This window comes from Flagellimonas spongiicola (assembly GCF_023502425.1).
GTDB classification, from domain to species: domain Bacteria; phylum Bacteroidota; class Bacteroidia; order Flavobacteriales; family Flavobacteriaceae; genus Flagellimonas; species Flagellimonas spongiicola.
This window is the reverse complement of sequence record NZ_JAMFMA010000004.1, coordinates 57,672-115,342: the sequence shown is the minus strand read 5'-3', so window position 1 is coordinate 115,342 and position 57,671 is coordinate 57,672. Positions and strand designations below refer to the sequence as shown.

Genomic DNA, 57,671 nt, shown 5'->3' with positions numbered 1-57,671 from the left:
TCTCGCAGGCGTTCGAATTTGAAATGGCCCGTAAAAAGATAAAGCCTGTGCTTGTGGAAAAAGAGCTGACGATAATTGCGTTGGTTGGTGATAATATGAAAAGTCACCAGGGGTTGAGCGGTAAAATGTTCAGTACTCTCGGTAGAAACAATGTCAATATCAGGGCAATTGCACAAGGTGCTTCTGAACGTAACATCTCGGCGGTCATTAAAAAGTCGGATGTAAAAAAAGCCCTGAATTCCCTGCATGAGGAATTCTTCGAAGAAAATATAAAACAGTTGAATTTGTTTGTGATGGGTGTTGGTAATGTCGGTTCCAAGTTCCTGGAACAAATTCGACAACAACGGGAATACCTAAAAGATGAACTTCAACTGAATCTTCGAGTCATTGGGATCAGTAATTCACGGACTATGGCTTTTGATGAAGAAGGAATCAATCTAAATGACTGGGAAGCTACATTGGCTAAAGGTCAAAATGCAGATAAAAGCAAGTTCTTCGATATCGTAACGGCACTTAATTTTCGAAACAGCGTCTTTGTTGACAATACGGCTAGTAATCTGGTTGCGGATTCATATCCAGATTATCTTAAAAACAGTATCGCTGTAGTTACCTGTAATAAAATCGCGTGTAGTTCAGATTATGGTTTTTACCAGGAATTAAAACAATTGTCCAAAAAATATAATGCACCATTCCTCTTTGAAACAAATGTCGGTGCTGGACTTCCAATTATCGATACACTAAAAAACTTAATCGCTTCAGGAGACAAGGTCAACAAAATACAAGCCGTTTTATCCGGTAGTTTAAATTTTGTCTTTAACAATTTCAATGATCACGTAACTTTTCACGATATCGTAAAACAAGCCCAAGAACAAGGATATACAGAACCAGACCCGACCATAGACCTCAGTGGAATTGATGTAATGCGAAAGATCTTGATTTTGGCGCGTGAAAGTGGCAACCAGTTGGATATTGGTCAAATAGAAAATGAATCGTTCTTACCTAAGGAAAGTTTGGAAACTAATTCCAACGCAGCTTTTTTTGAGACTTTGAAAAAAAATGAAGCAGGATTTCAATCCTTATATAAAAAGGCATCGGAGGTAGATAGTAAATTAAAATACGTGGCCCAATTTGAGGATGGAAAAGCAAAAGTAGGTCTACAGAACATTCCTAAGGGACATGATTTTTACAATTTGGAAGGAAGTGACAATATCGTTTTGTTTTTTACGGAGCGTTATCCAAATCAGCCTTTGATCATTAAAGGAGCGGGTGCAGGTGCGGAAGTGACCGCTTCCGGTATCTTTGCGGATATAATACGAATTGGAAATTTTTAATATGGATGCAATAAAAGTTTTCTGCCCCGCCACCATTGCAAATGTATCCTGTGGTTTTGATGTGCTTGGTCTGGCCTTGGATGCGGTTGGTGACGAAATGATTGTTCGTAAAACACCTGAAAAAGGAATCAAAATCACCAAAATAACAGGTCAAGACCTGCCTACTGCAATCAATAAAAATGTGGCCGGCGTTGCCGGTCTCACTTTATTGGATAAAAGTGATTACGATGGTGGTTTTGAAATAGAAATTGATAAGCGCATAAAACCAGGTAGTGGCATTGGAAGTAGCGCTGCAAGCTCTGCTGGTGTTGTATGGGCCATGAATCACCTATTGGGTAATCCGTTTTCAAATCTGGAATTGGTGCAATTTGCCATGGAGGGCGAAAAATTAGCTAGTGATGTTGCACATGCGGACAATGTCGCTCCAGCAATTTTTGGAGGGTTTACCTTAGTTCGTAGTTATGACCCTTTAGATATCATTTCTATTCCTACACCTGCCGAATTATATGCCACAGTAATCCATCCACAAATAGAAATCAAAACATCAGAATCCCGTAAAATTCTGAAGACCAATATCACTTTGGAAAAAGGAATCCGTCAATGGGGAAATCTTGGAGGATTGGTTGCGGGCTTGTTTCAAAACGATTACGAACTTATTGGTAGGTCTCTTGAGGATCATATTGTTGAACCCATACGATCTATTTTGATTCCGGAGTTCGATGCCATCAAAAACAACAGCTTGGAAGCAGGAGCATTGGGATGTGGAATTTCAGGTTCCGGACCTTCAATTTTCACTCTGTGCAAAGGTGAAGACATGGCCAAAAATGTTGCCCAAACCATGCATAAAACTTATGAACCTGTGGGTATAGATTATGACATCCATATCTCCAAGGTGAATACACACGGTGTAAAAATCAGATAACCAATGAAATTCTACAGTCTAAACAATCCTGAAAATCAAGCAAGTTTCAAAGAAGCGGTTATCGCAGGAATAGCACCTGACAAGGGCCTATATTTTCCGGAACGTATTGAACCCTTACCCGCCACTTTTTTTGAGAATATTGAAACCTATTCCAATCAGGAGATCGCATTCAAGTCCATTCACCAATTTGTGGAAGACGCTATCCCCGATGCAGCACTACGACAAATTCTGGAAAACGTTTTGGATTTTGAATTTCCGGTGGTTCCTATTGAGGAAAACATTGCCACCTTGGAGTTGTTTCATGGTCCAACTATGGCATTCAAAGACGTCGGAGCACGATTCATGGCCAATTGTTTAGGTCATTTTTCTGAAGGCGAATCAACCGATGTCACGGTTTTGGTTGCTACTTCCGGAGATACAGGTGGAGCTGTTGCCAATGGATTTTTGGGTGTGAAGGGTGTGAAGGTGGTAATCCTTTATCCAAGTGGTAAAGTTTCAGAAATTCAAGAAAAACAGTTAACAACATTAGGGCAAAACATTGAAGCCATGGAAGTGGATGGTACGTTTGATGATTGCCAACGAATGGTCAAAACTGCTTTTTTGGACAAAGACATCACCGATTTTAAAAAACTAACATCGGCCAACAGCATTAATATTGCACGGTGGTTACCTCAACTCTTCTATTTCCTTTTTGCCTTTAAGCAAGCTAAAAAAGAAGGAAAGGAAATTGTGTTCAGTGTTCCTTCTGGGAATTTTGGGAACATCTGCGCAGGTATGGTTGCACAGAAATTGGGAATGCCAGTAAAACACTTCATAGCTGCAACCAATGCGAATAAAGTAGTTCCAAATTTCATGGAAAATGGCAGTTATGAACCGCTACCATCCGTTGCAACTATTTCCAATGCCATGGATGTAGGTGATCCAAGCAACTTTGTCCGTATACGCCATTTATACGAAGATAATTTTGATTTCCTAAAACATAATTTAAGTGCTTTCTCTTTTACGGATGAGACTACAAAGGACATCATGAAACACATCCACAAGAATTCAGGTTATGTAACGGACCCACATGGTGCCGTGGGATATCTTGGATTAAAAAAGTACCTGGATACCAATCCTGACTGTTATGGAATTTTTCTAGAAACGGCCCATCCTGTTAAGTTTTTGGATGTAGTTGAGGAAACTTTGCAAATTTCACCAGCGATTCCTGACCAAATCAAAAAAGTCATGGACCAAAAAAAGACATCGATAAAAATTGGTCAATATGATGCCTTAAAGGCACATCTACTAGGTTCTTAAATCGTTCAAATTAGTACTGCGGAACAATTGTTTAAAAGATTCGCAATTTTGGATGGCTTTTTGTGTGAATTCAAATAAATTTACCACAGAAAATTAACGTATGAAGTCTACTGCATTGACCGAAACCCATATAGCTTTAGGAGCTAAAATGGTACCATTTGCGGGCTATAATATGCCCGTCTCCTATGAAGGAGTAAACATTGAGCATGAAACTGTAAGAACCGCTGTTGGCGTCTTTGACGTGTCCCACATGGGAGAATTCTTGATTGAAGGTCCAAAAGCTTTGGAACTTATTCAGAAAGTCACCTCCAATGACGCATCCAAATTAACAATAGGCAAAGCCCAATACAGCTGTTTCCCCAATGAAACTGGAGGTGTTGTTGATGATCTTATCGTTTATCGGATAAAGGAGGAAACCTATCTTTTGGTAGTCAACGCAAGTAATATTGATAAAGACTGGGCGCATATCACCAAATACAATGAAGCCATTGGAGCACAAATCAGAAATGTTTCCGATGACTATTCCTTATTGGCCATACAGGGACCTAAGGCAGTTGAGGCAATGCAGTCCTTGTCTTCTATAGACCTTACTGAAATCAAATTCTACAATTTTGTGGTTGTTGATTTTGCTGGTGTGGAACATGTCATCATTTCTGCAACGGGTTATACTGGGTCTGGCGGATTTGAAATCTATTGCAAAAATTCAGAAGTACAACAAGTGTGGGACAAAGTATTTGAAGCCGGTGCTGATTTTGGCATCAAACCTATTGGATTGGCGGCCCGTGATACCCTTCGATTGGAAATGGGATATTGCCTATATGGAAATGATATCGATGACACGACTTCGCCATTGGAAGCCGGACTTGGTTGGATTACCAAATTCACTAAAGAATTTGTGAATCATGAAGCCTTGGCAGCGCAAAAAGAAGAAGGTGTTACGCGAAAACTTGTGGCTTTTCAGCTAGAAGAAAGAGGTATCCCTAGAAGCGGCTATGCCATAGTGGATGCCGAAGGAAATGAAATAGGTAAAGTAACATCCGGAACCATGTCGCCATCGCTATCAAAAGGTATTGGTTTGGGCTACGTACCAAAGGAGCTTTCTAAAGTTGATTCGGAAATTTTTGTTCAAATCCGGAAAAGTCAAGTAAAGGCAACTGTAGTGAAACTTCCGTTTTATAAGGGCTAATGAGCGACTATAAGTCCATTTTGAACAAAATACACGGGACTATCAAAGCTAGTTCCGATAAAGGCAAAGTGGCGGACTACATCCCAGAATTGTCCAAAATCGATATCAACAAATTGGGCATTGCCCTATTGGACAATGAAAAAAACTCCTATTCTGTAGGAGATGCACAGGAGAAATTCTCGATTCAGAGTATTTCAAAGGTTTTACTGCTCTCGCTTGCTTTTTCCAAAATTGGAGATGCCCTTTGGGAACGAATGGATGTGGAACCTTCAGGAGACCCTTTCAATCATTTGTCCCTGTTGGAGTTGGAAAATGGGATTCCGAGAAATCCGCTGATCAATGCTGGTGCCATAGTTGTTTGTGATATCCTTCTTGAACATCTAGAACATCCAAAAGCCGATTTCATCAACTACATTCGAGCAATATCTGGTGATAACACCATAGATTATGATTTGAATGTAGCTGATTCAGAGAAAAAAACCGGATTCGGTAATTATGCCGCGGCCAATCTCATCAAGTCCTATGGAAACTTGAATCATGATGTGGACAGCGTGCTGGACTTTTATTTTCATTCCTGTTCAGTGGCGATGAATTGTGAGCAGTTGGTAAAGGTTTTTTACATATTCATGAATAGAGGTAATTGTTTGCAAGAAAACAACTATCTCAATGTCTCCCAGGTAAAGAGAATCAATGCTATAATGTTGACCTGTGGATTTTATGATGAGGCCGGTGAATTTGCTTTTGAAGTAGGGCTTCCTGGCAAAAGTGGAGTTGGGGGTGGTATTGTAGCCCTGTTACCCAATCAATTTTGTGTGGCCACTTGGTCACCTGGACTTAATGAAAAAGGAAATTCCAAACTGGGAATGCTGGCTTTGGAACAATTGACTACCCAGACTGGTTTGTCTATATTTTAGGTTTTTTGGATAAGAAAAGGATACTTATACTCGGTGCAAGCGGTTTTATTGGCAACGCCATTTACAAGGAGTTGTGCAATTATTTCAATACCTATGGCACCTATTGTCACAGTACTATTTACAGTTCTAATGGTCAGTTCCTTCAATATGACCTTAGGGAGGACGACATTTTCAGAATTTTGGAACACGTCCGTCCTGATTTTATAATATCAGCGCTACGGGGAGAATTTACAGCCCAAATATTGGCCCATCAACATATCATGGAGTATTTAGCCCAACACGATGCAAAGCTTTATTTTGTCTCATCTGCAAATGTTTTTGACGCCTACAGTAAATTTCCTTCCTATGAATATGACAAAACACTTTCTGAGAGTGTTTACGGTCGTCTGAAAATAAAAATAGAAAACATGATGCTGCGGCAACCCAAAGAGAAATGCGCTATTCTCAGGGTTCCAATGGTTTTTGGAAACACCTCTCCCAGGGTCAAGGAAATCAAGACGCAGTTGGAAAACAATGAGCCCATTGAAGTATTTCCGAACCTAATCGTGAATGTGACCAATGACGATAGACTGACCCAGCAAATCCATTATCTCATCAATCGGGATAAAACTGGGATTTTTCATTTAGGCAGCAAGGATTTGATACAGCACGAAGAATTTATCAAGGAAGTAATCCAGAAATTGGGCAATTTCCATCCCATTCTAAAAAGGGTGTACACAACTAACGAAGATCGTTATCTTGCCGCATTGCCCAAGCATAACAAGTTACCCAAAAACCTACGCATAAAGTATCAGGAAATCATAGACCATCATATTCCGGTAGAATGATTTTTTTCTATCTACACTAAACTGAGTATTATTAATCAACTTTTAATATTCTAGTGACAATTCATATCAATGGCTAAAAGTATCAACTTATGTACCTGTATTTTTTATCTAAAGAAATATGCCGAGAAAGACCTAGATGCAATGAACCAATTGTTCGCTGAAGATATTATACTTCGGGATTGGAAAATTAGGGTTGAGGGCAAGAAATTGGCCCTTCAAGAGACCCAAAAGAACTTTGAAGCGGCTGAGTCTATTGCCATCGATGTCCTTCAAACCTACGAAAACTCGGATACCGTTGCCGCAGAATTGAAAATTACCGTAAACGAAACTGAGGAACTTTATGTAGTTGACGTAATTACCTTCAATGATGCCAATCAAATCAGTGCCATCCGCGCTTACTTAGGAAGAGGTGATCACTAAATCACACCTTGCTCTTATTGGGACGGATTAAAATCAAATACTTGTCAAACTCAGATTTCACTTTAGGGTAAAGGAATAGCAATCCGATCATATTTGGAAAAACCAATGCCAAAATCATAGCATCTGAGAACTTTATTACGGCGTCCATTGTGATGGCTGCACCCAACACGGTGAACAGGAGAAATATGATTTTATACGTCAAATCCGTCCATCTCCCACGACCAAATAGGTATTTCCAAGCCTGTAGCCCATAGTAAGACCAAGACAAAATGGTAGAAAAGGCAAAAAGACATACAGCCCCCATTAACACATAAGACGATCCGTTAATTGAACTTTCAAACGCCATGGAGGTAATGTTCACGCCACCAAGCAAAGTCCCGTCGTTCATTATCGCCTGTCCATTAACCACATTGCCGTAAACAAAAGCACCATCCATATTGAACAGTATGATGACAACTGCTGTGATGGTACATATCAAGACCGTATCAATAAATGGTTCTAAGAGCCCAACCAGACCTTCTGAGGCAGGAAAAGCGGTATTTACCGCAGAGTGCGCTATAGCTGCGGAGCCTGCGCCCGCCTCGTTGGAAAATGCCGCTCTTCTAAATCCTTGGATAAACACCCCTACAAACCCACCTGCAATGGTGGCCTTGGGTGTAAACGCTTCGGTCAGTATCAATTTGAAGACATCATCCACCAATTCTATTTTTGAAAAAATGATGAACAAAGCCGCTCCTACATATAAAATGGCCATAAAAGGAACCACCTTCTCTGTAACCTTCGCAATACGTTTGATACCGCCAATAATTACTATTCCCGCACATATGGCAAATATCAATCCGATAATACTGCCGGTTGCATCCCCACTTAAACCAAACTGTTCTATTATCTGCGCTGCTGCTTGATTACTCTGAAAAGCATTACCCCCGCCAAAAGAAGCTCCCACACATAAAATGGCAAATACTGCTGCTAAGAGCTTTCCTAGTTTTCCCAAACCCCTTTCCTTCATTCCTTTGGATAGATAGTACATTGGACCACCAAATACAGTACCGTCCTTATCAATATCCCTATATGCGACACCCAAGGTACATTCCACAAACTTTGTAGACATTCCGATCAGCCCAGCCAAAATCATCCAAAATGTTACTCCTGGGCCGCCAATGGAAATAGCAACTGCCACCAAAGCGATATTCCCTAATCCCACAGTACCAGAAACCGCTGTTGCCAAGGCTTGAAAATGGTTGACCTCACCAATATGACTTTCATCTTTAATTGTATCCTTGACATCTCCTTCAACTTGTAACACATTGACTTTTTCAGGTTGTTTGGCTCTTTCCAGATCATCATACTTACCGCGTACTACTTGTATGGCCGTGGGGAAATATTTGACATTGACGAAGGAAAAGTAAACAGTGAAGAACAGCGCACCGAAAACTAGGATTATCAACACTATAGGTATGCCTTGGCCAAAAAATGGAATTTCTGCAAGTATTAAGTTTTCCCACCAAACAGCAAATGGCATGAAGGCATCATTGACGCGTTCGTCAAGTCCCTTTTCAAGAGTTAATTCTTGTAATCTAAAATGTGGTGTGGTAGTGAAATCCATGGTTGTATTTTTCCATGAAATTCAATTTCCAAAATGACTTTTCGGCAATTTGTCGGAACGATTTCCCTAGTGTCGGTAGAAGAAAGGCAGACAAATTAGAGTTAACTCATTCATTTTCAATTAAAATGTTTTCCTTGGGTAGTTGCAATCGAATTTTCCGAGCTTGACTTTCCGACAATTCGAAGAGTGTGTTTTTTAGCGGTGTATAGTGTTTGTCCTTAGTCCATGCTTCCTTTCCAAAAAGGCCATTGAGTAATGCTTCCAATAACCTTTTCAGTTCATTATGATCATTGATATCGTAGCTCTTATTGTGATCAAAGTTCTTGGGTTTGATTTCCAACCAGCCTTCCTCGGTACTCAATTTTCGTTCTGCAAAAGTCTTTAAAAGCCCATATAGAGAGGGACTTAACTGGATGCTTCTGTCCTCATTCCCTGGAAATCCTTGTAAAACAACTGCTTTATGACTCTTATTTTCTACTGTACGAATATTTCCAAATCGCATATTTAATTGGTAGGGTCCCGGAATTATAGTTTCCACCAATTCCTTAACCCAACTCAAGGCTAAGGCAAAAAATAACATGATCAAAGTGGTCTTGAATATGGCAGAAAAAAGCAAGAGATTACTGCCATCGCCAATAAACTTGAACACCTGGGCTAGCAGGGTCACCAACACCGTGGTTAATGATAGCCAGCCCAATATGGGTAGTCTACGTTTTACAAATGACTCCCAGAGTACAAAACCTAAAAACACCAAAGTTAGCAAGGCATAATACACATCCAATTCACTTATCAAGGATGCGGTTCTAGCAAGAAACATTTTATGGAGGGTTGGCAATAATGCAAATACGAAGGGTATACCAATGATATACATCCAAAATCTGGATTTTATCAAAGCTTCAAATGGTTTGGGTAAATACTTGAACCAAGGCAAAGCCATCAGAATAAAAAGACTATTCATTAAAGATAAAATGCTTCGTAACCCATCACGATAGTGCAATTCATTAGAAGAACTATCCCAAAATAAAAGCTCCACCAATCCAGAAAATGCCCAGCACAAAACTGAAAATGCCAACCAAACCGGTCCAAAATCCTTTTGCCGTTTACCAATATGATACCAGATCGACATTAATGCCACAAAAGCAAAAGAACAGACTACAAATTCCCACCAACCATAAAATTTTAGTAATTCCATGGAAGCAGTGATTTCAGGGCCAAGTGTAAAATGCTTTCCTAACATTTATTTTTGAAAAGTTGGTAGATAATGTGGAAATTTAAGGAAAACAGCGAATCATGCAAAAATTCAATAGCGACGAGCTAGCAGTCCGACTTGAAAAGTTACAAGGCTGGACCTACGAAAACGGCAGTATTGTAAAGACTTTTGTATTTAAAGATTTTAAGGAGGCCTTTGCCAAGATGACCTTAATTGCATTTGAGGCTGAAGGTCTTAATCATCATCCTGACTGGGAAAATGTGTACAATCGATTAACTGTACGTCTAAACACACATGATATGGGTGGTATTACCCAAAATGATTTCGATTTGGCCGAGAGGATTGAGGCCATCACAGGCTAAGAGACATTGTCTAGGATTCAAATTTTGTTACATTTGCCATTGTCCAAAATCACATTAAAATGGGTAGAGCATTTGAGTTTAGAAAAGCACGTAAGATGAAACGTTGGGCCGCAATGTCCAAGGCCTTCACTAGAATCGGCAAGGATATTGTTATTGCCGTAAAAGAGGGTGGTCCTGATCCTGATTCAAATGCGCGTTTAAGGGCGGTAATCCAAAACGCCAAAGCGGCCAATATGCCCAAGGACAACATAGAAAGGGCGATAAAACGTGCTTCGGACAAAAGCCAAGGTGATTTCAAAGAAGTCTTGTTTGAAGGATATGCGCCACACGGTATTGCCATTTTGATAGAAACAGCAACCGACAACAATACGCGGACTGTTGCCAATATCCGAAGCTACTTCAATAAGTGCAACGGTAGTTTGGGAACTTCAGGCTCTGTTGAATTCATGTTTGACCATACCTGTAATTTCACCTTAAACAGCGAGGGATTGGACCCAGAGGAATTGGAATTGGAGATGATAGACTTTGGAGCTGAAGAAGTCTTTGTTGATGAGGATGGCATACATATTTATGCGTCCTTTGAAAGTTTTGGAGCAATCCAGAAAGAGCTGGAATCCCGCAATATTGAAATCATATCATCAGGATTTGAACGCATCCCCCAAGTAACCAAAGAGCTTTCCGAGGAACAGGTTGCAGATGTTGAAAAGCTATTGGAAAAAATCGAAGAGGACGATGACGTGCAGAACGTCTATCATACTATGAAGGAATAGAAGATTTCTTTCGGGATTGTTTTGTAAAGAGGTCTAGTTCGTATCGACCAAAAAGGAAAATCATTGCTATGCGAAAACTATATCTTTTCTTCACGGCCATTTTATTCACAAGCACTTGTCTTGCACAAGAAATGACTCCAAAAAAATTGTTGGAGATTATTAAACAAGAGGCAGATACGGTTCAAACTGCCGGAAATTCTTATCAATTTGTTTTGAATGGTGCCATGCTTATTTGTGTTTTCGATGAAAATGCAAATCGGATGCGGATTATTTCACCTATTGTGGAACGCGACAAACTTGGTGAAGAAGAACTTTTGAATGCCTTAGTAGCCAATTTCCATTCCGTATTGGATGTAAAATATGCACTTAGTGATGAAATCATCTGGTCGGTTTATGCCCACCCTTTAAAACAACTAAGTGATGCCCAAGTGGTAGATGCCATTCAACAGGTTTATGCTGCAGCCATAACCTTTGGAGGTAGTTACTCGAGCACGAATATGGTGTTTCCGGGAAACAAAAAGAAAGTTGAGAAACCTAAAACAGAACCCCTCAAAAAAACTTAATAGCTGTATTCTGGGATTTTACCTTTAACGCCCTTGAAGAACGCACGAATATTCTTGAAATCATTTTGGATATCGTCTGAGGCCATAAAAGGCTCAGCTATTTTTACCTGTTTTTTACCAAAATCGAACGCCACCATAACTATTGGCACATTGGCTTTTTTGGCAATATGGTAAAAACCTGTTTTTAAGGCAGTCACTTTTTTACGTGTACCTTCTGGAGCTAAGGCAAATCTAAAGACCTTTCGCTGATTGAAAATATCCGCAATACTATCAACAGTGTTTGAATTCTTACTTCGGTCCACTGGGGCTCCTCCGGTCCACCTAAAAAACCAGCCAAATGGGGGTTTAAAAAGGCTTTTCTTGCCGATATAGTGCATATCCTTATTAATCACTTTGCGCACCAACAGGCCCAAAAAGAAGTCCAACCAGTGGGTATGCGGCACCACTATTATGACGCATTTGTCAACATCTGGAAACGTTCCAACCAATTTCCATCCGAGTACTTTATAATATAGGAATTTGGCAAATTGATGCATGGGTGAAATTTTAATGAAACAATTCCTTCAGCGTTAAATTTGCTGATACAATTGTTGTAAACGTTCTGGCGTCATTATGCTTCTCCAATCCTTTCCCAAAGCGTTTTCCCATAAAGGTTCCATACCCAATGCAACTTTGACCAAAATATCAAAATCGTCTTGGGTTAGATTGGCACAAATTCCCTCAGGTAACTGAATATTGTGTTTTTCCAACATCTGATTGAATAACGCAACACCTTCTGGGTAAAATTCTCCCAAATGTTTAAACACCAAGCAATTTCCAACACCATGTTTGGTGCCCAGTAAATAGGACAATCCATAACTCATGGCATGCGCAATGCCTACTTGAGAATAAGCTATACTCATGCCGCCATGCCATGAAGCCATCATTAATTTATCACGTGACTCAGTATCGGGTATATCTTCAAGAAATACTTCCTTACATAATTCCATTGCCTTTTCACCATAACTCTGACTAAATGCATTCAAATAGGTTCCGTTAAGTGACTCCACACAATGGATAAAGCAATCCATTCCTGTATAAAACCATTGATCCTTTGGCACTGTAATCGCCAAATCCGGATCCAAAATCACTTGGTCAAAAGTGGTGTAATCCGAGTTTATTCCAAGTTTTTTTTCTGGCCCTAACAACACTGTGGTTCTGGAAACTTCGGCCCCGGTTCCACTAATAGTCGGAATTCCTACGTGGTAAATTGATGGCTTTTGCACCAAATCCCAGCCTTGGTAATCGTGTGCAAGGCCACTGTTATTGAGTAAAATCGAAACTGCTTTGGCCAAATCTAAAAGTGTTCCACCTCCAATACCTACTATCCCGGATGGCATTTCATCAAACCGTTCCCGGATTCGAGAAACCAGTGCATCCACTTGTTGGGTTTTTGGTTCTTCTTCGGCCGAAACAAATATGAGCTCATCATTGAAAATCAAAGGGATGTCATGTGCCAAACTCTTATCTTCAAAGTAATCATCCACCAAATAGATAAAAGGTGCGTCTGAATTTCTGCGTCTGGGCAATAGAATTTCACCTAATTGATGGAAGCTTCCTTGACCAAATACCACCCTTGGAACCATAGGAAAATTCCTGTGGCCCGAAGTATTTTTCGCTATGCCTTTGTCCTTTTTCAAATTACTTTCTGTCTTCATTAGTTATCCAAATACTTCAAAATATCCTTGAGGCTGTTTAACTTTAAATGATTGTTCACTTGCTTGGTATCGTCCACCATTTCATGGGCCCAAGTGGTATGAAAAGGTACGTGAACTGCCCTTGCGCCTATATTCAAAATAGGCAGCACATCTGATTTCAATGAATTCCCGATCATCAAGAATTCGTTTACATCGATTTCCAAGTGCTCCAATAGGTTTTTGTAATTACTCTCTTTTTTATCACTAAGCACCTCAACATGATGAAAATACCTGGATATACCAGATTTTTCCAATTTGCGTTCCTGGTCCAAAAGGTCGCCTTTGGTGAGTATAATTAAACGGTATTTATGCTCTAGGGTGGACAATACTTCTTCTACACCATCCAACAATTCAACCGGATGCGAGATCATACGCTTACCTAGCTTGATTATTTCCAATAGTGTTTCTTGTGGTATGTTGTTATTGGAAAGATCAAGTGCGGATTCAATCATGGAAAGTACGAATCCCTTGACACCATAGCCATAGAGTTCCAAGTTCTGCATCTCCATTTTGAAGAGCTCTTGATCCACTTTGTTTTTGGTTTCATAAGATTCCAACAATTCCGCGAAACGTTCTTCAGTTTCTCGAAAGTAGGTTTCATTGACCCACAGGGTATCATCGGCGTCAAAGCCGATTACTTTTATGTTTTTTAAATCTATGTCCATGCCTTTTTGGCTCGTTCTAAATCTTCGGGGGTATCAATTTCAATTCCGGTAACATGCGTTTCCACCATTTTTATTTTTTTGCCATATTCCAAAAATCGGATGGCCTCAATTTTTTCCTTTGCTTCCAATGTAAGCATCGGTAGGCGCTGAAAATCCAATAATGCCCTTTTACGAAAAGCATAGATACCCTTATGTTTATAATACACGGATTCTACGTTTTCGTCACGTGGATATGGTATTGGCGACCGCGAAAAATACAAAGCGAAATCTTGGTTATCCACTATTACCTTTACTGTATTTGGATTTGAAATCTCATCCCAATCAGTAATCGGAGTCATCAATGAAGCCAAATCAATATCTTTTTCAGGATCATTGTGAAAGACTTCAATTACCTTGGTCAAACTCTCTTTATCAATAAAAGGTTCATCCCCTTGAACATTAATAACAATGTCAACCTCCAAATCCTCAACAGCTTCAGCTATGCGATCACTACCACTTTCATGTTCATTTCGACTTTTTAGCACTTTTCCTCCTATTTCTGAGATAACATCAAAAATCAAATCACTATCCGTCACTACGTAAACCTCGTCAAACAACCCGGTGTTGACAGCGGCTTCATAGGTTCTGACAATAACCGGTTTACCTTTCAAATCCTGCATTAGTTTAGCAGGGAATCTGGAGGCTTGGTACCTAGCCGGTATCATTGAAATAATCTTCACTCGTATTGTTTAGGGGGTTATTATTTGCTTTTCGGCCGCAATTTGCGATAAATCCTAAAAATGACGACCAAAATAACAATTACTAAAATAGCTGCAATTGGGGGCACTAAAATTGATGCGGTGGAAACCACAACAGCTGTTCCTGTTTCAACGGTTGATACTAATGGATTTGCAAGTCCGCCTGTGGTAGCAGAGGAAGTAAGTCTTCCTGCTGCATTGGCGCCCTTGATAGCTGTGGCAGTACCACCTCCGGCAATTATAGCCAATGACCAGGTTACTACAGGGTCTAGATTAGCTACAGTGGACACAACCACCGCCGTTCCCGCTATTGCAGCCAAGGGGACAGCCAAACTATCCAATGCATTATCCACCCATGGAATAAAATAGGCGAATATTTCGACTAGCGTAGCTACACCTAACGTAATCAAAGCTGCCAAACTACCAATCCATTCCCAATTTTCATTTAAATCCCATGCACCTAAATAGGCCGCCAAACTCAGCGTAAATAATGGTAAAAACACCCGAAATCCAACGGATGCAGCAAGGCCAATGCCTAAAAAAATACTTAGTATGGTATCTGGACTCATTCCCATGACTTTGACTAAAGTAAAGTATTCCTAGTCAACAAAAAAATCATCTTTAAAGCCAATAAGATATAACTTCTCCTTAGCCCTAGTGACAGCAGTATATAGCCATCTTAAATAATCCTTATCCACGCCATTGGGCAAATAAGGTTGCTCTACAAACACATTTTTCCATTGACCTCCCTGGGACTTGTGACAGGTAATAGCATAAGAAAACTTTACCTGTAATGCATTAAAGTATTTGTTGTTCTTTACACCTAGGAACTTTTTGTATTTGGATTTTTCATGTGCGTAGTCTTGCATGACTTCTTGATACAAACGATTCCCATCTTCATAGGACAAAGATGGAGTTTCCGCCTTAATCGTATCTAACAACAATACGGTTTCAAAAGGTCTTTGATTTGGATAGTCAACCATTTTGACCTTTACTTCTGCAAAAGAAAACCCGTAGAGCTCTTTGATTGCAAACAATTCCAAAATCTCGATTATATCGCCATTTGCAATAAATCCTGCTTCAGAATTAGGTCTTAACCAAAAATAGTTGTTCTTGACCACCATCATATAATCACCTACTGCAATTTCATTGTCCAAAAACAGTATACGCTCCCGGATGTTCTGGTTGTATAGGTTTGCTCTTTTATTGGACCGAACCACAATAGCAGTCTCTTCCTTACCGTCATTGGAATACGAATCATCAATGGCTCCTTGAATCTCAGCACCATCAATCAAGCGGATAATATCAGGATAATTTCCTAATTCAAATTGAAACGTTTCATGGAATTGTTGTTGTAATTGTTCCCTTAAATGCGTAGCATTATGCAGAATTCCCGAGTCCCGGGTCTGTCGCATTACTTCATCCAATTCCAAACATTCTACTTCCTTATTGTAATTCAACGCAATGCGGTCCTCTTCCAAGGCGGGGCTTAAATTCAATTTTACAGGTGGCAACTGGGCCGTATCGCCAATCAACAGCAATTTGCAATTATGGCCAGCATACACATAATACATAAGGTCATCCAATAAAGAGCCATTTTCAAATAGTTTTGAATCCGCTGCAGTATCTGGAATCATTGATGCTTCATCAACGATAAACAATGTATTTCGATGCTTATTAGGTGACAGCACAAATTGTATACCTCCACCGCTTTGCTTCTTAGGGAAGTATATTTTTTTATGGATGGTGAAGGCCGTTGTACTTGAATACAAAGACATCACTTTGGCCGCTCTTCCGGTGGGTGCCAACAAAACAGAACCCATTTTTACTTTCCAAAGGCTATTTACCACAGTACCTACTAATGTGGTTTTGCCCGTACCGGCAAATCCTTTCAATAGAAAAACCTTTTCACTTTTTCGGTCCAAAATAAACTTGGACAACTTCTCTAAAGCGATGTGTTGTTTTAGGGTTGGTTCATGTGGAAATTTTTGTAAAAGAATCTCCAAAAATCCTGCAGGAGTAGGGTCTGTCATAAGCTGTTTTGAATGGTATGGATTTTTAAAGCAAAAAGTTTCGTGATTAAAAAAAAATTGTAGATTTGTCAGTAACCGCTAAATTAACTAAGAAAGACAATATTCGCATGTTAAACTTAATTCTTATCGTTGTTGTTATTTGCCTTGTTACCATAGGCCTTGTATTCCTGATTGACAGATTTTTACCCCAGAAAGTCAAACCGATTTTGGTTCTTGCCTTTGGACTTTTGAGCATCTTTCTAGGTTATATGATTTATCAATCCATCAACGCTCCTATCGAATTCAAAAAAGTCAGAAAAGAAAGATTTTCGCAAGTAATTGCTAAATTAAAGGACATTAGGGATTCTCAGGAAGCTTACAAAACTGTAAATGGTAGATTTGCCAGTAACTTTAACAGTCTAGTTCAATTCGTGGACACTGGAAGCTACACCATTACACAGCAAAAGGATTCTTCCTTTATGCGCTACAATAAAGTATACCAAATTGATTTACAAGTAGATACAATTGTTGTTGACACGCTTGGATTTGTTAAAGTAAAAGACTCTCTTTTCAAAAATGACGATCGTTACAAAACGATGATGAACATTCCATATGCTCAAGGTGGTGAGAAGTTTGAAATGAAGGCTGATATTATTGATAAGCAAGGATACAAAGCACCTGTATTCGAAGCCAAAGCGAAAAAAGATTTGGTATTATACGATCAGCCAAGAGATTTGTTAGCTCGGGAAAACGCACATCAAAGTGTTGAAGAAGTTAATGGTACAGAAATTAAGGTTGGTTCACTTACCGATGTAAGTACAAATGGAAACTGGCCTCCAATCTATGACAGAAAAGACCAATAATATACAGGAACAAAATTCCGAAAACTCTTTTAAGAAATTGTCCATTCAAGTTGGTTTGAATGGACTTTCTTTTTGTGTACTAGATACAGTTTCCAATGAGATTCTTGTGTTTGACAAGGTACACTTCAAAACTGCATCAACGCCTTATTTGATGCTCAAAGAGTTAAAATCGGTATTGAACAAGAACAGTACCTCTGGTTCTAAATTTTCCGAGGTAGTGGTCATCCATAAAAATGGTCTTTTTGGTTTGGTTCCAAAAACCCTGTTTAAAGAAGAGGAGCTTGCCAACTATTTAAAGTTTAATACCAAAATCATGGCAAATGATCATATTGCATATGATGAAATTGCCAATCACGATTTAGTAAATGTGTATGTCCCATTCGCCAATATCAATAATCATATCTTCGATTTGTTCGGCGAATTTGAATTTAAACACACAGGAACAGTTTTAATTAGCACGCTTTTAAATCAATCCCGAGCATCTTCCAAACCCTTTTGCTACGTTCATGTCTCGGAAAAAGAAATGGAAGTCGTGGTGATCTCAGATAAAAAACTGTTGTTCTATAATCATTTTGAATATAAGACCAAGGAGGATTTCCTGTATTTCCTATTGTTCAGTTTGGAACAATTGGAAATTGATTTGGAACAGGTGCAATTAAAACTCTTCGGAACAATTGAGGAAGGAGATGAAATCTTTGATCTCTGCTATTCTTATGTGAAGCATGTTTCCGTTTTCGTGCCAACAGACGCCAATTATCCGTTGGACCAGTTGGAATCCCAGGCTATTGATTTCAGTGCCATAAGCCAGATGTAATGCGAATCATTTCAGGAAAGTACAAGAGCAAAAGGCTTACTGCACCAAAAAAATTACCGGTGCGCCCTACCACGGATATGGCCAAAGAAGGCCTCTTCAATATTTTGAACAACCGATTCTATCTAGACGAAATCAATGTTCTGGATTTGTTCGCCGGTACGGGGAATATCAGTTTTGAATTTGGGTCAAGGGGATGTCCAGAGATTGTTGCTGTAGATAGTTATGCAGGTTGCGTTCAATATATTTCCAAGATATCAAAGGAGCTGGAACTACCAATTAACCCCATAAAATCGGATGTTTTCAAGTATCTAGAACGCAGTAAACAACAGGCCCATATAATTTTCGCGGACCCGCCATACAATTTTGAAGATAGTCTCTTTTTTAAACTTGTGGATTTGGTCATGGTAAACAAACTACTTGAAGCATCGGGAGTGCTAATCGTAGAACACTCCGATCAAACCAACTTATCCAGCCATTCTAAATTTACCGAACAACGAAAATATGGCGGTAGTATATTTAGTTTCTTCGAGTCGGAAGAATAATTACTGAATTCAAGAAAAGCAGGCCATAAGCCGGATTCTGTATACCCTTATCATTTATCTAGGCATTTGGTTGCCCAAAAGCTCAAACCGCCTACCCTCCAATTTGGGCGTGCAGCCCTCAAACACTGGTTTACGTGACGTTTCACCGCATAGAGTTTACCTGATTTCACTACAGCCGAACTGTACTTGCTTTCTGTTGCACTTGTCCTCGCCTTTCGGCGGACGGGCGTTACCCGCTATGCTGCACTATGGTGTCCGGACTTTCCTCTTTAATACCACCAAGTGGATTACAGCGATAAGGTGGCCTGCTGGCCGCAAAGGTAATCGAATTGTTAATAAAAAAAAGTTCAGAAAGCCCCAGCCCCCTTTCTTTGCCACTTCCTATTTTTATATTTGTAAGGAAGCGAAAAAAGAAATCCAATTTGGAACCCTTTGTTGTATCGGCGAGAAAATATCGTCCCCAAACATTCAAGGATGTTGTGGGTCAGGAAGCCATTACCAACACGCTACTAAATGCCATTGATAATGATCATTTGGCGCAGGCTCTACTTTTTTGTGGTCCGCGAGGGGTAGGTAAAACTACTTGCGCCCGAATATTGGCCAAAAAAATCAATCAAGATGGTACGGAACGGGAAGACGAGGATTTCGCATTCAATATTTTTGAATTGGATGCTGCTTCCAACAATTCTGTGGATGATATCCGCAGTTTGATAGATCAGGTACGTATTCCCCCGCAAGTAGGCAAATACAAGGTGTATATTATTGATGAGGTGCATATGCTCTCCCAATCGGCGTTCAATGCGTTTTTAAAGACACTTGAAGAACCACCAAAGCACGCCATATTTATACTAGCCACCACGGAAAAACACAAAATAATCCCGACAATACTTTCACGTTGCCAAATTTTTGATTTCAAAAGAATCACCGTTAAAGATGCTGCGGCTTATCTCAAATACATTGCCGATGAACAAGGTATAGAGGCGGAGGAAAGTGCGCTTCATATTATTGCGCAAAAAGCTGATGGCGCCATGCGTGATGCCCTATCCATATTTGATAGGGTAGTTAGTTTTGCTGGAAACAAACTGACTAGAAAAGCAGTTACTGAAAACCTGAACGTTCTTGATTATGACACCTATTTTACAACAACAGATTTAATTCTGGAAAACAAAATCCCGGAATTACTGGTGTTGTTCAATAAAACCCTTTCGCTTGGATTTGATGGGCATCATTTCATATCTGGACTTGCTTCCCATTTTAGAGATTTATTGGTATGCCAACATCAAGAAACACATAGCCTTTTGGAAGTTGGTGATGATGTAAAAGAGCAATACAAGAGTCAATCCGATAAAGTGGACAAAGCATTCCTGATCAAAGCGTTGGATTTAGCCAATGATTGCGATTTAAGTTATAAAACAAGTAAAAACCAAAGATTACTTGTTGAATTAACGCTTATGAAATTAGCCTCTATCACTTTTGATGGAGAAAAAAAAAACCTTGATTTCATAATACCAGCATCCTTCTTTACCACTACCGAAGAGAAAATTGATGCGCACATTCCAGTTCCAAGTATTCCTAATCCCGTTAAACCAGAAACTGTTACATCAGTATCGGAAGTAAAGGAAACCCAACCAACTGCGGAGGTAAAAACAGCTACTACTCCAATTGTTGATGTTCCTAAAAGGAAAATCCAAATAAAAGCGCCAGAAAAAAGAGTTTCAGGCCTATCATTAAGCAGTATAAAAGCTAAAAAGGAACATGAGAATATCAAAACGCCTCTAATAAATGAAGCAGATTTACCACGCAAGGCTTTTGAGGAATCCATGATGAAAGAACACTGGAATGACTTTGTACAAGAACTTGAAGATCGCGGTCGAAAAATTTTGGCCAGTAATCTACAAGCCGATGTTCCCAAGCTCAAGGATGAGACCACTATTTGGATTGAATTACCAAATAGTACCATGAAAAAAGAGGTGGAACGTGAACAGAGTTTAATGATGGATTACCTGAAACAAAAATTAAACAACTACTTCATTCAACTGTACATTACAGTCAATGAAGAAGTTGCAAAAAAGTTTGCTTTTACACCAGAGGAGAAGTATCAAAAGTTAAGGGAAAAGAACCCTGCTCTCGATGCTTTGCGAAAGGAATTTGATTTAGACTTTTGATTTTCTGGCGAACAACATTCGCAAAAGATAAACCAACATTGCAAACGCGGTTATAGCCAAACCTAAAGCTTCCCTACCCCTTTCAATATTTACAATATCGCCTTCTCCAATGGTCACACCCTCAAATTTTTCTGGCCAAACCTGGAACATCATAAAAACGTAAAAGCCCAAAAGGACTGCTGACCAAGAAATTCGTAATTGGTTAAAAATGAATAGAACGGATGCCAATGCAGCAACCCCATAATACAAATACCATCTTGTGGCGTCTGGGTCATTGTATTGCACCGCAATGGCATAAATGAATAAACCCGTAAAAACCGCGGCTAAAATTTTAAAGAATAAGTTCATATCGGTTGTTGTTTAATTATGCTTTTCAAGATATCAAAAACTTCAGTTGCATTTAGCTGATATTTATCAGGATGATTCTCAGAATTGCTAATAAATACCGGTAGATCTTCTTCATCTTCTGGAATCCTTCCATGCGATCCTTTAATCAATTCAGCTTGCAATGGAATTATATCCATCACCGTTCTAAAACCTAACTTCTTTTTGAATAATTTCCATAACACCTTCAACAGTACAAATTTATCTTTCGGATCGGTTAGCATTTCCACGGGATCATACCCTGGCTTTTTATGAATATCAACCATCCGAGCATAATCCGGTGCCTTTCTGTCATCCTCCCAAAAATAGTAGGTGAACCAAGAATCCTTGTCCGCGATGGCAACGATATCCCCGCAGCGTTCATGATTTAACTGGTATTCTTCCAATTCACCGCCTGAAAGTACTTTTTCCACACCAGTTTGCCGTTGAATCAAAGCTTTTACATCATCAAGGATACTTAGATCATTTAGATAAATATGTGCCACCTGATGATCCGCTACGGCAAAAGCCCTACTCGCACCTGCATCCAATAATTCCAGTCCGCGTTCCTTGCGTATGGCAAGCAGGTCATTGCTTCGTAATATGCGGTTTAAATGGATAGGATTATTGACATCTGTGATACCGTATTCCGATAACAGTACAATTTCAGAATTTTGGGCACTATAATAGTCTACTAAACCAGCGACTACGGTGTCAATTTCACTTAAATCGCTCGAAATCTTACTAAAATCGATGCCATGGCGTTGTAAATTATAATCTAGATGAGGTAAATAGATAAGGGTAAGTGTGGGATCATGGATTTTATCAGTTCGAACAGCGGCATCAGCTATCCATTTACTGGATTTGATTGATGTTTTTGGTCCCCAAAAATGAAACAAGGGAAACTGTCCTAATTCATCTTGAAGCGTATCGCGTAAACCGGCCGGATACGAGTATATATCAGGAATCTTTCGGCCGTCTGCTAAATAATTTGGTCTAGGCGTAACACTGTAATCCGCCGTAGAATACATATTGTACCACCAAAACATATTGGCACAAGTGAAATTGTCGTCCTCTTTTTTAAGTAAATCCCAAAGTTTTTCTGCCTGCACCAGCTTATTGGATTGCCTCCAAAACTTAACTTCAAGTTCATCCTTAAAATACCACCCATTGCCCACTATTCCGTGGGTGTTTGGAGCAACTCCTGTTAAGTAATTTGACTGCGCTGTACAAGTAACTGCTGGAATGGTCGGTTTGATCGTACTGAACGAACCTTGTTCCAAAAAGGATTTTATGAAAGGAGTATGATCATTGATCAAGCGCTTCGTGAGTCCAACCACATTGATGACAACTGTCTTTTTCATCCTTCAAGCCTGTTTTTCAACCATTGGAGTTCGCGAACAATAGATTCGCTCAAATCCGATTTAAGATGGGAAGGTAGTACATCCCAAGTATAGGTTTCAACTTCCAAATGCTCGCTAAGTTTTGGATGTTCTCGTAAGTACTCTAAAACATCTAAAATTTGATCTTGGGTAGAATTTAGATAATCAAATTCCTCTAAGAAAATTGGTACATGGAAGTGTGCCCGTAATTCTGTTGGATTGTTTTTATCCGCAAATAGCTCGGGTAAATCTGAATAGGTTCTTACCTTACCATTGTTTAGCCGTGTTACTTGGTGTAAATAGGTAGGCTCATTAAACTTTTCAAGCGCTTCCCAAATGTTCGATGCATTCGTTTTATCAAACAAAATTTTCAATGCTGCACTTACCTGAATTTTACCAACTCGAATACCATTGGAATCGAATTTAGCGAAGGTATCCTTTGGATTCTCAAAAGCCAATGAAAAGTGACAGATGTCGTAGCAAACAGTCAAGTATTTTTTAATGCGTTCCGCTGCGGTTTCCTCATCCAAATCAAATTTATCCATGAACATTGGTATACCGATAGGCAATAGATAGTCGGCGAAATATTGAACCACCTCATCACTATTCTCCAATAGTCCATCTGGTTCCGGTTCAATATCCAGATGCATATATTTTCCAGATTCCGATTCCGTTTCATAAAGCTGGATAGCTACTTGCAACATATGCTTGGCACCAGCGGACATTGCGTTTATCCGATCCTCTTCGGATTTATGCCAATATTTATAACTAATTGGCGACGTTGATATCCCGCCTGAAATGCCTTCAGGCAACAATTCGGATAATTGATGAAAAAGTCTTTTAGTATAGACCAAACGATCCTCTGTAGTCCAATCTGGAGCGTGCACCATATCCTTTACCCGTTCTCCATGAAAATTGCCAAAGGGAAAGCCATTCATGGTAAAGACATAAATATCTTCCTCGTTTAACCACCTTTTAAAATCGAATAGGTTATTGTCCGCAGCCAGTTCTTCACTGGCTTTGTTTGAAAGACGGAGACCAAGTCCAAATTTTTGGGTTGGTGCCACCTCCTGCTTGATTACAGGTACATATTTCTTGAGATTGTCAAAGGTAACCTTCCAGTTTTCACCTTGGTGAATATTGGTACAATAGGTTAATTGGTAATTGTCTGCTACCAGCATTGTTATAATGATAATTCTTCTCGGGCGACGCTGCGACGGGCAATCGCTTTGCGCATGACATCCATATCAATTTCGTGGACATCATGTTTGGCACCAATTCCTGTAATTAGGGTAATAGTGAGTTCACCTCCAAGATGTTCTCTAAACTCTTCGATTCCTTTCAGTAATTCTTCAATACCATTGTCTTTATTAATTGGGATTTCCAAATTGAAACCAATAGTTTCAAACACGTCCAAAACGCTATTCAGCACTTTTTCATCAACCAAACCTATCATCTGAGCGTAGGTAACATCCAAGGCAATACCCATTGCTACGGCTTCTCCATGCCTCAACTCATAATTGGTCAATTGTTCCAATTTATGTGCGGCCCAATGTCCAAAATCCAAAGGTCTTGAGGAACCACTTTCAAACGGGTCGCCCCCTTTGGCAATATGGTGCATATGAATTTCAGCACATCGATGAATGACATAGGACATAGGCTCATCCTCTCTATCCGCTAGGGATTTTGCATTTTCCTGAATGTATTGGTAAAATCCCGCATCTTTTATCAAAGCAACTTTAATCGCTTCTGAAATTCCGGCAATCCAATCGCGTTGCCCCAATGTTCTCAAAAATTCGAAATCATTGATAATTGCATAAGGAGGCGCAAATGTGCCCAAGAAGTTTTTTTTGCCGAATTCATTGATACCATTTTTTACACCAACCGCGGCGTCGTTTTGGGAAAGGACAGTGGTTGGTATACGAATCAATTTAACACCACGATGTGCAGTTGCTGCAGCATATCCGGCCATGTCAATTAATGCGCCACCACCAATTACAACTACAAATGAATGTCTACAAATTCCAAAATCATTGATTCCGTCTAAAACCCTTGCCAAATTGTTTCGGTCATTCTTACCGGCTTCACCGCCTTCTATTTCGATTATCCTGGTAAGTTGAATGTATTTACTGTAATGACCGCAATAGGCTTCAATGGTCTCAAAAAGATTTGGATGTCCTAGTCGGACCCCACTATCAACCACAAATAGCATTTTAGTTGCGCCATGGCCATTATATTCCTTGAGGACATCCACAAGTAGCGGATTCTCTAATGAAAACAAATGTTGCGTAAAATGGAGTTTGTACTCAAATTTTACAGAAAACGACTGACTTATGCTTGGTAGAGGTTTCATGGCAATCAAGTGACAGCAAATAGTTTAGCTAGAAGCTTGGATAAAGGTAATAGCAAAAGTATCAATATACCAATCATCCAATTGGAATATGCCACAGCAATTGCAGCATCCAAAATCACGATACCTAAAACGCCCGAAATAACCGCTTTTTTTATGTTTTCAGGGGTATTTTTTTGATACGCCTTCACCAAGGGTGCCAATACCATTGCCGCAAACAATGCCAAAAACACTAAATATGGAAGAAAAGGTTTCATATGATTGGTATGGAAATACATAACGAAAAAAAGCACCAAAGCATATAAAAAACCTGCTAAAACCAGGTTTTTTTTGTTGTTTCCGTGTACCTCGCCTCTACTCACTGTTGTTATGGCGGCTATAAAAACAATTGGTACAATTAAATATTCCAACTGTACAAACGCCCCAACAATCGAAATTCCCAATAGAAGATTCAGTCCACGACAAACTCCCATATTCAGTGGACCCAATAATGCATTGTTTTTGGAAAATGCGTCGTAACTAAGAATTGATAAAGCCAGTCCTACGGCAACAGTTCCGCTGGTATGGTTTACAAGTATTGCGCAAATAATACCTGACAGCAAAAGAACAATACCAAAGAAAGCTGCTTTCTTTTTTGGGATTACACCACTTGGAATGGGTCGTTCTGGTCTTTCCACGGCATCGAGACTAGCATCGAAAACGTCATTAAGCACTACACCCCCTGCATAAAGTAAAACCGAAGCCAAAACCAACACCAATAGCGCATCAATGGGAATAATACCATCTTCAACAAAAATCCCTGCTAAAGCAGAACCAGCAATGATATCCGCTGCCGCGGTTGGTAGGTTTGGTGGTCTACATAATTGTAGATATCCTTTTAAAGTGGCGTTCATCAAACAATTTTGTCGCTTTCCACTTTTGGTTCTTGACCACGTAGGACACTATTATCCTGGAATAATTGTCGTTGATCAATTCCTTTTGCATTTTGCCAGTGCTCTTCTTTCATCTTTCCAGATTTACCAAAGGCATCCAAAGCATTTTGATAGCATGTTTTAACGACGTCGATTTCAGGAATTCCCCGCGTTAGCATCAAGGATGCGGTTTTCGGTACCGCCAAAGGGTCACTTACACCCCAATCCGCTGAACTATCCACAATGATATTGTCGCTTCCAAAACGCCTTACTACTTCAACCATTCTTTCATTCCCCATTTTTGTTTTAGGGTAAATGGTGAATGCCGCAATAAAACCACGATCAAGAACCTCCTGGACGGTTTCCTCATTATTGTGATCTATGATCACCATGCTTGGATCCAATCCATGCTCTAAACAGACCTCCATACTTTTTATGGTACCGGCTTTTTTATCCCGATGTGGTGTATGCACCTGTACCAGCATTCCAAACTCTTTTGCCAGTTCCAATTGTTGTCTGAAGTATTTATCTTCCGCAGGGGTTTGATCATCATAACCGATTTCCCCTACCGCAACAACACCTTCTTTATGAAGATACAATGGAAGAAGATCCATAACCTGTTCTGCCAACGGCTCGTTGTTCGCTTCCTTGGAATTTAGTCCAATAGTGCAATAATGCTTTATCCCAAACTGACTTGCGCGGAATGGTTCCCATCCCACTAGACTACTAAAATAATCTTGGAATGAACCTACCTGGGTACGCGGTTGCCCCAACCAAAATGACGGTTCAATCACGGCCACAACTCCTGCGGCTGCCATAGCTTCATAATCGTCCGTGGTCCTTGAGGTCATGTGTACATGAGGGTCGATAAATTGTAATTTCTTTGCCATAATCAATTTTTGAAGTTATCCCAAGTAAGTCTTGAGCTTTCTATCTGTGATTTTAGTTCTGGGTGTTTATTCAATGCCTGAGCTGCCAATTCGTAATTGGAATTGTAACAACATAACGCTGCCGCTCTTTGTTCTAATGGATTCTTACTTTGAAACAGATGGTTCATATCTTCCATAAGACCATCTCCTAAAAAAGAGGATACAGGTCTCCAAATTTCTGGATCAATTGTGCGGGATGCCGCCCATCTTTCATGTGCGTAATCTGAAATTATCCTGGCTAATTCCTTGTTCGCTCTTTTATCCACATCCAATATACAACCTAGGTCCCGTTCCATAAATGCCGCTTTCAAGTACATTTGATTCCATTGTTGTTCATTGAAGTACATTGAAGGATATGGATTATTCAAAGTAATCGCATCAAAAACCGTTGAAATATTGGTTCGTAAAGCTTCCACCGCATTGTATTGGTAATCGCTGGCGTTTGGCAGGAAAACCAGATACTTCAAAAAGGTTTCCAATTCTTTACTGTCTGCAATCTCCATCAATTTGCCAACTTTATCCTTGAAAAAGGAAGCATTACCTTCTAAAACCTTAACCAATAAATTAATGCGACTTAGTTCGAGCAAGTCCGCATTTTGAACTTCTAGATATTCCTTTAAATTCACTTCGGTTGCGCCTGTATAGGAAATACTTGCCCTATCAATTTTGGACGCGCACAGACTATAGGCAACATAAAGTTCCCTATCAGAGGAATTTTCAATTATCGACGTTAATTTTTGTTTGTACCAATCCCAAGTTTCAACACTTAGGTTATGCTCTAAAAGTGATTGTAATTGGTCGCTAGTAAAGTTATCCAGCATCAATGCAAATTCGATTAAATATTGGTTGTTGGGGGATATCCAAGATTTCTTACAAAGATAACTATCAATGAAGCGAAATAGTATAATTTACTTCAAATACTTCTATCTTAGTCATCATTTTCAAACTATAGATTTTACATGTTAGGCTTAAAACTTCCTACTGATCCAAGATGGGTGAATATTGTGGAAAAGAATATTGAAGAAATTCTGACCGATCACGCCTATTGTGAGCAGAAAGCAGCAAGTACTGCCATTTCCTTAATCATTGGTTTTCCTGAAAAATCGGAACTGGTCAAGGAAATGACTGCTTTGGCACGAGAAGAAATGGGGCATTTTAATATGGTTCACGATAAAATCCTAAAACGCGGTTGGGTATTAGGTCGCGAGCGCAAGGATGAATATGTACTTGAATTGATGAAGTTTTTCCCAAAAGGTGGAAGCCGGGATACGCACTTAGTACATAAATTACTGTATGCCGCATTGATTGAGGCAAGAAGTTGTGAGCGCTTCCGATTGTTATCCGAGGAAATAAACGATCCTGAGCTTTCCGAATTTTACCGAAGTTTAATGGCCAGTGAAGCCAACCACTACACTATGTTTTTGAAATTTGCCCGCAAATATGGCAATCGTGAAGAGGTGGACGCCAAATGGCAACAACTGCTGGAATACGAAGCCGAGCTCATGCAGCATTTAGGGAAACGCGAAACCATGCATGGTTAGTTACTGATAGTATAAAGTTTTGATGACCCCATCCGCCAATCCAATTTTGGGAACATGGATTTTCTTTGCACCGCTCCATTTGGACGCTGATAGGAATATTTGAGCTGCTGGAATAATAACATCGGCCCTATCCTGGTTCAGACCCAATTCAGCAATTCTATCCTCGTAATCCATACTATTTAAGAAATGGTATTGGGCATTCAACCAAATGTAAGATAGGGGTTGTCCCATCTTCCTTCCTGACATTTTATGCAACTTATTGATGTTACCCCCGGAGCCAATGATCTCTGTTTTGGAGTCTCCGTTTAAATAGGTTTTTATCCATTTCTCCACAGTTTCCCAAAGGTCATCACTTACCAAATCATTGAGAATTCGCACCGTACCTATCTTAAAGGATTTAGAGGCTACAAGCTTTCCTTGATCAAATACAGTGAATTCAGTGCTACCCCCACCAACATCGACATATAAATAGGAGCGATCTTTTTTAATGAGTTCCTTTAAATCTGTTGATGCAATGATTTCGGCTTCTTTTTTCCCATCAATGATTTCAATCTTCAGACCGGAATGCTCAAATACATGCTGCACCACCTTCTCCCCATTTCCAGCCTCACGGAGTGCGGAAGTTGCGGTAGCCATATATTTTTCAACACCATAAACTTGCATCAGCAAATCAAACGATTTCATGGTCTTGACCAATCGTTTAAGGCTTACATCGGATATTTCACCTTTTGTAAACGCATCTTCCCCTAATCTCACCGGGACACGGATCAGAGCACTTTTTTTGAAGGAAACAGGTTTGTCCTCATGCTCAATGACGTTGTTCACCAACAACCTTACGGCATTGGAGCCAATATCAATAGCAGCAAACTTCCGTATTCGCAAATTGTAGGTTTTAGAATTCCAACTTGGCTTGATAATAATCGTACAATGCGAATTGTGACCTTAACTCAGGCTCTGAATCATCTTTTATACGATATGCATTGTCCTGATTTGCTGAGAAAACTCTCGCTTTAAGATTGTCTTTCCACGAAATTTCAAAAGTATCCAGCAACTCTTGCTTTATATCTGGATCATAGATAGGACATCCTACTTCTACCCTAAAATCGAGGTTACGTGTCATCCAATCTGCTGATGAAATATAAATTTTAGGGTCCCCTTCATTCCCGAACACGAAAAGTCTAGGATGCTCCAAAAATTTATCCACCACACTAATGGCCTCAATGTTTTCACTCATCCCCTCCACCCCAGGAATAAGGCAGCACACCCCTCGCACAATCAACTGAATTTTAACCCCGGCCCTACTGGCTTCATAGAGCTTATCCACCATTTTATAGGACGTTAAACTATTCATCTTTATCTTGATGTAAGCTTCTTTTCCTTGTTGGGCACTTTCAATTTCATTGTCAATCAACTTAATAAATGTTGACTTGGTATAATGGGGAGAGACAATGAGGTGTTTGTATTTATGAACTTTGTAGTTAGTTTCAAAGAAATCAAAAACCCTGCTCATTTCTTTTAAGATTCCCTCGTGCGCGGTGAACAACGTATAATCGGTATAAATCTTGGCCGTGCTTTCATTGAAATTCCCGGTACTGATAAAACCGTATCGTTTAATACCTTCATGTTCTTCACGTTCCACCAAACAAATTTTACTATGCACCTTAAGACCAGGCACACCAAAAATCAAACGTATTCCTTCTGCTTGTAATTGGTTGGCGTATTTGATGTTGGCCTGCTCATCAAACCTGGCTTGTAACTCTATCTGAACCGTGACCTGTTTTCCATTTTTCACAGCATTCACCAAAGCTGATGCGATTTGACTATCATTAGCCAATCTGTAAATGGTGATTTTTATTGCCCTTACCTTAGGGTCTAGGGCTGCTTCCCTTAAAAACTTGGTAACGTATGAAAAGGTGTGATAGGGCGCATAAATCATATAATCCTTTTGGGCTATTCGTTCCAAAAGACTTCCATCCCTACTAAAACCTTTTACCGGAAGGGCTTCAATTTTCTTATACATTAAATCTTGACGACCTAAGCTTGGAAACCCCATATAATCCCTTCTGTTGTGGTATCTACCGCCGGGAATCACGCTATCGGTATCCACAATATTCATTTTCTCCTTAAGAAATTGAAGGGTGTCCTTATCAATGCTTTTGTCATACACAAAACGCACCGGATCACTTATTTTTCTATGTTCAACACTAGAAGATATTTTTTGGATAAAACTCTTGGTCAAATCATTATCTATATCCAATTCGGCATCTCTGGTGATTTTGATCATATGTGCAGAAATGGATTCAAACTCGAACATGGTGAAAATGCTGTCCAAACAAAATCGGATTAAATCATCTAAAAGGATAATGTAATTCTTGTCTCCTTCTTGAGGTAACACAATAAACCGGTCAATGCCTTTTGGAATTTCAATCAATGCATATCTATTCTTATTATGCTCCCCATTCTCACCATCCGCCATGACAATTTTAACAGCGAGATAAGCTGCTGTATCCTTCAGTAATGGAAACTCTGTAAGATCATTTAGAATTATAGTCATCAACTCTTGATTCACCTTTTTAAAGAAGTATTCCCTGATGAATTCAGCCTGACTTTCGTTGATTTCCGTTTCATTGATTATAAAGATATTTTCTGATTTGAGCTCCTCCTCAATACTTTCCAATATCTCTTGGCTCCTGGCCTGTTGTTCAATTACAATTTTAGTGATTTCTTCCAGCAGATCTTTTGCCTTTTCACCCCCCAGAACACTTTTACCTTTCTTTCCAGCATCAACAATACGTTTAACCGTGGCATAGCGTACTTTGAAAAACTCATCCAGATTGTTACTGAAAATCCCCAAGAATCTTAAACGGTCTATCAAGGGTACTTTTTTGTCAATGCTCTCCTGCAGTACCCGTGCATTGAAATGCAACCAACTGATTTCCCGATTTACGTATTCGTTCTTTACTTTTATCATTTATCGTTTAAGGTGTTTTGGAAAAATTATGGTTTCGGAGGTCCCTTTACTGATCGCATGCCAATTTTCAACATCAAATTTGATGTGCACTAGGCCTGATGTTGGAACGTTTTCAATATACTGATCTCCCCAAGTATTTGCAAGTGTAGTAAAAGCGTAATTATGACCAAAGATCATTACGGTTTCCAGCCCATCATCCAACCGTTTCACAAAATCGGAAACACTCTTTCCTGAAAAGTCGTATAGTGATTCATTTACCCGAAATAAATCGAGGTCGAAATTTAGATTTCTTAAAAAAATCATACTGGTTGCCAGCGCTCTGTTTGCTGGACTTGCATATGCAAAATCGATGGTAATATTTTTATTTGCAAACGCATTGGAAACCAATATCCCATCGTTGATTCCCCTTTCTTTTAGCGGCCTATCCTTATCTGAGACTTGATAATTCCAAGAAGATTTTCCGTGTCTTACCAGTATAATTTGCTTCATTTTATAAGGGTTATGGGGCCAAACGTTCTATTTTCCAATCATAATCCTCCTGCAATGTATATCGAAGTCTGTCGTGCAATCGGTTAGGTCTTCCTTGCCAAAATTCAATAGAAACAGGTTTAACTAAATACCCACCCCAGTGTTTTGGTCTAGTGATTTCCTTTCCTTCCAAAGACGCTTCCAGTTTCTTAAGATCCTTTTCTAAAACTTCGCGCGAAGCGACAACTTCACTTTGATTGGATACAATAGCGCCTAATTGACTGCCTATTGGTCGGGATTCAAAATATCCATCTGACAAGTTTTCAGCAATCTTCTCTGCTTTTCCCTTAATGATAACTTGTCGTTCCAAATTGGCCCAAAAAAAGGAAATACAGACCATAGGATTGGTGTCGATGGCCTTTCCTTTTTCACTATGGTAATTGGTATAAAAAATAAACCCCTCATGCGTGTACTTTTTCATGAGTACCACTCTGCTCTTTGGGTATCCATCAGACCCAATGGTCGATAAGGTCATTGCATTGGGCTCATCGGGTCCTCCTGAGGCTTCCACTTCATAAAACCACTTTTGAAATTGTTCCAATGGGTTTGCCTTCACCGTATCCTCGGTCAAGGAACTTTTTTCATACGATTTTCTGTAATTGCTAAGGTCTTGCTGCATATGCCAATATGGTCTACACAAATTTCAACAAAAGAATGCAGACTAAAAAGGGTCGAGCTACTAGATATTGAAAGATTTACCATCGTCCGCAAGTTCAACATTATCAAATACCTCAAGAGCTTCTTCTTTAAAAAGATCAAGCGATTTATAACGTGTTGAATAATGGCCTAAAATCAAAGTGCCCACAGTGGCTTTTTTAGCTATTATAGCTGCCTGTTTTGCCGTGGAATGTTTCGTTTTGGAACATAAATGAGCCTCAGACTCAAGAAATGTAGATTCGTGATAGAGCAATTCAACGTTTTCAATGATTGGTATTATAGTTTCATTGTAAGCGGTATCGCTACAAAAAGCATAGCTTTTTGGTTTTGGAGGATCTTCTGTCAAATCCACATTAGGAATTTCCGTTCCATTTTTGGCTACCCCGTTCTTCCCATTTTTAATATTGTGATATTGACTCCGGTCAATCTGATGTTCTTTAACTGCCTCAATATCCAATTTTCTTACTGCTGGCTTTTCTTTGAACAAGAAACCATTTGTATACACCCGGTGATCTAATGGAATGGTATTTACACTCACCTCATCATCCTCAAACAAAGTTTCTGACTTACTTGAATCCAATTCATGGAAAAATAATGGATAGTTCGTCCAAGAATCGCCTAACTTCAATAAAAGGGTCACGGCTTCCTTGATACCCTTGGGACCATAAATGTGAAGTTCTGATTCCCTTCCCAATAGACGGAAAGTGGAAATAAGTCCAGGCAATCCAAAAAAGTGATCACCATGAAGATGGGATATGAATATATGCTTGATTCTTGAAAATTTGACCTTATATTTTCGCAGTTGAACTTGGGTTCCCTCGCCGCAATCAATCAAAAAAAGGTGCTTACGAATCTCCAAAACTTGCGATGTTGGATTAGTAAAAGTTCTGGGAGTGGCGGAATAGCAGCCGAGAATGGTCAACTTCATATGCCTAAATCGCGCTCAATTTCTTCCATTTCAATAATATCCTTTGCCTCTTGAATGGTGGGCACAAGGTTTATTTCTTCTGGAATTTCATCATAAGCTACTTTATTGGAAACCAAAACAAAGGATTTATTGGAATTTCTATGTGTATTTGATATTTCCAAAAACTCCAATACATCACCGGCAGTTAATTTGCTGAAGGAAAACAAATTAACAATAATGTTATCGTGTTTGATCTTGGGGTATCCTTTGTTCAAATTATCCAGAAAGGTTTCAAGGGAGGTTTTTTCCTGGAAAACTATAGTTGTAGTTCCTTCCTTATCGAAAATCATAGCTTACTTTTTTGCCGCTAGTAGATAAATAACAGCCATCCTAATGGCCACCCCATTTTCTACTTGCTCTAAGATAATGGATTGATTTGAATCTGCCACATCACTGGTAATCTCAACTCCGCGATTAATTGGACCCGGGTGCATGATCACAATTTGTTTGTCCAAACTATTCAATAAAGCCTTGTTGACGCCAAATTGCTGGGTGTATTCGCGTGTTGAAGGAAAATAACTGATGTCCATTCGTTCGTTTTGTACGCGCAACATATTGGCAACATCACACCATTCCAATGCCTTTCTTAAATTGGTCTCTACTTGAACTCCCAAGGATTCAATATGTTTTGGAATCAGCGTTTTTGGCCCGCATACTTTAACATTGGCCCCCTGAAGTTTTAAGGCGAATATGTTGGATAACGCCACTCTCGAGTGCAATATATCTCCTACAATAACCACATTCTTGCCCCCAACATCCCCTAGTCTTTCACGAATTGAATAGGAGTCCAATAACGCTTGGGTTGGGTGCTCATGAGCTCCATCTCCTGCATTGATTATTGATGCATTGACATACTTGGAAAGAAAGATTCCCGCACCTGGATTAGGATGGCGCATTACAACCATGTCCACCTTCATCGACAAAATATTGTTTACCGTATCTATGAGCGTCTCCCCTTTTTTGACGGAAGACTGGGATGCAGAAAAATTAACAACATCAGCAGACAGTCGCTTTTCCGCTAATTCAAACGATAGTTTAGTACGTGTACTGTTTTCAAAAAAGATATTGGCTATAGTAGTGTCCCGAAGAGTTGGGACCTTTTTTATTGATCTATTGATGACCTCCTTAAAATGGTCAGCAGTTTCAAAAATGAGTTCAATATCCTTTTTATCCAGATATTTTATGCCCAGTAAGTGGTTTACACTTAATTCACTCATTTCAAATTATTTGTTTACTAAATAAACGACATCCTTGCCATCATTTTCTTCCCACAACACCTTAACTTTCTCTTCATTGATTGCATCTACTTGCCTACCCCGATAGTTAGGTTGAATTGGTAAGTGTCTACTAAATCTTCTGTCTATCAAGGTTAATAGTTCTATGTCTGATGGTCTCCCAAAGGACTGTATTGCTGTTAATGCCGCACGAATACTTCTTCCGGTATACAACACATCATCTATCAAAACCACATTTTTATCCTCAACAAGAAAATCAATCTTAGTGGTATTGGCTTTCAAAGGCTTTTCACCTCTACCAAAGTCATCCCTATAAAATGTGATATCCAAAAAGCCAAGTTCAATATCCTTGACCTTATAGTTTTCGCGAAGTATCTTGGTCAAACGCTCTGCCAAAAAAACGCCGCGCGGTTGAATTCCAATGAGTGCAGTGTTTGAAAAATCCAAATGGTTTTCCAAAAGTTGACAAGCTAAACGATGCAATATGATGTGAATCTCTTTGGAAGTAAGAAGTACTTTTTGGCTCATATGCGCTGCTACCAACTCGGTTGATTGCAAAAGTAATCATTTCTGAAAAAGTTTAAAGCAGAAAAAAGCCCTACCAATTGGCAGGGCTTTTAAATTATCAGGATTATTGGATTACTTCTTCTTAGAATCAGCTTCCATTTTGTCCTTTAACGCTTGAAGTTGTGCGTTTGCATCACCAAAAGTAGTTTTGGATTCTTCAGCCTGAGCTGCGGATTTTCTGCGTGCTGCACTAACATTGCGCTCTTCTTGCTCTCTAAAGATAGCTGTGTGGCTAGCCACAACTCGCTTGAAGTCCTTGTTGAATTCAATGATTTTGAAGTCAACCTCTTCTCCTTTACCAAGTTTTTTACCATCTTCTTTTTCCATGTGTCTTGATGGAACAAATCCAACAATATCATCATTGAAATTGATTGTAGCACCTTTGTCAACTATTTCAGCAATAGCTGCTTTGTGGATGGTTCCTTCTGCAAACTCCTCAGAGTACTTGTCCCATGGGTTTTCAGTAGTTTGCTTGTGACCCAAGCTCAACTTACGTCCCTCAACATCCAATTCCAATACTTCCACTTCCAAAGTGTCACCAACGGTAACAAACTCAGATGGGTGCTTGATTTTCTTCGTCCAAGACAAGTCAGAGATATAGATCAAACCGTCAATACCTTCTTCCATCTCTACAAAGACACCAAAGTTGGTAAAGTTTCTAACGATTCCTTTATGTCTAGAACCTACAGGGTATTTAGAAGTAATATCTGTCCATGGGTCTGGAGTCAATTGCTTGATGCCCAATGACATTTTGCGATCTTCACGATCCAATGTCAATACTACAGCTTCTACTTCGTCACCAACGTTAACAAAATCCTGAGCAGATCTTAGGTGTGTAGACCAAGACATTTCAGATACGTGGATCAATCCTTCAACACCATCAGCAACTTCAATAAAGGCACCGTAGTCTGCAATAACAACAACCTTACCTTTTACTTTATCACCAATCTTGATTTCATCACCCAATGCATCCCATGGATGTTTCTCCAACTGCTTAAGACCCAATTGGATTCTTGATTTGTTATCATCGAAGTCAAGGATTACCACATTCATTTTCTGATCCAATTCAACAACCTCGTTCGGGTGGTTGATACGGCTCCAAGAAAGATCTGTAATGTGAATCAATCCATCTACGCCACCAAGGTCGATGAAAACACCGTAAGACGTAACGTTCTTAACGATCCCTTCCAATACTTGACCTTTTTCAAGCTGGCTGATGATTTCCTTCTTCTGTTCTTCGATGTCAGCCTCGATAAGGGCTTTATGGGAAACAACTACGTTTTTGAATTCGTGGTTAATCTTAACCACTTTAAATTCCATACTTTTTCCAACATACTGATCGTAGTCACGGATAGGCTTCACGTCAATTTGTGAACCAGGCAAGAACGCCTCAATTCCAAAAACATCTACGATCATACCACCCTTGGTTCTGCATTTTACAAAACCTTGTACAATTTCTTCTTTGTCATGAGCGGCATTAACACGGTCCCAAGCCATAATGGTTCTGGCCTTTCTGTGTGAAAGTACCAACTGACCTGTTTTGTCCTCACGGATATCGATAAGAACCTCAACCTTGTCCCCAACCTTCAAATCTGGGTTGTAACGGAATTCATTTAAAGAAATAACACCTTCAGACTTTGCGTTGATGTCAATGATGGCTTCACGATCTGTCATGTGAACCACTTTTCCCTCAACTACTTCTTCATCTGCGGTATCCACGAAGTTTTCCTCAACAAGCTTTTCAAACTCGCTAAGTTTACTGTCTTCGACCTTTTCAATACCTTCTTCGTACTTTTCCCAGTCGAAGTTCTCTAAAAATTCCTGGGGGTCTTGTTGGGTTTCAACCTCTTTTACTTCTGCAGTAGCGGTAGTTTCTTCTACCTCAACTTTTGCTTTTTCTTCAGCCATGTGCTGATTAAAATTTGTATTCCATGGTTTTCAAGAGTTAGGCGATTCCATGAAAGTGATTAATAATATTTAAAAACTGTTCCCTTTATTCTCTTGCTGTTCGCCAAAAAGGAGTGCAAAAATACAATTAATTCCTTGTTTTACAAACCCTTATTGCGACTATTTAAAGCGCTCGGATTATTAGTGAAAATTTAAGCTAGCATGTGACTTTTATTGATATCTTGTTTCTAAATAGTAACCATTAAAAAATTACAGCAAATTATGAGCACAAAAGCAAAATACCAAGCAGTTTTGGATCTAGGCCAGGAATTGGAAATAAAAGGAGGTGAAGTATCCGAAGACGGAGGAGTACTTAAGATTAAAGGGGAAGCTGCTACCCCATATGAAAAGAACATGCTTTGGGATAAAATCAAGGAAATTGGTGGACAAAGCCCTTCTGACATTAAAGCGAATATTACCGTTGGTGATGATTCCGTATATCACAGACATACCGTAAAGAGTGGAGAGTCACTAAGTAAAATTGCAAAGCATTATTACGGTAATGCCATGAAATACAATGCCATTTTTGAGGCCAACACGGATCAGTTAAAGAATCCGGATGTAATCCATCCTGATCAGGTTTTGGTGATTCCAAACCTATAAGCAAGCATTATTTTGAAGCGTAAAAGCCATGCTATGCATGGCTTTTTTGTTTTGTACATTATAGCCGTATAAATTAAAATAACAACTTAGTAAAAACATTTTCATCAACCATAAATTGAAATTGGGTGTTCGTCAATTTAGCAGGACTTTTTTTATAAAAATCCGTTAACTTCACTTATCGTAGGATATAAATCATTAAAACGATTGATATCCTTTATGTTGTACGCAAGCTAAAAAAATGAACGAAGTCAAAATTGAAGTTTATAATAAAAAAGAAAAAGTAACAACTACTCTTTATGTTGAGCAATTATCCGAAAACAAATTTCGAATGATTGACAATGACTTTTGCAACCCTAAACTGACCTTGGGAACGGAATTCGAAACGAAAATAAATGAGGAGCAGAAACACGAGATAATAAAAATCACAAAAAAATCGGATTTCATTACTCGTAGATTTGGATTAACCCCAAACCATAAAGAATCTGACTATCGAATGCTCGGAGAGGAATTGACAAAAAGAGGCGGATTTTGGCAAGTTGACCTTGGTAGCATTGCGACTGTGAATATTCCAAAAGATTTCGAATTTGATATTGACCAAATAATAAAAGACTTGGACTTAAAACTAGTAGAAATAAGGGATTAAAAGCCAGCGTACAACACCGGCTATAATTCATTGCTCCTGACTTTCCTCTCGGAAAGTCCTCGCAAATTTGCTGTCTTCGGTTTACGGCGGAAAATCCTTGCGGATTTTCACGCAACGAAACCATAGCCAAACCGATAAGTGAACCACTATAAATCTATCCTCCGTATTCAAACTACCGACATGAGGACCAATTACTTCAAAAATAATCATCGGCTTCTTTTACCTACATATTTTAGGAAGCTCTCCTTGTTGACACTTCTTCTCCAATTCCATTTTTGCATATGGGAAAGCACTTTTTGTGACAATTAAAATTTAAACCAGTCTCTAGATTATTAATTTCTAAACTAATCCGGAGTATGAAGAAAACAGTACTACTATTTGGCATCCTTTCCCTTGTGTTTTTGTTTGCATTCAAACAAACTCAGAACCCTAGCGATTTATGGCTAGAAGATTTTGAGGTATTGAAATCGCAAATGACAAAAACCTATTCCAATCTAAAATCAATAGTACTTGAGGAAAGTATGGATTTATCTCGATTGAATACTAAAACAATTTCAGAATTAAAGCTTGCTAAAACCCAAGAGGAAGCACAATTGGTCATCAGACGATTTTTAGCAAAATTCAAAGACGGGCATTTAGCTGCATCAGTCATTGAAACAACTTTATCCACGGATAATACCGACGATTCAGGTAATTACCCAATGAGTACCGATTCCGTTTCGGTGGCATTAAAAAAGATGGGCTTTCAGGAATTCGATGTTCCAAATTTGAAGTTCGATTCTGTTCCAGGTTATATACCACTTACCACTAAAAACAATTCATTCCAAGCTGGCATTATCCAAACCGCAAATGGTAAAATAGGTACCCTTAAACTCCCCTACTTCTATAACCAAGGGTATTGGGGTACGCCCTTTAAAGTTTGGACTACGTACAGGGATGAATTTGATGGGATCTGTGATGATGATTGTCAGGAAAAGTTCAACAGTATATTGGAAAAAGAGTTTACAAAAGAATTCATTGAACGTTTGGAGGAATTGAAATCCGAAAACATCTCTAAGCTTTTAGTAGATGTAACTGGAAACAATGGCGGTTCTGGTTGGTTTGAAGAAATTGCTCATCTACTTAGTGCCAAAAAATTAGATTATATGCCAAATCTGTTTATTAAGCATGAGCATTGGAAAGAGATTTTAGAGGAAGACTTAAACACAATTGGAAATGACTTGGCAAATGATAAATTATCGGCTTCATTAAAACAGAAACTATTGAAGTTACAGCACTTGGTTATTGGACTCGTTGCTAAATGCGAAAGTAACTGCGCTTCAATTGAGGTATGGAGTAACAATAAAATAGACTGCTTGGATTTACTAGAGCATCCCTATGGATCCAAATTGCCTTTTGATATAATGACGGACCCGCAATTTAATCTGTTACAATCCAAAGATCTATTAACAGCCTCCAGATTTAGACCTTTTAAAACCGGTATTTATTCCGGTCCATTGTATGTAGTCCAAGACGAACAATCCGCCTCAGCCACGGAAAGGTTTACTTCCTTATTGCAAATAAACAATGAGGCAACCATCATCGGAAGAAACAGTTACGGAGCAGGTTGCGGTTATTCAAATGGAGGTATTACTACCACACTTGAAAACATTGGTCTTACCGTAAAAATGCCTGATTGTGTTCGATTAAGAGCTGATGGGAAAAATGAAGTGTATGGGATTAAACCAGACATCCGAATCTACTGGAGACGATTTAGTGATAACGCATACAGAAAGGGGCAAATATTGGTTGAAACCGTATTTAGTTGAATCCTCCTTTTCTCTGGATTCTTAAATATTGGTAAAACTATTCTTGCTGCTCAATAATCCGTAAAGCAAAGTCATAGACGCGTTCAAACTGTTCTTCCAGGCCCATATCGCTATTGTCAAAGGCAATGGCATCATCCGCTTTTCGCAATGGAGAAATCTCACGGGTTGAGTCGATAAAATCTCTTTTTTGGACATTTTCCAAAACTTCTTCAAAAGAGACTTGCTCGCCTTTATCCAATAATTCTTTGTAGCGTCTGGTGGCCCTGGCATTCGGTGATGCTGTCATGTAGATTTTCAATTCGGCATTGGGGAATACAACGGTACCAATATCCCGGCCATCCATGACCAACCCCTCTTTACCGGCCATGTTTTGCTGCATTTCCACCAATTTATGGCGCACTTCGGGAATTGTGGAAACCCTACTGACATTCCGTGAAACCTCCATCGCGCGGATTTCCCTTTCCACGTTTTCACCATTCAAATGCATTTCCGACATTCCGAGAGATTTATTGGGAACGAATTTCAGTGCTAAATTGGGTAAATCTTGGATCAATGCCGGGATGTCCTCAGTTGTCCCAACATAGTTGTTCCGCAATGCATACAAAGTAACGGCCCGGTACATAGCACCAGTATCTACATAAATATAGTCAAGTGCTTTGGCAAGTTTTTTGGCAATGGTGCTTTTACCAGTGGAAGAATAGCCATCTATGGCTATGGTTATTTTTCCCATGCTTCAAAAATAGAGAGATTTGAAAGAAGTTTAGGTTGCGGACTAAAAATTAAAGCGTCTTTGCATTTTTAACCTTCCTATTGGTGATGGCAATGTCGATCACCTCGCTCATATCATTTACAAAATGGAATGTCAAGCCCTTTAGATAATCTTGTTTGATCTCCTCAATATCCTTTCGATTGTCCTCACAAAGAATGATTTCCTTGATTCTTGCCCGCTTGGCAGCCAAAATCTTCTCCTTGATGCCACCAACCGGTAAAACTTTGCCGCGTAAAGTGATTTCGCCGGTCATTGCCAAACTTTTCTTCACTTTGCGCTGCGTGAACAAAGAGACCAAAGAAGTCAACATGGTTATACCCGCACTAGGCCCATCTTTAGGAGTTGCACCCTCCGGAACATGGATATGCACATTGTATTTATCAAAAACATCCGGGTTTATTCCAAAAGAGGCCGCATTGGATTTAATGTATTCCATGGCTATGGTCGCAGACTCCTTCATCACCTTTCCTAAATTTCCGGTAATATTCAAGGCGCCTTTACCCTTACTCAAAATGGATTCAATAAAAAGAATATCACCACCAACGCTGGTCCAAGCCAATCCTGTTACCACACCAGCTACATCGTTGTTTTCGTATTTATCGCGCTCCAATCGTGCAGGTCCAAGGACTTTTTCAACATCTTCATTGGTCACTTTAACATTGTATTCCTCTTCAATTGCAATCGATTTTGCTGCATAACGTACCATTTTGGCCAATTGTTTCTCCAAGCTACGAACCCCTGATTCACGGGTGTACCCTTCAACAACCTTTTCCATTTGGGGTTTACCAATTTTAAGATCTTTGGCACTTAATCCGTGTTCTTTAAGTTGCTTGGGCAACAAGTGTTTTTTGGCAATTTCCACTTTTTCTTCAATCGTATAGCCCGTAACATTAATAATCTCCATACGATCACGCAAGGCTGGTTGAATACTCCCCAAATTATTGGCAGTGGCAATAAACATCACTTTGGAAAGGTCATAACCCATTTCCAAGAAGTTGTCGTAGAATTCACTGTTCTGTTCAGGGTCCAAAACTTCCAACATGGCAGAAGAGGGATCTCCTTGATGGCTATTGGAAAGTTTATCTATTTCATCCAAAATAAACACAGGATTAGAAGTACCCGCTTTCTTAAGGCTTTGGACAATCCTACCTGGCATTGCCCCAATGTATGTTTTTCGGTGTCCACGGATTTCAGCTTCATCCCTAAGCCCGCCCAGCGAGATACGTACATATTCCCTGCCTAAAGCCTCGGCCACAGATTTCCCCAAAGATGTCTTACCAACACCAGGAGGGCCATAAAGGCATAAAATGGGGGATTTCATATCGTTCCGAAGTTTCAACACGGCCAGATACTCAATAATTCTGCGCTTAACGTCTTCCAAACCGTAATGGTCCCTCTCCAATATTTTTTGGGCACGTTTTAGGTCGAATTTGTCCTTTGAAAACTCATTCCATGGCAAATCCAAAAACAAATCCAAGTAATTGCGTTGAATGGAATATTCGGCAACCTGCGGATTCATACGTTGCATTTTGGAAAGCTCTTTCTCAAAATGTTCTTTTACTTTTTTGTCCCACTTTTTAGATTTTGCCTTTTGCCGCATTTCATCAACCTCCTCCTCATAGGAAATTCCACCCAATTCTTCTTGGATGGTTTTCATTTGTTGATGCAAGAAATATTCCCGTTGTTGTTGGTCCATATCATTGCGGACTTTGGACTGAATGTCATTCTTCAATTCCAGTTTTTGAAGTTCAACATTCATATATTTCAAAGTTGCCAACGCGCGATCTTTCAGGTTTGGGATTTCCAGAAGGTTTTGTTTATCGGCCACACTCAAATTGAGATTGGACGACACAAAATTGATCAAGAAGGAATTACTTTGAATATTCTTTATGGCAAAGTTTGCCTCACTAGGAATGTTAGGGTTGTCTTTGATGATTTTATACGCCAACTCCTTAATAGAATCAATTATTGCGGAAAACTCTTCACTTGATTCGTCAGGTCGTTCTTCAACTGTTTCACGAACGGTGGCCGTGAAATACGGTTGCTCAGTAATCACTTCGGCAATTTCAAATCGTTTTTTACCTTGAATAATTACTGTTGTATTTCCATCGGGCATTTGAAGCACGCGTAAAATCCTTGCAACGGTACCCAGTGTATTCAAATCCTCCACTCCCGGATTTTCCACTTCCTCATCTTTTTGGGCAACCACACCAATTGTTTTAGAGCCGTTATTGGCATCTTTTATCAGGCTAATGGATTTGTCTCTCCCAGCGGTAATTGGAATGACCACACCAGGAAACAGCACTGTATTTCGCAACGGAAGTACCGGCAATGTTTCCGGTAGGACCTCACGATTCATCTCCTCTTCATCTTCCGGAGTCAACAAGGGAATCAATTCGGCATCTTCGTCTAATCCTTGTAATGAAATATTGTCAAAAGTTGAAATTTTAATTTCTCCCATATCTTATTATCGGTCATTTTGTCACAAATGACATAAATCTTTAGTACTAATTATGGCATCAAACCCATTAATCCTACTCAAACTCACTATATTCAAGAGGGTTGGCACCAATTATTTACCTATAAGGGCAATTCTTGTGCCATTAAAAAACAATTTTTCACATAAAAGTGTAACAATTGATAATTTCATCAATCTATAAGACAAACCATTCATTTTTTGAGCCACCAAAATGAACATATAGATGCACTGCTGCAATCTTGCCGTGTAGGCAAATCAAGTGCTCAGATGGAAGTTTACAACAGGTATTACAAAGCTATGTACAACACAGCTTTCCGAATTGTAAAGGATTCCGCCGAAGCCGAAGATGTAATGCAGGAATCGTTTTTGAATGCGTTTACGAAACTGCATACGTTCAAAGGGGACGTCACCTTTGGAGCGTGGTTAAAGCGAATTGTGATCAATAACAGCATCTATCATTACAAAAAACAACAGAAATCAAAAGCTGTTGATTTGGATAATGTAATGTACAAGGTCGAAGATAATGACGGAGTTGATCTTGATCATAATGGTTATACAGAACTGAAGGCTCAAAAAGTGATGGAGACCATGAAGAGTTTAAAAGACAATTACAGAGTTTCTTTGACCTTACATTTAATTGACGGGTATGATTACGAAGAAATCAGTGAAATCATGAACATTAGTTATGCGAATTGCAGAACTACCATTTCCAGGGCAAAAGAAAGCCTTAGAAAAAAATTGACCGTAAATGTTTGATTATGGAAAAAGATAATCTAGATCAATTGTTCCAACGTCTTGAAGGCGAATTCGATGTAGAAAACCCAAAACAGGGACATCAAGATCGTTTCTTGCAAAAATTGAATCAATCCAAAGGAGTTACAAGTCTGAACGGTAAAAAGACCAATTGGTGGAAATCTTTGTCAATTGCGGCTTCCGTGGCCCTTTTATGTGTGCTCGGTTTGCAGGTAATCAACAATAAACCTTCTATAAAGGAGCAGGTTGTGGAAATTGCACCTGAAGTCTCGGAAACCGAGTTCTACTTTGCAAATCTTATTGAGGCGCAAGTGCAGCAACTCAAGGATGAAAAATCACCTGAAACGGCCAAGCTCGTAGACGACACTTTGGTTCAATTGGAAAAACTACAATCCGATTACGATGCTTTGGAACAAGAACTCGTGAATGGAGGTAATAGTAAGTTCATCTTAAATGCAATGATCACCAATTTCCAAACCCGAATCGATCTATTACAAGAAGTACTGACCAATATTGAAAATATAAAGAATATTAAAACTAATTATGATGAAAACATTACGATATAAATATGTCTTTTTGACATTAGCACTGCTTCCTTTGGTCATGGTTGCCAACAATGGCAAACTAAAAGGGCGGTACACTAAGGAAAAGACAATCAAAAAAGAATTCAATGTGAATTCAGATGCCCTGTTCAAAGTGAAGAACAGCTATGGCAACCTTAACATTACTTCTTGGAATGAAGACCGAGTTGTTATGGAAATCCATATCCAGACCAGTGGAAACAATGAGGAACGAGTGGAAAAAAGGCTTACTGAAATTGATGTGGATTTTGAAACCAGCAATAGTTTGGTCTCTGCACGCACCCGATTTGGTGATGGTGGCAGAAACTGGGGTTGGAACTGGGGAAAACGCAATAATGTGAACGTTCAAGTGAACTACACCGTGAAAATTCCAGTTAAAAATAGTGTTAGCTTGAGCAATGATTATGGCAATATTTACCTTGATCGAGTAGACGGTCATGCTAAAATCAGCTGTGACTATGGCAAAATTGATGTTGGAGAACTTAGAGGAAGAAACAACGAACTTCGATTTGACTACACCTCACGTTCCAACTTTGAATACATAAACAGTGCAGAAATCATTGCCGATTACTCCGGATTTACCGTTGAAAAAGCCGGTAACCTAACTATTAAGGCAGATTATACAAACAGTGTGGTCAACCAAATGGAAAACTTGGAGTATAATACAGATTATGGTTCAATGGAAATTATAGAGGTGAACAATGTTAATGGCAGTGGTGATTATGTTGGTTTGAAATTAGGAACCGTCCACGGAAATGTCAACATCACATCCGATTACGGTTCTTTGAAAATAGCAAATATGGCTGACGATGCCGGAAATATGGACATTAGAACCGATTACACTGGAATACGTATCGGCTATTCACCAGGCTATCATTTTAACTTTGAGATTTCAGCAGAATACGCCGGGGTAAATGGTATTGATCCTTTTGAAATCAACATCAGCAAGGAAAAATCAAGAGAAAAATATTACAAGGGATACTACGGTTCCGAAAATTCAGGCAATACTGTACTGATTACATCGGACTATGGTGGTATTACTTTTAGTCAGAATTAATAATCAAAAAACGCAAATTAAACACGATCATGAAAAAACTAATCACATTAACCCTAGCACTGTCCATGATGGCAGTAACCAATGCCCAATGGGGCAAAAAAGTAAGAGGCAACGGAGATGTCGTAACTATAGAACGTTCTGTTGGTGACTATGATGCGGTTTCCTTGGCAGGATGGTTCGATTTGGAAATCGTTGCCGGAAACGAAGGCGAAATCATATTGAAGGGCGAGTCCAACCTATTGGAATACATCAAAACCGAAGTAAAAAATGGCAAATTGATTGTAAAACAAGAACGAGGTGTAAACCTAAGACCTTCTAATTGGAATTCTGGAATTACGGTGACCGTGCCTATTGAAGATATCAATGCAGTATCCTTATCAGGTTCTGGCGATGTTGTGAGTAGAACCACCATTAAAGCAGACGACTTTGATGCTTCAATGTCAGGTTCCGGAGATGTAAGTTTGACTGTTGAAGCACAAAGTTTAAACGCTTCTTTATCAGGATCTGGAGACATTAATCTTGAAGGTTCGGCAACGGACTTCAGTGTACAAGTATCCGGTTCTGGTGATGTTAAGGCCTATGGTCTTGAAGCAGAGTTTGTAACGGCTCAGGTATCTGGTTCGGCAGATATCAAAGTAACTGCTAATCAATCCATTGACGCTAGAGTATCTGGTTCTGGCGACATAAGCTACAGAGGAAATCCGAAGAAAATCAAGAGTAAAGCGTCTGGTTCAGGAGACATATCCAAAGGATAACCAAAAAGAATTCAATCAAAAAACGTCTAGACCCTGTCCATTGGATGGGGTCTATTTTTTTATCCAATCATTTGAGTTTACCCTAGTGTCGTAATCAATTAAGTTGGAAGGATAATTAATCCAATCCTCATGTCGGATGATTTTACCATCATCATTAAAGGTCAAAATAGTTACAAACTGCATGGGTCCAAATTCATACGAACCCCATTTGAATTTAGAGAAATGACCTTTGGTCACTACTTTATTGCCTTCAATCATTTGATCCGCGATGGTTAGAGCAACAGGTTCCACCATGTTAAAATTTGGATTGTCCCAATCCAAAAATTCCCGTAATGCGGTCTTTCCCTCAATTTTATCACCATTGATATAATCCTCGAGTAAGATGGATTCATCATAATAGGAAAGCAACTTTTCAAAATCGTTTCGTTGTGCATAGGTTTCATAATACGCATCCACTATGGGTTGAACATTTTTGGTCTGATCAGCACAAGAAGCGAGCAGCACAACCACAACTAGACTAAAAAGGGATTTGAATTTCATTCGAACAGTTAATTTAAGTTGATTTCTTATTGACACGTAACAAAAGTATGGCACCAATCAAGAAAAAGAGACCTAAAAAGATGGTACTATTACGCATACTACCGGTCAGCTGGGCCACAGCGCCATATAGGAACGTTCCGATTACAATCCCAATTTTTTCAGCAACATCATAAAAGCTGAAAAAAGAAGTAGTATCCGTTGTTTCTGGTAAAAACTTAGAATAGGTGGAACGCGAAAGTGCTTGGATTCCTCCCATGACCACACCTACTAGACCAGCAGCAATGAAGAAATCCATAGGTGTTTGGAGAAAATAGGCATAAATACAGAGCAATATCCACACAATATTCACCCACACCAACGTTCTTACGTTTCCGTATAATTTTGAAAGATAAGCGGTCAAATAGGCGCCGCCAATCGCAATGACTTGAATAATCAAAATGCTGATGATGAGCCCAAATTGTCTAAAATCATCAGAACCCCAATCTATTTCTTCCTCGCCAAAGTAGGTAGCGATGAGCATAATAGTCTGCACTGCCATGCTATACACAAAAAAAGCACCTAGATAACGTTTTAACCTAATTTCCGTACCCAATTGCTTCCAGACACTTTTTAGTTCCCTAAAACCGTTTAACAACACATTGGTTCTAGCTCCTTCCCTTTTGTGCCCTTTAGGTAAATGTTTAAAGGTATATTGGCTAAAAAGCATCCACCAGATACCAACCATTATAAAGGAATACTTCATCATTACGATTGCAACTGGTTCCCCTCCAATTTCCTCAATACCAAGCATATTGGGCAAAACCAAGACCATGGCAAGGTTTATTGCCAAAAGAATTACACTGCCAATGTACCCTAAGGAAAAACCTTTGGCACTAATTCCATCTTGTTGTTCAGGAAAAGCGATGTCTGGTAGATAAGAATTATTTATCGCGAAACTGACCCAGAATCCAACAAGACCAAAGAAGTAACATACAAGTCCGAAATAGATGTTTTCCAATGAAAACCAATACAATCCAATACAGGAGAATCCACCTAGGTAGCAAAAGAACTTGAGAAATATCTTTTTGTTTCCCAAATAATCGGCTATTCCTGATACGAGTGGTGTAACAATGGCAATAAATACAAAAGCCAAAGAAGTTACATAACTGATCAAAGGTGCACGCGCAATTTCCCCTCCAAAGATGGTAACCTTTTCTATTTCGGCAACGCGAAACAACGCCCCGTAAAAAATAGGGAAGATCGCCGATGAAATGACCAAGCTATAGACCGAATTGGCCCAATCATAAAAGGCCCATGCATTCAATAACTTCTTACTACCTTTTATTGCCATTACTTGTGCCATATGCTATTAAATAAAAATGCCACTTACAGCTGGAACTGAACTAGAATAAGTTCAATTTCAGCAGCAAACGGCATCGGTTACTTTTTGGTCAATTTGTTTATTTAAATGAAGTCACCCCAAACTTGGCTGCCTCTTGCTTGGCGGCTGGTGCCCAAGCGGTCAAATTGTTGATTCTAGTATCGTTTGATGGATGAGTACTTAAAAATTCTGGAGGAGCTTGACCTCCTGCCTTTGCTTTCATACGTCGCCAAAGTGCGGCAGCCTCATCAGGATTATACCCTGCTATCGCCATAATTTGAAGTCCAATTCTATCCGCTTCCGTCTCATGACTTCTACTAAATGGCAACATTAAACCTACCGTTGAGCCTAAGCCGTATGCCTGATTAAAGGTATTTCTTGTTTCCTCGTCCTTGATGGCAACATTCCCTGCAACAGCACCAATTTGCTGAAGCATTCCTGCACTCATACGTTGTGCACCATGATCAGCAAGTGCATGGGCCACCTCATGCCCCATAACTACGGCAACTCCAGTTTCAGTCTGGGTAATGGGCAGTATTCCCGTATAGAAAACAATCTTACCCCCTGGCATACACCATGCGTTAACTGTTTCATCGTTTACCAAATTGTATTCCCATTTGTAGTCTTTCAAATACCCTGGATGACCGTTGGCATCCAACCATCTTTCAGCTGCAGTGGCAATCCGCTGCCCTACCTTGGTTATCATTTCCGCATCGGACGTACCCGTAATTACTTTGTTTTCATTCAAAAACTGGTCATACTGGGCAAAAGCCATTGGAAATATCTGGCTATTCGGGTAAAAATTAAGCGTACTTTTCCCTGTGAACGGATTCACCTTGCAGGCTACTACTGCCAGAAAAACCGCCAATGTTAGAATAAACTTTTTCATAATTGTTAATAGTGTTTAGTCTAGGGAAATTACAAAAAATTATTTTCCAAAAAGGTGCAGCTCTGTAAAATCCTTACTGACTTCTATACTGTTATTACCGTTCAATTTAATGTCATCTAGGTTCACTTTTTCATTATCCAATTCCACCTCGCTGATTTTAAATGGAAGTCCATGGAAACACAGTTTTATGGTTTCATAGGAGGTAATGAAATTCCCATCCTTGAACTGCTGAATAATCAATTCGTTTTCCTTACCTCGCAAACGGAACCTTCTTAGACTGAACCTGCCTTTTTTATAGTCATACCCATCTTGTTGATCTTCGTATACCCTTGAAATTTCTATACCTTCCTTAAAATACACCTCCATTTCCAATTGCTCTACTTCAATCTCACCAATGTATTGCTGTACTGGATATTTAGGAATCATTGCGCCTTCCTTTATAAATAAAGGAATCTTCTGAATATCGGCCGCCACCCATTTCTCAACCCCTCCGGATACCACTTCTTTGGTCCAATAGTTGTACCAATTCCCTTTAGGGAAATACATACGTCTTCCTTGGGCATTTGGCTCTTGAACTGGGCAAACCAACATTTGCTCTCCAAATAAGAACTCGTCAGTTCTAAAATGGGTCTGGGTATCTTCTTGATCATAAAACACCAAGGACTGTAGCATAGGGAAACCTTCTTTGATATACCTATAAAACATGGTATATAGATAGGGTAAAAACTGATAGCGCAACTCAATATACTTTCGAACTATATCCGTAATCTCATCGCCAAACGACCATGGTTCTTGATCTCCATGATCACCACTTGAATGCACACGACAGAAGGGATGGAATATTGCCAATTGCATCCAGCGTGCAAATAATTCGCCATTGGGTTGCTCCGCAAACCCACCAATATCAGAGCCTACAAAGGAATATCCGCTCATACACATGCGTTGCATCTGTACATTGGCAATCCAAAGATGTTCCCAAGTAGCTACGTTATCTCCAGTCCAAGTAGCACAGTATCGTTGCGTACCCGCGTAAGCTGCCCTTGTCAAAACAAAAGGTCTTTTTGGGAACATGAATTTCTTTACACCATTGTACGTGGCTCTTACCATCTGCATGCCATAGACATTATGTGCTTTTCTATGACTACATGGATGACCATCATAATCGTGGCGAACATCCAAGTTTGCGGTTTTAGTCGGAACTTCCATGATCGCAGGTTCATTCATATCGTTCCATACCCCGTTAACCCCTAGGTCGGCAATCATTTCTTTGTATAGTCCCGCCCACCATTCGCGGACTTCTGGATCCGTGAAATCAGGAAATTTACATTCCCCAGGCCAAACCTTCCCTTTAAAATGAGGTCCATCGGCTCTTCTACAGAAAAAACCATTGTCCATTGCCTGTTGATACACCCAATAATCTCGATCAATCTTGATACCTGGATCAATCATGGTTATGGTCTTAAAACCATCCTCCTCCAATTCTTCAATCATTTTCTTGGGGTTGGGAAATCTCTTGTTATCCCAAGTAAAACATCGAAACCCTTCCATGTAATCGATATCCAAATAAATGGCATCACAAGGAATCTTTAATTTTCTAAATGTGGAAGTAATGCTTTTTACTTTTTTCTCAGGATAGTAGCTCCATTTGGATTGATGGAAACCCAGGGCCCATAAGGGCGGTAATTCTGGAACTCCGGTCAAATCTGTATATGCCTCTACGACTTGACTCATTTTTGGGCCGTAGAAAAAGTAATAATTCATCTCTCCACCATCGGCCCAGAAACTGGTTACGTTGCGTTTCTCATGTGCAAAATCAAAATAGGTGCTGAACGAGTTATCAAAGAAAACCCCATAGGCAATATTCTCCTTTAGCCCAACATAAAAAGGAATTGACTTGTACAATGGCTCCTGATCCTTTCCATAAGCATAGGAGTCCGTCACCCAATTATTGACTCTTTTTCCTTTTAAATTGGTATGAGAAGCTTTGTCCCCCATACCGTAATAACTTTCTCCGGTATGACAGACTTTGCCCATTTTTACGATGTTTCCACCGTAATCGTAGTTTTCTTCCCAATGAAACCCTAATTCATCATCCAGAATTACGGTATCTTCCAAATCAACAATTTGGACCTTGAGATTTGACTTTTGGACATAAATCTTCACTTTGGATGTGGTAATTACAAATTCTGGAATCTCATCCTTGACCTCCAATTCATTATATCCCAAGCTTACATCATCGCTTATGGCATATGAAAAGTCGGGTTCAAAAACATGCTCTGTGGCATACCTGAATCGAATTGCACTATCTCTAAGTATTGTGATTTCAAGAATTACCCCATTTTGCGAGGTAAAATAGAGCTTGTCATTCTCCTGCTTAAAATCAACTATATGATTGGGATATTGATTCCCTCTTTTTTCTATTTCAGTGTTGGTAATCATCGCTGATGGGTTATGTAACGAACAAAAGAAAGACTTTAGCGCGAGAAATTAAAAAGATGTTGTGAACAGCAGTTAACTATAACGTTTGAGTCCGTTTTTTACTTATAAACCAAGACTCCCAAGGGAGGCAAATTCATTAAAACTGATTGCGACTGTCCGTTCCATTCCTTTGCTGAGGGTTTTATGGTTTTCTTTCCAATTCCACTGCCGGAATATTTTGCGTCATCACTATTGAACTGCAACTTTAGCTGGGATGTTTTTGGAACTCCCAATCGATAATTCTCCCTTGGTACAGGCGTGAAGTTACATACAACAATCAAATCATCCTTGGGGTCATTCCCCTTTCTGATGTATGAAATCACTGAGTTTTCCTGATCATTATGTTCTATCCACTGAAAACCTTCAGGACTAAATTGTTTTTCAAACAAAGCTGGATGCGTTTTATAGAGTTTGTTCAGATCCTTAATTACCTCCTGTATCCCTGAATGATAATCGTATTGGGTCAAATGCCAATCTAAACTTTCTTGAAAATTCCATTCTGAGGACTGTCCAAATTCACCTCCCATAAAAAGTAAGTTTGCCCCTGGATGGGTAAACATATAGCCATAAAGCAACCTCAAATTGGCGAAACGTTGCCATTCATCGCCAGGCATACGATACAAGAGCGAGTTTTTACCATACACCACTTCATCATGTGAAAAAGGAAGCATAAAATTCTCTGTAAACGCATAGGTCATGCTGAAAGTAATCTTGTTGAGATCATAAGATCGGTGAATAGGTTCCTTTTTGAAAAACTCCAATGTATCGTGCATCCAGCCCATCATCCATTTCATACCAAATCCAAGCCCGCCAAGATCCACAGGTTTAGAAACACCTGTAAATGCTGTAGACTCTTCTGCAATGGTCTGAACACCTTTGAAGCTGGCATAAACCTCAGTGTTCATCTCGCGCAGAAATGACATGGCTTCCAAGTTTTCATTATTACCATACATATTGGGTTCCCATTCCCCATCCTCACGTGAATAGTCCAAATAAAGCATCGAAGCCACAGCATCTACCCGGAGTCCATCCACATGAAATTGATCCAACCAAAAAATGGCATTACTGATCAAAAATGCTCTAACCTCATTTCTTCCATAATTGAAAATCAAGCTTTTCCAATCCGGATGATACCCTCTCCTTCTGTCTGGATGTTCATATAAGTGGGAACCGTCAAAAAATCCAAGACCATGAGCATCCTCAGGAAAATGGGATGGTACCCAATCCAAAATAACACCGATGCCTTTTTGATGGAATTTATCGACAAGAATTTTAAATTCCTCTGGGGTTCCAAATCTTGAAGTTGGGGCAAAATATCCTGTCAATTGGTATCCCCAACTTGGGTCAAACGGGTACTCCATAATCGGCATAAACTCCACATGGGAGAATCCCATATCGGCCACATAGTTCACCAATTCATCCGCCATTTCGGTGTAAGTAAGGAATTCCCAACCATTCTTTTTCTTCCATGACCCCAAATGCACCTCATAAACCGAATACGGTTTATCCAACGCATTGTGCGCTTCTCTTCCAGCAATCCATTTGCTATCCTCCCAAGAATAATCAGCATCCCAAACTACAGAAGCCGTATTGGGTGGCTGTTCGCAATAACGTGCGAAGGGGTCCGCTTTTTCCGTCCAGATATCATTGTTATTGGAATGAATTTTGTATTTGTATTTCGAACCTTTTTCCACTCCTGGAATAAACCCTTCCCATATTCCGCTTTCATCCCATCGAACATTTAGCTCGTGATCTTTTCCGTCCCAGTAATTAAAATCGCCCACAACGGAAACCGACTTTGCTGAAGGCGCCCAAACAGAGAAATAGGTACCCTTGACTCCATCTTTTTCCATAAGATGTGAGCCTAATTTATCATATAACCGAAAGTGTTTTCCTGATTTAAACAAATTGATATCAAAATCGCTGAAAAGGCTATGGGCAATGACTTTGGACATATGTTAAGGTTTAGCAAATACAATATTACACATCTTTTATCCAATTCTATGATTTTGTGTTTTTGAACACAAAAATTATTGGCTTACAAAAAAATGGAACGCTTTTTGATTTTTAACCCTAAAGAATACAAATGAACGCAAATCAAAATTCCAAAATCATGACAAAATTCAATACAATTCTAGGTATATGTTTACTCTTTTTAGTGGCCGCATGTGAAGGCCCTGTAGGTCCTCCCGGCTTTGACGGACTCGATGGACTTGATGGTTTAGATGGCCAAGATGGTATCCAAGGCCAGGTAATAGAAGTTGATGGTGTAAACTTTAACTATGATGTTACTGGAAATATATACAACACCTTGATCTCTTTTGCGGATATCACGAATTTCGAGGTATTTGAATCCGATGCCGTGCTGGTATATCGTTTTGATAATACTGTAGATTTAAATGATGGAAGTACTGCAGATGTCTGGAGTCAGATACCACAAAGTTTCTTTTTACCAGAAGGGAGCATTCAATATGTGGCGGCTCACACTTTTGTGGATGTGGAACTATTCATTGACGGTAATTTTGACCTTTCCGCACTTGATGTTGGATTTACGGATAATCAGTCCTTTAGGATTGTTATCGTACCAAGTGTTTTTGCAAATTCTTCCAAACTGGATACATCAAAACTTTCCAATGTGATGGATGTATTGGGCATAGGAGAAGATGGAATCAAAAAATTGGAACTCCAATAAAACCATAAAGCCTTAACTTAGAGTCCTATTGCAATGCAATAGGACTTTTTTTTTAGCTCAAAATGAAAGGAATTAACATATTGTACGTCTACCTAGAAAAAGAAATGGGAAAAAAATTGCTAATTGCCTTTTTGTTTGTCATAGTGGGATGCAAAGGTGTATCTCAAGAAGATAAGGATTTGGCGCAAAAAGAAGAAGTATATCCAATTACCAAAACAGAAGCCGAGTGGCGAGCAGAACTTACTGACATGGAGTTCTATGTACTTCGAAAAGCTTCTACGGAAAATGCGTTCACCAGTGACTTGTTGGATAATAAGGAAAAAGGGACATACGTTTGTGCCGCTTGCGCTACGCCCCTATTCCGAAGTGAAAACAAATTCAACTCTGGCACTGGATGGCCTAGTTTTGATCAGGAAATTGAAGGTAATATCGCCTATGATGTAGATTATAAAATTGGATATCCCAGAACTGAAGAACATTGTGCTACCTGCGGCGGACACCTAGGTCATGTTTTTAATGACGGGCCAAGAAATACAACAGGAAAACGTCATTGCATTAATGGTGTGGCTTTGGATTTTATTCCAGATGGCAATCCATAACATTGCTGCTTTCCGCTTATTCCGATATGCTTAACTTCAAATTCAAAACCGAAAAAACACATGGACGACAAATATGCGATAAACAAATCGGAGGATGAATGGCGCAATGAACTTTCTCCTGAAGAATTTCACGTGTTGAGAAGGAAAGGTACGGAACGACCTTTTACAGGACGCTACAATCTTCATTTTGAAAATGGGGATTACCACTGCAAGGCCTGCAATGCTAAATTATTTGAAAGTCAGAATAAATTTGAAAGTGGATGTGGCTGGCCTTCTTTTGACCAGGCGGTTGAAGGTGCAATAGAGTATATTCGTGATACAAGTCATGGTATGATACGAACAGAAACCTTATGCGCCAATTGTGGAAGTCATTTGGGGCATGTTTTCAACGATGGCCCCCAAGAAACCACTGGCCAACGCTATTGTATCAATTCTGTAAGTATCGGATTTAACCCTGAAGAGAACCAATGAATTTTATCGAACATTATTTGTCCAATGTAAAAAAGGAATTTCACCGGTATAAGACTATGGGTGAAAAAACCTTTGCCCAACTCTCAGAAGAAGACATCCATTGGAAATATACCGAGGAAGATAATTCCGTTGCCATTATCGTTAAACACATTGTGGGTAACATGCTAAGTCGCTGGACTAATTTTTTGACCGAAGACGGTGAGAAATCTTGGCGCCATCGCGATACTGAATTTGAAGCGCCGTATGCATCCAAAGATGAAATGCTGAAAGCGTGGGAAAAGGGTTGGAACTGTCTTTTTGAAGCCTTAGACCAGATTAATGCATCCAATTTTGACCAAAAGGTTAAAATTAGAAATGAAGAACACAGTGTTGTTGAAGCGGTCAATCGCCAACTGGCGCATTACCCCAGCCATGTAGGGCAAATTGTATTTATTGGTAAAATGATTCTTGGAGCGGATTGGCAGTCGCTTTCCATACCAAAAGGTGAGTCCGAGGCCTTTAACAAAAGAATGTTCGGATAAAGGAATCCCCTCATTTTTCGATATCACTATTCCGCAATCCGAAAACTTGGTTTTTGGCCATCTAATTGCGTACTTTTGCACCTGCCTTATAATAGGCAAATTTTAACCTTTTATCAATTAAATTCAAATACTGATGAGCAACTTCGATGTTATTGTTTTGGGTAGTGGTCCCGGTGGATATGTAACGGCCATTCGTGCTTCACAATTGGGATTCAAAACAGCCATTGTAGAAAAGGAAAATCTTGGTGGTGTGTGTCTAAATTGGGGATGTATCCCAACAAAAGCCCTGTTGAAGTCGGCCCAAGTTTTTGAATACTTGAAACATGCGGAAGACTACGGACTGAGTGCCAAAAAAGTGGAACATGATTTTGGCGCCGTGGTTCAAAGAAGTCGCGGGGTTGCTGACGGAATGAGCAAGGGAGTCCAATTTTTGATGAAAAAGAACAAAATCGAGGTACTCAATGGATTTGGGAAGGTTCAGCCAGGTAAAAAAGTATTGGTTAAAGGAGAGCATGGAAATACTGCCGAGTATACAGCGGATCACATCATTATAGCAACTGGTGCCAGAAGTAGAGAATTACCTAGTCTACCACAAGATGGTAAAAAAGTAATCGGCTATCGTGAAGCGATGTCCTTGGAAAAGCAACCTAAAAAAATGATAGTCGTTGGTAGTGGTGCCATTGGGGTAGAGTTTGCTTATTTCTACAATTCCATGGGTACGGAGGTGACCATAGTAGAATACTTGCCAAATATAGTTCCTGTGGAAGATGCCGATGTTTCCAAGCAGTTGGAAAGAAACTTCAAGAAAAACGGGATTAAAATAAAAACTTCGGCAGAAGTGACAAATGTAGACACTTCTGGAGAAGGTGTAAAAGCTACCGTGAAAACCGCAAAGGGTGAAGAAATCCTTGAAGCGGATGTAGTATTATCTGCAGTTGGAATCAAAACGAATATTGAGAATATTGGGTTGGAAGATGTAGGAATTGCGGTGGATCGCGACAAGATTCTGGTCAATGACTATTATCAGACCAACATTCCTGGTTACTATGCTATTGGTGATGTTACTCCTGGACAAGCACTTGCTCACGTTGCATCAGCCGAAGGTATTCTTTGCGTGGAAAAAATAGCTGGAATGCATGTTGAAGCCCTTGATTATGGTAATATCCCAGGATGCACCTATTGTATTCCTGAAGTAGCGTCCGTAGGTTTAACGGAACAGCAGGCCAAGGATCAAGGCTATGACCTAAAAGTCGGTAAATTCCCATTTTCAGCCAGTGGAAAAGCGAAAGCTTCTGGAACTCCTGATGGTTTTGTTAAAGTCATATTTGATGCTAAATATGGAGAGTGGCTAGGTTGTCATATGATTGGTGTTGGTGTAACC

The 57,671-nt window shown here is 39.5% G+C and carries 58 protein-coding genes and 1 other RNA gene (2 of these 59 cut by a window edge); 27 read left to right on the top strand and 32 right to left on the bottom strand.

What is annotated here, in order from left to right:
• The 7 genes from thrA to M3P19_RS15365 form a co-directional block, all read left to right on the top strand.
• Nucleotides 1-1,331, top strand: partial view of a bifunctional aspartate kinase/homoserine dehydrogenase I gene (gene thrA / locus M3P19_RS15395; RefSeq protein ID WP_249658585.1) — the 3' portion only. It extends 1,114 nt beyond the left edge of the window; only the last 1,331 of its 2,445 coding nucleotides appear in the window; its start codon lies beyond the left edge, outside the window; it ends in the stop codon at nucleotides 1,329-1,331.
• Between the two features lies 1 nt (nucleotide 1,332).
• A complete protein-coding gene (locus tag M3P19_RS15390) occupies nucleotides 1,333-2,253 on the top strand; it encodes a homoserine kinase (RefSeq protein WP_249658584.1) in 921 nt (306 codons plus the stop codon).
• A gap of 3 nt (nucleotides 2,254-2,256) precedes the next feature.
• A complete protein-coding gene (thrC, locus tag M3P19_RS15385) occupies nucleotides 2,257-3,552 on the top strand; it encodes a threonine synthase (protein ID WP_249658583.1) in 1,296 nt (431 codons plus the stop codon).
• Nucleotides 3,553-3,652: 100 nt separating this feature from the next.
• Entirely contained in the window at nucleotides 3,653-4,738 is a 1,086-nt protein-coding gene (gcvT, locus tag M3P19_RS15380; RefSeq protein ID WP_249658582.1) for a glycine cleavage system aminomethyltransferase GcvT, read from the top strand.
• On the top strand, nucleotides 4,738-5,652 hold the full coding sequence (locus M3P19_RS15375) for a glutaminase (RefSeq protein ID WP_249658581.1): 915 nt from the start codon (nucleotides 4,738-4,740) through the stop codon (nucleotides 5,650-5,652). The genes gcvT and M3P19_RS15375 overlap by 1 nt, the downstream gene beginning before the upstream one ends.
• Nucleotides 5,653-5,657: 5 nt before the next feature.
• Nucleotides 5,658-6,479: a sugar nucleotide-binding protein gene (locus M3P19_RS15370; RefSeq protein WP_249658580.1), complete on the top strand. Its 822-nt coding sequence runs from the start codon at nucleotides 5,658-5,660 to the stop codon at nucleotides 6,477-6,479.
• Nucleotides 6,480-6,548: 69 nt separating this feature from the next.
• The gene (locus M3P19_RS15365) at nucleotides 6,549-6,899 is read left to right on the top strand and encodes a nuclear transport factor 2 family protein (RefSeq protein ID WP_249658579.1); all 351 of its coding nucleotides are present in this window, start codon (nucleotides 6,549-6,551) and stop codon (nucleotides 6,897-6,899) included.
• Nucleotide 6,900: 1 nt separating this feature from the next.
• Here M3P19_RS15365 and M3P19_RS15360 read toward each other — a convergent pair whose 3' ends face one another.
• Together M3P19_RS15360 and M3P19_RS15355 are read right to left on the bottom strand one after the other, a co-directional pair.
• Nucleotides 6,901-8,505 (bottom strand): alanine/glycine:cation symporter family protein, encoded by a 1,605-nt coding sequence (locus M3P19_RS15360; protein ID WP_249658578.1) that lies wholly within the window; start codon nucleotides 8,503-8,505, stop codon nucleotides 6,901-6,903.
• Between the two features lie 106 nt (nucleotides 8,506-8,611).
• Entirely contained in the window at nucleotides 8,612-9,697 is a 1,086-nt protein-coding gene (locus tag M3P19_RS15355; protein ID WP_249658577.1) for a hypothetical protein, read from the bottom strand.
• Nucleotides 9,698-9,795: 98 nt separating this feature from the next.
• Between M3P19_RS15355 and M3P19_RS15350 the strand changes: the two genes are divergently transcribed.
• From M3P19_RS15350 to M3P19_RS15340, 3 genes are all read left to right on the top strand, one after another.
• Entirely contained in the window at nucleotides 9,796-10,077 is a 282-nt protein-coding gene (locus M3P19_RS15350; RefSeq protein WP_249658576.1) for a 4a-hydroxytetrahydrobiopterin dehydratase, read from the top strand.
• 59 nt (nucleotides 10,078-10,136) lie between these two features.
• Nucleotides 10,137-10,847: a YebC/PmpR family DNA-binding transcriptional regulator gene (locus M3P19_RS15345; protein WP_249658575.1), complete on the top strand. Its 711-nt coding sequence runs from the start codon at nucleotides 10,137-10,139 to the stop codon at nucleotides 10,845-10,847.
• A gap of 68 nt (nucleotides 10,848-10,915) precedes the next feature.
• Complete coding sequence (locus M3P19_RS15340; RefSeq protein ID WP_249658574.1) at nucleotides 10,916-11,410, top strand: hypothetical protein; 495 nt, start codon at nucleotides 10,916-10,918, stop codon at nucleotides 11,408-11,410.
• Here M3P19_RS15340 and M3P19_RS15335 read toward each other — a convergent pair.
• From M3P19_RS15335 to M3P19_RS15310, 6 genes are read right to left on the bottom strand one after another with little or no spacing between them, the layout of a single operon-like run.
• A complete protein-coding gene (locus tag M3P19_RS15335) occupies nucleotides 11,407-11,946 on the bottom strand; it encodes a 1-acyl-sn-glycerol-3-phosphate acyltransferase (protein WP_249658573.1) in 540 nt (179 codons plus the stop codon). The two genes, M3P19_RS15340 and M3P19_RS15335, sit on opposite strands and share 4 nt — an antisense overlap.
• 33 nt (nucleotides 11,947-11,979) lie before the next feature.
• On the bottom strand, nucleotides 11,980-13,107 hold the full coding sequence (locus tag M3P19_RS15330; protein ID WP_249658572.1) for an iron-containing alcohol dehydrogenase family protein: 1,128 nt from the start codon (nucleotides 13,105-13,107) through the stop codon (nucleotides 11,980-11,982).
• Nucleotides 13,107-13,811 (bottom strand): HAD family hydrolase, encoded by a 705-nt coding sequence (locus tag M3P19_RS15325; protein WP_249658571.1) that lies wholly within the window; start codon nucleotides 13,809-13,811, stop codon nucleotides 13,107-13,109. Before M3P19_RS15325 ends, M3P19_RS15330 begins: the two co-directional genes overlap by 1 nt.
• Nucleotides 13,802-14,515 carry a 3-deoxy-manno-octulosonate cytidylyltransferase gene (kdsB, locus tag M3P19_RS15320; protein ID WP_249658748.1) on the bottom strand — a complete coding sequence of 238 codons (714 nt, stop codon included), beginning with the start codon at nucleotides 14,513-14,515 and terminating at the stop codon, nucleotides 13,802-13,804. Before kdsB ends, M3P19_RS15325 begins: the two co-directional genes overlap by 10 nt.
• Before the next feature lie 35 nt (nucleotides 14,516-14,550).
• On the bottom strand, nucleotides 14,551-15,117 hold the full coding sequence (locus tag M3P19_RS15315) for a DUF4126 domain-containing protein (RefSeq protein ID WP_249658570.1): 567 nt from the start codon (nucleotides 15,115-15,117) through the stop codon (nucleotides 14,551-14,553).
• A 30-nt stretch (nucleotides 15,118-15,147) separates the two neighbouring features.
• Nucleotides 15,148-16,581: an ATP-dependent DNA helicase gene (locus M3P19_RS15310; RefSeq protein ID WP_249658569.1), complete on the bottom strand. Its 1,434-nt coding sequence runs from the start codon at nucleotides 16,579-16,581 to the stop codon at nucleotides 15,148-15,150.
• Between the two features lie 107 nt (nucleotides 16,582-16,688).
• Between M3P19_RS15310 and M3P19_RS15305 the strand changes: the two genes are divergently transcribed.
• Genes M3P19_RS15305 through M3P19_RS15295 form a run of 3 tightly spaced genes read left to right on the top strand, consistent with a single transcriptional unit; the run spans nucleotide 16,689 to nucleotide 18,779 of the window.
• Nucleotides 16,689-17,423 carry a hypothetical protein gene (locus M3P19_RS15305; protein WP_249658568.1) on the top strand — a complete coding sequence of 245 codons (735 nt, stop codon included), beginning with the start codon at nucleotides 16,689-16,691 and terminating at the stop codon, nucleotides 17,421-17,423.
• Nucleotides 17,404-18,237, top strand: coding sequence for a DUF3822 family protein (locus M3P19_RS15300; protein ID WP_249658567.1), 834 nt, complete (start codon nucleotides 17,404-17,406; stop codon nucleotides 18,235-18,237). The genes M3P19_RS15305 and M3P19_RS15300 overlap by 20 nt, the downstream gene beginning before the upstream one ends.
• Complete coding sequence (locus M3P19_RS15295; protein ID WP_249658566.1) at nucleotides 18,237-18,779, top strand: RsmD family RNA methyltransferase; 543 nt, start codon at nucleotides 18,237-18,239, stop codon at nucleotides 18,777-18,779. Before M3P19_RS15300 ends, M3P19_RS15295 begins: the two co-directional genes overlap by 1 nt.
• A gap of 11 nt (nucleotides 18,780-18,790) precedes the next feature.
• Here M3P19_RS15295 and rnpB read toward each other — a convergent pair.
• Nucleotides 18,791-19,091: RNase P RNA component class A (gene rnpB / locus M3P19_RS15290), an RNA gene on the bottom strand.
• 110 nt (nucleotides 19,092-19,201) lie between these two features.
• Between rnpB and M3P19_RS15285 the strand changes: the two genes are divergently transcribed.
• A complete protein-coding gene (locus tag M3P19_RS15285; protein WP_249658565.1) occupies nucleotides 19,202-20,944 on the top strand; it encodes a DNA polymerase III subunit gamma/tau in 1,743 nt (580 codons plus the stop codon).
• Here M3P19_RS15285 and M3P19_RS15280 read toward each other — a convergent pair.
• Genes M3P19_RS15280 through M3P19_RS15250 form a run of 7 tightly spaced genes read right to left on the bottom strand, consistent with a single transcriptional unit; the run spans nucleotide 20,933 to nucleotide 27,700 of the window.
• Complete coding sequence (locus M3P19_RS15280; protein ID WP_249658564.1) at nucleotides 20,933-21,292, bottom strand: transmembrane 220 family protein; 360 nt, start codon at nucleotides 21,290-21,292, stop codon at nucleotides 20,933-20,935. The two genes, M3P19_RS15285 and M3P19_RS15280, sit on opposite strands and share 12 nt — an antisense overlap.
• Nucleotides 21,289-22,671 (bottom strand): alkaline phosphatase family protein, encoded by a 1,383-nt coding sequence (locus tag M3P19_RS15275; protein WP_249658563.1) that lies wholly within the window; start codon nucleotides 22,669-22,671, stop codon nucleotides 21,289-21,291. Before M3P19_RS15275 ends, M3P19_RS15280 begins: the two co-directional genes overlap by 4 nt.
• The gene (gene eboE / locus M3P19_RS15270; protein WP_249658562.1) at nucleotides 22,668-23,870 is read right to left on the bottom strand and encodes a metabolite traffic protein EboE; all 1,203 of its coding nucleotides are present in this window, start codon (nucleotides 23,868-23,870) and stop codon (nucleotides 22,668-22,670) included. Before eboE ends, M3P19_RS15275 begins: the two co-directional genes overlap by 4 nt.
• A 2-nt stretch (nucleotides 23,871-23,872) precedes the next feature.
• Nucleotides 23,873-25,042, bottom strand: a complete 1,170-nt coding sequence (locus tag M3P19_RS15265) for a 3-dehydroquinate synthase (RefSeq protein WP_249658561.1) — start codon at nucleotides 25,040-25,042, stop codon at nucleotides 23,873-23,875.
• A gap of 5 nt (nucleotides 25,043-25,047) precedes the next feature.
• Nucleotides 25,048-25,932 (bottom strand): UbiA-like protein EboC, encoded by an 885-nt coding sequence (eboC, locus tag M3P19_RS15260; RefSeq protein ID WP_249658560.1) that lies wholly within the window; start codon nucleotides 25,930-25,932, stop codon nucleotides 25,048-25,050.
• Complete coding sequence (locus tag M3P19_RS15255) at nucleotides 25,932-26,840, bottom strand: TatD family hydrolase (protein WP_249658559.1); 909 nt, start codon at nucleotides 26,838-26,840, stop codon at nucleotides 25,932-25,934. Before M3P19_RS15255 ends, eboC begins: the two co-directional genes overlap by 1 nt.
• A 2-nt stretch (nucleotides 26,841-26,842) precedes the next feature.
• Nucleotides 26,843-27,700 (bottom strand): EboA domain-containing protein, encoded by an 858-nt coding sequence (locus tag M3P19_RS15250; RefSeq protein ID WP_249658558.1) that lies wholly within the window; start codon nucleotides 27,698-27,700, stop codon nucleotides 26,843-26,845.
• A gap of 138 nt (nucleotides 27,701-27,838) precedes the next feature.
• Between M3P19_RS15250 and M3P19_RS15245 the strand changes: the two genes are divergently transcribed.
• On the top strand, nucleotides 27,839-28,420 hold the full coding sequence (locus tag M3P19_RS15245; RefSeq protein WP_249658557.1) for a MiaE family protein: 582 nt from the start codon (nucleotides 27,839-27,841) through the stop codon (nucleotides 28,418-28,420).
• Here the strand turns inward: M3P19_RS15245 and M3P19_RS15240 are convergent, their stop codons facing one another.
• The 9 genes from M3P19_RS15240 to rpsA form a co-directional block, all read right to left on the bottom strand.
• On the bottom strand, nucleotides 28,421-29,302 hold the full coding sequence (locus M3P19_RS15240) for a Ppx/GppA phosphatase family protein (RefSeq protein WP_249658556.1): 882 nt from the start codon (nucleotides 29,300-29,302) through the stop codon (nucleotides 28,421-28,423).
• Nucleotides 29,303-29,312: 10 nt separating this feature from the next.
• A complete protein-coding gene (gene ppk1 / locus M3P19_RS15235; RefSeq protein ID WP_249658555.1) occupies nucleotides 29,313-31,391 on the bottom strand; it encodes a polyphosphate kinase 1 in 2,079 nt (692 codons plus the stop codon).
• A complete protein-coding gene (locus tag M3P19_RS15230; RefSeq protein ID WP_249658554.1) occupies nucleotides 31,392-31,880 on the bottom strand; it encodes a SixA phosphatase family protein in 489 nt (162 codons plus the stop codon).
• Between the two features lie 10 nt (nucleotides 31,881-31,890).
• Nucleotides 31,891-32,538 (bottom strand): pyridoxamine 5'-phosphate oxidase, encoded by a 648-nt coding sequence (gene pdxH, locus M3P19_RS15225; RefSeq protein WP_249658553.1) that lies wholly within the window; start codon nucleotides 32,536-32,538, stop codon nucleotides 31,891-31,893.
• A 60-nt stretch (nucleotides 32,539-32,598) separates the two neighbouring features.
• Nucleotides 32,599-33,504: a ribonuclease Z gene (locus tag M3P19_RS15220; RefSeq protein WP_249658552.1), complete on the bottom strand. Its 906-nt coding sequence runs from the start codon at nucleotides 33,502-33,504 to the stop codon at nucleotides 32,599-32,601.
• Entirely contained in the window at nucleotides 33,501-33,833 is a 333-nt protein-coding gene (locus tag M3P19_RS15215; protein ID WP_249658551.1) for a ribonuclease Z, read from the bottom strand. Before M3P19_RS15215 ends, M3P19_RS15220 begins: the two co-directional genes overlap by 4 nt.
• Before the next feature lie 3 nt (nucleotides 33,834-33,836).
• Nucleotides 33,837-34,760: an aspartate carbamoyltransferase catalytic subunit gene (locus M3P19_RS15210; protein ID WP_249658550.1), complete on the bottom strand. Its 924-nt coding sequence runs from the start codon at nucleotides 34,758-34,760 to the stop codon at nucleotides 33,837-33,839.
• 6 nt (nucleotides 34,761-34,766) lie between these two features.
• The gene (gene pyrR, locus M3P19_RS15205) at nucleotides 34,767-35,306 is read right to left on the bottom strand and encodes a bifunctional pyr operon transcriptional regulator/uracil phosphoribosyltransferase PyrR (protein ID WP_249658747.1); all 540 of its coding nucleotides are present in this window, start codon (nucleotides 35,304-35,306) and stop codon (nucleotides 34,767-34,769) included.
• Between the two features lie 111 nt (nucleotides 35,307-35,417).
• The gene (gene rpsA, locus M3P19_RS15200; RefSeq protein ID WP_249658549.1) at nucleotides 35,418-37,253 is read right to left on the bottom strand and encodes a 30S ribosomal protein S1; all 1,836 of its coding nucleotides are present in this window, start codon (nucleotides 37,251-37,253) and stop codon (nucleotides 35,418-35,420) included.
• Nucleotides 37,254-37,514: 261 nt separating this feature from the next.
• On the opposite strand from rpsA, the gene M3P19_RS15195 reads away from it, so the two are divergent.
• The 3 genes from M3P19_RS15195 (at nucleotide 37,515) to M3P19_RS15185 (ending at nucleotide 40,346) form a co-directional block, all read left to right on the top strand.
• A complete protein-coding gene (locus tag M3P19_RS15195) occupies nucleotides 37,515-37,895 on the top strand; it encodes a LysM peptidoglycan-binding domain-containing protein (RefSeq protein WP_249658548.1) in 381 nt (126 codons plus the stop codon).
• 238 nt (nucleotides 37,896-38,133) lie between these two features.
• The gene (locus M3P19_RS15190) at nucleotides 38,134-38,538 is read left to right on the top strand and encodes a hypothetical protein (RefSeq protein ID WP_249658547.1); all 405 of its coding nucleotides are present in this window, start codon (nucleotides 38,134-38,136) and stop codon (nucleotides 38,536-38,538) included.
• A gap of 356 nt (nucleotides 38,539-38,894) precedes the next feature.
• Nucleotides 38,895-40,346: a S41 family peptidase gene (locus M3P19_RS15185; RefSeq protein ID WP_249658546.1), complete on the top strand. Its 1,452-nt coding sequence runs from the start codon at nucleotides 38,895-38,897 to the stop codon at nucleotides 40,344-40,346.
• Between the two features lie 37 nt (nucleotides 40,347-40,383).
• Here the strand turns inward: M3P19_RS15185 and cmk are convergent, their stop codons facing one another.
• Nucleotides 40,384-41,076 carry a (d)CMP kinase gene (cmk, locus tag M3P19_RS15180; protein WP_249658545.1) on the bottom strand — a complete coding sequence of 231 codons (693 nt, stop codon included), beginning with the start codon at nucleotides 41,074-41,076 and terminating at the stop codon, nucleotides 40,384-40,386.
• A 49-nt stretch (nucleotides 41,077-41,125) separates the two neighbouring features.
• Nucleotides 41,126-43,576: an endopeptidase La gene (gene lon / locus M3P19_RS15175; RefSeq protein WP_249658544.1), complete on the bottom strand. Its 2,451-nt coding sequence runs from the start codon at nucleotides 43,574-43,576 to the stop codon at nucleotides 41,126-41,128.
• Between the two features lie 216 nt (nucleotides 43,577-43,792).
• Here lon and M3P19_RS15170 point away from each other — a divergent pair, with 216 nt between their 5' ends.
• Genes M3P19_RS15170 through M3P19_RS15155 form a run of 4 tightly spaced genes read left to right on the top strand, consistent with a single transcriptional unit; the run spans nucleotide 43,793 to nucleotide 46,740 of the window.
• Complete coding sequence (locus tag M3P19_RS15170; protein WP_249658543.1) at nucleotides 43,793-44,350, top strand: RNA polymerase sigma factor; 558 nt, start codon at nucleotides 43,793-43,795, stop codon at nucleotides 44,348-44,350.
• A 2-nt stretch (nucleotides 44,351-44,352) separates the two neighbouring features.
• Complete coding sequence (locus M3P19_RS15165; protein WP_249658542.1) at nucleotides 44,353-44,913, top strand: hypothetical protein; 561 nt, start codon at nucleotides 44,353-44,355, stop codon at nucleotides 44,911-44,913.
• On the top strand, nucleotides 44,894-45,985 hold the full coding sequence (locus tag M3P19_RS15160; protein WP_249658541.1) for a hypothetical protein: 1,092 nt from the start codon (nucleotides 44,894-44,896) through the stop codon (nucleotides 45,983-45,985). Before M3P19_RS15165 ends, M3P19_RS15160 begins: the two co-directional genes overlap by 20 nt.
• 29 nt (nucleotides 45,986-46,014) lie before the next feature.
• Nucleotides 46,015-46,740, top strand: a complete 726-nt coding sequence (locus M3P19_RS15155) for a head GIN domain-containing protein (RefSeq protein WP_249658540.1) — start codon at nucleotides 46,015-46,017, stop codon at nucleotides 46,738-46,740.
• 51 nt (nucleotides 46,741-46,791) lie between these two features.
• Here M3P19_RS15155 and M3P19_RS15150 read toward each other — a convergent pair whose 3' ends face one another.
• The 5 genes from M3P19_RS15150 to glgB form a co-directional block, all read right to left on the bottom strand.
• A complete protein-coding gene (locus M3P19_RS15150; protein WP_249658539.1) occupies nucleotides 46,792-47,280 on the bottom strand; it encodes a nuclear transport factor 2 family protein in 489 nt (162 codons plus the stop codon).
• A gap of 13 nt (nucleotides 47,281-47,293) precedes the next feature.
• Nucleotides 47,294-48,622 (bottom strand): MFS transporter, encoded by a 1,329-nt coding sequence (locus tag M3P19_RS15145; RefSeq protein WP_249658538.1) that lies wholly within the window; start codon nucleotides 48,620-48,622, stop codon nucleotides 47,294-47,296.
• Nucleotides 48,623-48,719: 97 nt separating this feature from the next.
• Nucleotides 48,720-49,529 (bottom strand): M48 family metallopeptidase, encoded by an 810-nt coding sequence (locus M3P19_RS15140; protein WP_249658537.1) that lies wholly within the window; start codon nucleotides 49,527-49,529, stop codon nucleotides 48,720-48,722.
• A 39-nt stretch (nucleotides 49,530-49,568) separates the two neighbouring features.
• Complete coding sequence (locus tag M3P19_RS15135) at nucleotides 49,569-51,968, bottom strand: glycoside hydrolase family 31 protein (protein WP_249658536.1); 2,400 nt, start codon at nucleotides 51,966-51,968, stop codon at nucleotides 49,569-49,571.
• A 98-nt stretch (nucleotides 51,969-52,066) separates the two neighbouring features.
• Nucleotides 52,067-53,962 (bottom strand): 1,4-alpha-glucan branching protein GlgB, encoded by a 1,896-nt coding sequence (gene glgB, locus M3P19_RS15130; protein ID WP_249658535.1) that lies wholly within the window; start codon nucleotides 53,960-53,962, stop codon nucleotides 52,067-52,069.
• 158 nt (nucleotides 53,963-54,120) lie between these two features.
• Here glgB and M3P19_RS15125 point away from each other — a divergent pair, with 158 nt between their 5' ends.
• From M3P19_RS15125 to lpdA, 5 genes are all read left to right on the top strand, one after another.
• Entirely contained in the window at nucleotides 54,121-54,699 is a 579-nt protein-coding gene (locus tag M3P19_RS15125; RefSeq protein ID WP_249658534.1) for a collagen-like protein, read from the top strand.
• Nucleotides 54,700-54,803: 104 nt separating this feature from the next.
• The gene (gene msrB / locus M3P19_RS15120; protein WP_249658533.1) at nucleotides 54,804-55,298 is read left to right on the top strand and encodes a peptide-methionine (R)-S-oxide reductase MsrB; all 495 of its coding nucleotides are present in this window, start codon (nucleotides 54,804-54,806) and stop codon (nucleotides 55,296-55,298) included.
• Nucleotides 55,299-55,358: 60 nt separating this feature from the next.
• On the top strand, nucleotides 55,359-55,769 hold the full coding sequence (gene msrB, locus M3P19_RS15115; protein WP_249658532.1) for a peptide-methionine (R)-S-oxide reductase MsrB: 411 nt from the start codon (nucleotides 55,359-55,361) through the stop codon (nucleotides 55,767-55,769).
• On the top strand, nucleotides 55,766-56,290 hold the full coding sequence (locus M3P19_RS15110) for a DUF1572 domain-containing protein (protein ID WP_249658531.1): 525 nt from the start codon (nucleotides 55,766-55,768) through the stop codon (nucleotides 56,288-56,290). Before msrB (M3P19_RS15115) ends, M3P19_RS15110 begins: the two co-directional genes overlap by 4 nt.
• Nucleotides 56,291-56,423: 133 nt before the next feature.
• Nucleotides 56,424-57,671 carry the 5' portion of a dihydrolipoyl dehydrogenase gene (lpdA, locus tag M3P19_RS15105; RefSeq protein WP_249658530.1) on the top strand. 144 nt of this gene lie beyond the right edge of the window, so 1,248 of the gene's 1,392 nt are visible here — the first part of the coding sequence; the start codon lies at nucleotides 56,424-56,426; the stop codon falls past the right edge of the window.

Excerpts from the sequence above, each read along its gene's own strand:
- M3P19_RS15390 (WP_249658584.1), top strand. The coding sequence starts at position 1,333 with ATGGATGCAATAAAAGTTTTCTGCCCCGCCACCATTGCAAATGTATCC.
- thrC (WP_249658583.1), top strand. The coding sequence starts at position 2,257 with ATGAAATTCTACAGTCTAAACAATCCTGAAAATCAAGCAAGTTTCAAA.
- gcvT (WP_249658582.1), top strand. The coding sequence starts at position 3,653 with ATGAAGTCTACTGCATTGACCGAAACCCATATAGCTTTAGGAGCTAAA.
- M3P19_RS15375 (WP_249658581.1), top strand. The coding sequence starts at position 4,738 with ATGAGCGACTATAAGTCCATTTTGAACAAAATACACGGGACTATCAAA.
- M3P19_RS15365 (WP_249658579.1), top strand. The coding sequence starts at position 6,549 with ATGGCTAAAAGTATCAACTTATGTACCTGTATTTTTTATCTAAAGAAA.
- M3P19_RS15360 (WP_249658578.1), bottom strand. The coding sequence starts at position 8,505 with ATGGATTTCACTACCACACCACATTTTAGATTACAAGAATTAACTCTT.
- M3P19_RS15355 (WP_249658577.1), bottom strand. The coding sequence starts at position 9,697 with ATGGAATTACTAAAATTTTATGGTTGGTGGGAATTTGTAGTCTGTTCT.
- M3P19_RS15350 (WP_249658576.1), top strand. The coding sequence starts at position 9,796 with ATGCAAAAATTCAATAGCGACGAGCTAGCAGTCCGACTTGAAAAGTTA.
- M3P19_RS15345 (WP_249658575.1), top strand. The coding sequence starts at position 10,137 with ATGGGTAGAGCATTTGAGTTTAGAAAAGCACGTAAGATGAAACGTTGG.
- M3P19_RS15340 (WP_249658574.1), top strand. The coding sequence starts at position 10,916 with ATGCGAAAACTATATCTTTTCTTCACGGCCATTTTATTCACAAGCACT.
- M3P19_RS15335 (WP_249658573.1), bottom strand. The coding sequence starts at position 11,946 with ATGCATCAATTTGCCAAATTCCTATATTATAAAGTACTCGGATGGAAA.
- M3P19_RS15330 (WP_249658572.1), bottom strand. The coding sequence starts at position 13,107 with ATGAAGACAGAAAGTAATTTGAAAAAGGACAAAGGCATAGCGAAAAAT.
- M3P19_RS15325 (WP_249658571.1), bottom strand. The coding sequence starts at position 13,811 with ATGGACATAGATTTAAAAAACATAAAAGTAATCGGCTTTGACGCCGAT.
- kdsB (WP_249658748.1), bottom strand. The coding sequence starts at position 14,515 with ATGATACCGGCTAGGTACCAAGCCTCCAGATTCCCTGCTAAACTAATG.
- M3P19_RS15315 (WP_249658570.1), bottom strand. The coding sequence starts at position 15,117 with ATGAGTCCAGATACCATACTAAGTATTTTTTTAGGCATTGGCCTTGCT.
- M3P19_RS15310 (WP_249658569.1), bottom strand. The coding sequence starts at position 16,581 with ATGACAGACCCTACTCCTGCAGGATTTTTGGAGATTCTTTTACAAAAA.
- M3P19_RS15305 (WP_249658568.1), top strand. The coding sequence starts at position 16,689 with ATGTTAAACTTAATTCTTATCGTTGTTGTTATTTGCCTTGTTACCATA.
- M3P19_RS15300 (WP_249658567.1), top strand. The coding sequence starts at position 17,404 with ATGACAGAAAAGACCAATAATATACAGGAACAAAATTCCGAAAACTCT.
- M3P19_RS15295 (WP_249658566.1), top strand. The coding sequence starts at position 18,237 with ATGCGAATCATTTCAGGAAAGTACAAGAGCAAAAGGCTTACTGCACCA.
- M3P19_RS15280 (WP_249658564.1), bottom strand. The coding sequence starts at position 21,292 with ATGAACTTATTCTTTAAAATTTTAGCCGCGGTTTTTACGGGTTTATTC.
- M3P19_RS15275 (WP_249658563.1), bottom strand. The coding sequence starts at position 22,671 with ATGAAAAAGACAGTTGTCATCAATGTGGTTGGACTCACGAAGCGCTTG.
- eboE (WP_249658562.1), bottom strand. The coding sequence starts at position 23,870 with ATGCTGGTAGCAGACAATTACCAATTAACCTATTGTACCAATATTCAC.
- M3P19_RS15265 (WP_249658561.1), bottom strand. The coding sequence starts at position 25,042 with ATGAAACCTCTACCAAGCATAAGTCAGTCGTTTTCTGTAAAATTTGAG.
- eboC (WP_249658560.1), bottom strand. The coding sequence starts at position 25,932 with ATGAACGCCACTTTAAAAGGATATCTACAATTATGTAGACCACCAAAC.
- M3P19_RS15255 (WP_249658559.1), bottom strand. The coding sequence starts at position 26,840 with ATGGCAAAGAAATTACAATTTATCGACCCTCATGTACACATGACCTCA.
- M3P19_RS15250 (WP_249658558.1), bottom strand. The coding sequence starts at position 27,700 with ATGCTGGATAACTTTACTAGCGACCAATTACAATCACTTTTAGAGCAT.
- M3P19_RS15245 (WP_249658557.1), top strand. The coding sequence starts at position 27,839 with ATGTTAGGCTTAAAACTTCCTACTGATCCAAGATGGGTGAATATTGTG.
- ppk1 (WP_249658555.1), bottom strand. The coding sequence starts at position 31,391 with ATGATAAAAGTAAAGAACGAATACGTAAATCGGGAAATCAGTTGGTTG.
- M3P19_RS15230 (WP_249658554.1), bottom strand. The coding sequence starts at position 31,880 with ATGAAGCAAATTATACTGGTAAGACACGGAAAATCTTCTTGGAATTAT.
- pdxH (WP_249658553.1), bottom strand. The coding sequence starts at position 32,538 with ATGCAGCAAGACCTTAGCAATTACAGAAAATCGTATGAAAAAAGTTCC.
- M3P19_RS15220 (WP_249658552.1), bottom strand. The coding sequence starts at position 33,504 with ATGAAGTTGACCATTCTCGGCTGCTATTCCGCCACTCCCAGAACTTTT.
- M3P19_RS15215 (WP_249658551.1), bottom strand. The coding sequence starts at position 33,833 with ATGATTTTCGATAAGGAAGGAACTACAACTATAGTTTTCCAGGAAAAA.
- M3P19_RS15210 (WP_249658550.1), bottom strand. The coding sequence starts at position 34,760 with ATGAGTGAATTAAGTGTAAACCACTTACTGGGCATAAAATATCTGGAT.
- pyrR (WP_249658747.1), bottom strand. The coding sequence starts at position 35,306 with ATGAGCCAAAAAGTACTTCTTACTTCCAAAGAGATTCACATCATATTG.
- rpsA (WP_249658549.1), bottom strand. The coding sequence starts at position 37,253 with ATGGCTGAAGAAAAAGCAAAAGTTGAGGTAGAAGAAACTACCGCTACT.
- M3P19_RS15195 (WP_249658548.1), top strand. The coding sequence starts at position 37,515 with ATGAGCACAAAAGCAAAATACCAAGCAGTTTTGGATCTAGGCCAGGAA.
- M3P19_RS15190 (WP_249658547.1), top strand. The coding sequence starts at position 38,134 with ATGAACGAAGTCAAAATTGAAGTTTATAATAAAAAAGAAAAAGTAACA.
- M3P19_RS15185 (WP_249658546.1), top strand. The coding sequence starts at position 38,895 with ATGAAGAAAACAGTACTACTATTTGGCATCCTTTCCCTTGTGTTTTTG.
- cmk (WP_249658545.1), bottom strand. The coding sequence starts at position 41,076 with ATGGGAAAAATAACCATAGCCATAGATGGCTATTCTTCCACTGGTAAA.
- lon (WP_249658544.1), bottom strand. The coding sequence starts at position 43,576 with ATGGGAGAAATTAAAATTTCAACTTTTGACAATATTTCATTACAAGGA.
- M3P19_RS15165 (WP_249658542.1), top strand. The coding sequence starts at position 44,353 with ATGGAAAAAGATAATCTAGATCAATTGTTCCAACGTCTTGAAGGCGAA.
- M3P19_RS15160 (WP_249658541.1), top strand. The coding sequence starts at position 44,894 with ATGAAAACATTACGATATAAATATGTCTTTTTGACATTAGCACTGCTT.
- M3P19_RS15155 (WP_249658540.1), top strand. The coding sequence starts at position 46,015 with ATGAAAAAACTAATCACATTAACCCTAGCACTGTCCATGATGGCAGTA.
- M3P19_RS15150 (WP_249658539.1), bottom strand. The coding sequence starts at position 47,280 with ATGAAATTCAAATCCCTTTTTAGTCTAGTTGTGGTTGTGCTGCTCGCT.
- M3P19_RS15145 (WP_249658538.1), bottom strand. The coding sequence starts at position 48,622 with ATGGCACAAGTAATGGCAATAAAAGGTAGTAAGAAGTTATTGAATGCA.
- M3P19_RS15140 (WP_249658537.1), bottom strand. The coding sequence starts at position 49,529 with ATGAAAAAGTTTATTCTAACATTGGCGGTTTTTCTGGCAGTAGTAGCC.
- M3P19_RS15135 (WP_249658536.1), bottom strand. The coding sequence starts at position 51,968 with ATGATTACCAACACTGAAATAGAAAAAAGAGGGAATCAATATCCCAAT.
- glgB (WP_249658535.1), bottom strand. The coding sequence starts at position 53,962 with ATGTCCAAAGTCATTGCCCATAGCCTTTTCAGCGATTTTGATATCAAT.
- M3P19_RS15125 (WP_249658534.1), top strand. The coding sequence starts at position 54,121 with ATGACAAAATTCAATACAATTCTAGGTATATGTTTACTCTTTTTAGTG.
- msrB (WP_249658533.1), top strand. The coding sequence starts at position 54,804 with ATGGGAAAAAAATTGCTAATTGCCTTTTTGTTTGTCATAGTGGGATGC.
- msrB (WP_249658532.1), top strand. The coding sequence starts at position 55,359 with ATGGACGACAAATATGCGATAAACAAATCGGAGGATGAATGGCGCAAT.
- M3P19_RS15110 (WP_249658531.1), top strand. The coding sequence starts at position 55,766 with ATGAATTTTATCGAACATTATTTGTCCAATGTAAAAAAGGAATTTCAC.